Origin of the sequence: Hubeiibacter jixunmingi, from assembly GCF_041928215.1 — a bacterium.
Classification (GTDB): Bacteria; Pseudomonadota; Gammaproteobacteria; order Pseudomonadales; family Moraxellaceae; genus Acinetobacter.
Genome location: NZ_JBHFHK010000004.1, coordinates 1 through 57,671 on the forward strand (window position 1 = coordinate 1; position 57,671 = coordinate 57,671).

Consider the following 57,671-nt stretch of genomic DNA (forward strand, 5'->3'; position numbering starts at 1 on the left):
ATTGAGCAGTTTCACAGAGAGATTAAGCAGTTAACAGGTATTGAGCATAATCAGTGTCGTAAGGCTCGTATTCAGCGTAATCATATTTGTTGTGCTATGCTGGTTTGGGTCTGCTTTGCTAGACTTGCTAGTCAGTTAGGTAAAACGATGTATCAAATTAAGCAAGGGCTTCTTGATGACTATATTTGTGAGCAACTTCGTTGCCCTTCGGTTAGGTTTGCGTAAGTCCTATATATGATGTAGCAAATCAAAAGTAGTATTTTATTCTAATGTTTTAAATAGCATGAATGCTGATAAATTCAGCAAATTTTCCATCGTATTGTTACAGCTGAGATACTTTTTGAATAAATGATTTATGCTAGAATCCGCTACCACAATCACAGAGAGTTATCATTTGTGATTTATATCCTATCAATGTCGTGATGTGAGTTTGAAATGCAAGAAGATAAAAAACCTAAAAAGTCTAAAAAACAACAAGATAAAAAAAATAGACAGCCCAAATGGTTGAAAATTTACTTGCCTATAATGTTGTGCTTGGTTATTCTTTATTTTATTGCCAGTAGTGAACGCATTACAATGCCGCAATATGATATTACTCAACAACAAGCACCACAATTGCAAATCACTAAACCACAAAAAATTGCTCTAATCACTGATTTACATAGTTGTTTTTATGGTGAAAATCAGCATGAAATTATGGATGTTTTGACCAAACAACAACCTGATATGATTTTATTGGTTGGTGATATTTATGACGATGTTTTGCCGAATGATAATGCGGATATTTTATTAAAACAATTTCAAAATCTTAAAGCTAAACATCAAGTTTACTATGTGAATGGTAATCATGAATTGTGGATGAAGCCTGCTGACTATGCCAATGTCGAGAAAAAAATCAGAAGTTATGGTATCCATATTTTACATGGTCAAGGTGCAAGTATTGCAAATAGTAATATAAAAGTCTGGGGGGTTGCAGACCAATCTAGCGGACAGCTCGAAACACAACTACAAACGGTAGGTGGGCTTGCAAACAAGCAAGATTTTAATATTTTACTGAGCCATCGCCCTGAGTATATTGAACAATATAAAAATTATCCTTTTGATTTGGTCGTATCGGGTCATGCACATGGTGGACAGTGGCGGATTCCATATTTGCTTAATGGTTTCTATGCACCAAATCAAGGGCTGTTACCCAAATATGCAGGTGGTGAATATCGTTTTGACAACAATGGACGACAGCTACGCTTTATCGTCAGTCGTGGTTTAGCACGAGAATCAACACGTTATATTCCACGCATTTTTAACCGTCCAGAGCTTGTAATGATCCAACTCAGTTAAATGAATCCCCATTTTTAACATCTATGTGTTGAATTTATATGCGGTTGGCGTTAGTTTTATAAATAGTACTTGTAACTTGATGAAATTGGTCTATAATGTTTCACCTATAGGCGTATAGCTCAGTTGGTTAGAGCGCTACGTTGACATCGTAGAGGTCTCCAGTTCGAGTCTGGATATGCCTACCATATATCAAAGACTTATCGGAAGATAAGTCTTTTTTATTGCTTGTTGTTTGTATTCATATACATGCGGAATCGTATTTATTGAGGTTGTATTATGACAATAAATAATCATCTAAATCATCCCCCCGATATTTTACAACCTTTAAAAATTGGTAACTTAGAAATTGCCAATCGCTTAGTCGTTGCACCCATGGCAGGGGTGACAGATAATCCTTTTCGCAAACTATGCAAACACTTTGGTGCAGGTCATGCCATCAGTGAAATGATGACTTCGGATAAAACCCTACGCATGACACAAAAAAGCCTGTATCGTGCTAATTTTGAAGGGGAAATCGCCCCCATTACCGCACAGATTGCAGGTTCAGATCCGATTGAATTAGCACAGGCTGCTCGTTATCAAGTGGCAAATGGTGCGCAAGTTATTGATATTAATATGGGTTGCCCTGCCAAAAAAGTTTGCAGCAAGCTTGCAGGTTCAGCTCTTTTACAAGATGAAGATTTAGTCGCACGAATTCTAGATAGTGTAGTGGCTGCGGTAGATGTGCCTGTGACACTCAAAACACGTCTTGGTTTTAAAAATGGTGAAGAAAATATTTTACGTGTAGCTGAACGTGCTGAACAAGCTGGCATTGCTGCTTTAACGCTGCATGGGCGTACCCGTGAAGATATGTATCTCAATCAAGCTCGGTATGATTTAATCAAACAAGTCAAACAATTACTACATATTCCTGTGATTGCCAATGGTGATATCGATAGCCCAGAAAAAGCCCTTTTTGTGAAAAATTTTACTGGTGCAGATGCGATTATGATTGGGCGAGCAGCACAAGGGCGACCATGGATTTTTCGAGAGATTCAACACTTTATTAGCACAGGCACACATTTACCTGCACCATCGATTGAAGAGATTCGTCAAGTCCTGCTCGGGCATTTACAAGAGTTATATCGTTTTTATGGTGAATACTCAGGCTGCCGTATCGCACGCAAACACATCGCTTGGTACACCAAAGGACTCAAAGGAAGTAATTCGTTTAGACAAAATATGTATCAGCTAGATTCCACTGCAACGCAAGCTTTAATGGTCGATCATTATTTCCAATCCTTATTATTATTGGGTGAAAATATGGATGATATTGCTGAATAGTTATCATTGAATATTTATTTTAAAATTGATAAAATTATCGTATAAATTAATGATAAAATAATTATTTATCCCATCTCAAGCCTTAAGTGTGATGTAGTATTATTTTTTTACCCTCTAAATGTAAGTTTATGTGACTTAGTAAGCATTTTTTGTTATGAAACCGTATTGATTTGACTGTTTTTCGATTTACTTAAATATTAGTCATTCATAAATGTAATTAAAAGTAAATTATGCTAAAGTATAATATCAATAATTGTTCGGAATTTTTTTAATGAATACTCTCCCAAAATTCATTACTTGTGCAACCACTTTGGCTTTATCTTTTGGTTTAGTTGCTTGTGGTGAAAAATCTACAGAGACGAATACTCAAGCTACAAATAAGGCACACAATAGTCCTGCTTCTGCACCTGCAGCGGCGGCTGATACCATGCACCCTGTATCTAATTTCGTAAGCAAATTACCAGAGAACGCCCCTGTATTGAATGTAGGTATCACTGGCGACACGGCACCGTTTTCTTATGTAAATGAAAAAGGGTTAATTGAAGGTTTGGATATCGATGTTATCCAAGATATTGCAGAAAATGCAGGCTATCGTGTTAAGTTTTCTCGCCATTCTTGGAATGACATGTTTGCTTGTGTAGAAAAAGCTGAGTGTGATGTGGCGATTTCTGGTATCTCTTGGAAACCTGAACGTGCTGAAAAATATGCTTTATCTAACTCTTACATTGCCAACCCTGCATCAGTGATGACACTAGATCCAAACTTAAAAACTTTAGCTGCATTAAAAGGCATGAAAGTTGGTGGTTTGGACGGTGGTAAATCATTTGATATGGCGAATAGTGTAGGTGCATCTGCAGTAACAACTGATAAAACACCTTATTTGGCGTTCTCTCGCTTGGCACGTAAAGAAGTTAATGCAATCATTTACGACTATCCCGTGTTAAAGCATCTTCAGAATACTTATCCTGACATTAAGTTTGCAATCAATCCAGTCGAATCAGTTGATTCAGATTCTGCAAAAACTGTGATTATGGCTGCAAAAGATAAAACAGCTTTGATTGATAAAATCAACCAAAATTTGGCAACCTTACAGTCGAGTGGTGAATTAGAAAAGATTAAAGATAAGTGGTTAGGCAATAGCTAAACCAGCAACTCATGATCATACTAAAGCATCAGTAAGCAAATAATACATCATATTTGTTACGATCTAAGTATAAAGGCAACCTGAATGGTTGCCTTTATTGATTTGAACAGTGAAGGGTATTAGTCTTCACGACGCCAAGTTGTACCCTGACGGCTATCTTCCAAAATAATACCTTGTGCCAATAATTCTTGACGAATACGATCTGCTTGGGCAAAGTCTTTGGCTGCTTTAGCATCAGCGCGGGCTTGGATTTGTACTTCAATGTCGCTATCGCTCAACGCTGATTTTTCCAAACCGATATCTGATTTCAAAAAGCCTTCTACATCATGCTGTACAATTGCCAAAATATCTAACAATGCTTTAAATACAGCATAATGATTGGCTGCTGTCGTCCATTCTTCAGCTTTGATAGCACGATTGACTTCACGGCTCAGCTCAAATAACACACTTAAAGCATTTGGCGTATTAAAATCGTCCGCCATCGCTTCGACAAATTCGCCATAGTAGCAAGATTTTGCCACATCATCAGCATTGATATTTGCCAATTCGGCTTGTACTTGGCTAGATTGTTGCACCGCTTTTGCAGTTTGATAAAAACGGGTTAAAGCATTTTTGGCTTCTTTTAAAGCTACATCAGAGAAATTAATCGGGCTACGATAGTGGCTGGATAGGATAAAATAGCGAATCACTTCAGGGTGGAATTTTTCCATTACATCACGAATGGTGAAGAAGTTGCCCAAAGATTTTGACATCTTTTCGCCATCCACATTGACAAAGCCAACGTGCATCCAATAATTGACATATTGTTCGCCTGTTGCTCCTTCAGATTGGGCGATTTCATTTTCATGGTGTGGGAAAATCAAATCACCACCACCACCATGAATATCAAAATGATTACCTAGGCAGCAAGTGGACATCGCTGAGCATTCAATGTGCCAGCCTGGACGGCCATTGCCCCAAGGTGATTGCCAAGCTGGCTCACCTGCTTTTGCCCCTTTCCAAAGCACAAAATCAAAAGGGTGCTTTTTTTCGACTTCGACATCGACACGTTCGCTAGCACCTGCCTGCATATCATCTAATTTACGTCCAGATAGGCGACCATATTTATCGAATTTTTCGACCGCATAATATACATCACCATTATTTGATGGGTAGGCAATGCCTTTATCAATCAAAGTATTAATCATACTTTGCATTTCTGGGATAAACTCAGTCGCACGCGGTGACTCATCAGGTGCAAGACAGCCTAATTTTTCGCCATCTTCATTCATTGCATTGATGAAACGCTCGGTTAAATCATAAATACTTTCATGGTTCTCGTTGGCACGTTTAATGATTTTATCATCAATATCAGTGATATTACGTACATATTTGACGTTCCAGCCTTGGCTACGCAAAAAGCGAGTAATATAGTCAAATGCCACCATCACCCGAGCATGACCAATATGACAATAATCGTACACCGTCATACCGCAGACATACATATCAATATGACCATCACGGCGTGGCTGGAAAGGCATCTTTTGGCGTAGTTCAGAATTGTACAGGTTAAATGCTTGGGCTTTCATAGTCCTATATCACATCAGTTAAAAATGACATACTATAACATTTTTGAAAGTTGAGCAAAAATTTATTTGAGTTGTTATCCTGCATATTTATTGATATTTTTGCTTTAATGTTAAAGATTTAGTATTTTTTAAAATCCAATACTTGTACTTTAAATGATCCTTAACCCACGTTGATTTAGATCAAAAACCAGTATCAGCATTAAAGAATAAAAAACCTGCATAATAGCTTATACAGGTTTTGGTTGGAATTTACTGACAATTAATGGCGTGCTGATGGTGCTTTTACTTTTTCATTGACCACATGTGCAGTCACGATAGGTTTTGGGCTTTCAGTTAATGCCAAAGGTAAGATTTCATCAATGGTGGTCACAGCTTTGATTTCCAAACCAGCTTTGATTTGCTCTGGAATATCTTTTAAGTCACGCACATTTTCTTGTGGAATAAACACCAACTGAATCCCACCACGATGGGCAGCAAGCAATTTTTCTTTTAATCCACCAATACGCAAAGCACGACCACTCAATGTAGTTTCACCTGTCATGGCAATATCTGGACGGATAGCAATACCTGTCAAAGCTGACACAAGTGCCGTAGTCAAAGCCAAACCTGCCGAAGGGCCATCTTTTGGTGTTGCACCTTCTGGCAAATGCACATGAATATCAGTTTCTGCCAAGCGTTCACCATCAATGCCCCACGCATCAGCGTGTGTACGCACGACCATTAATGCCGCTTTAATCGATTCTTGCATCACATCACCGAGTGAACCTGTAGTGATGAAAGTGCCTTTACCTTTGGCAGTCGCTACCTCAATGGTGAGTAACTCACCACCCACAGATGTCCACGCCAGACCGTTCACACGCCCTACCAAAGGTTCTTTTTCAGCAATACCGTAGTCATACTTTTGTACGCCCAAATATTCAGGCAAGCTTTCCGCATCTACAGTGACTTCAAGGGCTTTGGTCTTATGTGATACCGCTTGCTTGACGACTTTGCGGGCAATCTTTGAAATCTCACGCTGTAGGCTACGCACGCCTGCTTCACGAGTATAATGACGCACGATGTCACGAATGGCGGTTTCATGTACGCTCAATTCACTATCACGCAAGCCATTGTCTGCAATCGCACGTGGTACCAAATAACGCTCAGCGATATTGATTTTCTCTTCTTCGGTATAACCAGGTAAACGAATCACTTCCATACGGTCAAGCAACGCTTCTGGGATATTCATACTGTTCGCAGTACAAATAAACATGACTTCCGATAAATCCAAATCCAAATCAAGATAATGGTCGTTAAAGCTATGGTTTTGCGATGGATCAAGCACTTCAAGTAGGGCAGCAGCAGGATCGCCACGGTAGTCTTGTGCCATCTTATCAATTTCATCTAATAAGAATAGCGGATTTTTAACGCCGACCTTATTTAGTGATTGCACGATTTTACCTGGCATCGCACCGATATAGGTACGACGATGTCCACGGATTTCCGCTTCATCACGTACACCGCCCAATGCCATACGCACAAACTCACGACCAGTCGCTTTGGCAATCGATTCACCTAGTGACGTCTTCCCGACACCTGGAGGACCCACTAAGCACAAGATTGGACCTTTGAGTTTCTTGACACGTGACTGTACTGCCAAATATTCCACGATACGGTCTTTAACATCATCAAGACCGTAGTGGTCTTCATCAAGGACTTGTTGTGCTTTTTTCAGATTAATGCTGACTTTACTTGCAGTTTTCCAAGGCGTTTCTAAAATAGTTTCTAGATAATTACGCACCACACTGGCTTCAGAAGAAGTGGGTTGCATACCTTTAAGCTTACGATATTCGCTTTCAGCTTTTTTACGAACAGCATCAGGTAGATCAGCTTGTTCAAGACGTTGGCTGAGTTCAAACATCTCATCTTCAGCACCGTCATTCATATCGGACAGTTCACGTTGAATGACTTTCATTTTTTCATTTAAAAAGTATTCACGCTGGTTTTTTTCCATCTGACGCTTAACGCTATCATTTAAACGTTGTTCGATTTCTTGCTCTTCGGTTTGTTGTGCCAAAAAGTGCATCAAATTCTCAAGATGCTGTGCAAATTTGTTTTCTTCCAAGATTTTTTGCTTATCTTGAATCGGCATCGTTGCACGTGTTGCCACAAAATACATCAATTCAGGTAGGCTTTCGATCTTTTGGGCAGCATTGATGAGTTCACGTGCACCACGTAATTTTGCATCAGCATAACTGGCAAACAGCTCAAGTAGCTCCAAACGTTTTGCGGCTTGTGTCTTTTTCGCCATTTTTACTGTCATTGGGCTTAAGCTGTAGTCAGCTGAGAAGTACTCATCATGAACCACTAACTTATCTAACTTGGCACGATATAAGCCTTCGATTAAGACTTTGATGCATTGTTCGTCTTGCTCGTGGTTAACGACTTGCACGATGCGAGCCACTGTACCATATTGATAAAGATTATTATGATCTACATCTTCACTAAGAGAGTCTTTTTGAGCGACAACAAATACAAGCTGATCTTGTTCACGAGCAATGTCGACCGCCTTGATCGATTTTTCACGACCAACAAATAATGCAATCTGCATTTGTGGATAAACCACTACATCACGTAAAGCCAATAGCGGTAGATTTTCTGGTAATGTTTGTTCAGTTTCGGCTGAATTTAACGTTTGTTCAGTCATTTAGACACTCCTAATTATAGAGTGACAAGTAATTTTGTCATTCTTTATAAATAATGCAAAATCAAAAAAAAACAAGGGCAGTTGCACAAAAAACAATGATAGATGCTGAATTATTCAACAATTTATCTTCATTATGCTTGGTTTCTGTTGCTTTCCCAAACCAAATCTGCGACACGTTGCGGTTCAATCTTGACAATTTTACTGCCAAAACCACGTAACCACCAAATCAGTTGGGAATTGAGTGGTATCTTTGCACTGACTTGTACCATATCGTCTGCCAAGAATTGGATTTTTTGATCTTTGGCAAGTTTCGATTCAAACAAAGTGACCGCATCACTTTGTTTGAGATATAAAGATAATTCCACGATTTCGCTCGGTGTTTGACTGTCTAAGCGAAAACCTAGGGCACCTGCATCAATATAATTATCCAAATCAAAATGCTTCATTTGTCGTACACTTTTGTCCAAAACTTTGGCATCTTTAAAGCGATGTAAAGCAAAAGTACGTACTTCATCGGGTTGTTCGCAATCTTCTCGGGTGCAAATTAAATAAATCACCGCTCCACGTTGCACTAAGGCTAATGGGTTTAGCACATAGCTTTTGGCTTGCTGATGACTGCGTCCACTATAGTTACATTGTAATTGCTTTTGCTGTAATAATGCTTCATAAATGGCATTTTGGGCATCTGCATCGACCTTAGGTGGAATCAATGGTTGTGTTGCGGGGATAATGCGTACTTTATTGACCCACTGCCCAGTTTTGTTATGCGTTGCCAAACTACGCTGAGCCAATTCAAACCAAGGTTTGATTTCAGCGAGCAGACTCGGTGGTAATAAATGTTTTAAATGTTCTTGAACCATCATAAAAGTGACTGCTTGTGAGCTACTCATATGCGGTAAACTTTGGATTGGGGCATCACTTTGCCAACGCCAGCCTTGTGGTGTTGCACCGTTGTTTTCAATTGGAAAGCGTTCAGCAATTTGATTGAGATCACGCTGAATGGTTCTCAAGCTAATATCAATCCCTTCACGCTGTAAGCTCTCTTGCAATTCACGTGTACCCATCCATTTTCCATTCGGTAAGCGAGACAGAATTTGCCATTGACGATAAAGGCTATTACTGTTGGACTTTTCTTGATCAGCATCAGTTTTTTTATGGGATGTGGCAGAAGTACTCATTGTTTTTCCTTAAATGATATCGTTAGATATTGCTAAAAATTAGGCACGCTGTCAATATTTGCTCGCTGAATTTAACCCTGAAAACAAAAAAAGAGCAACAAGGCTCTTTTTTAAGATGGTAAATGAATTAAGAGTTTGGTCCGTCTACACGTTCGATGGTGACATTACCTGATCCCATATCCACCAAGCCAATTGCTTTGGCTGCACCATAAGACAGGTCTAATACACGGTTGCCATGGAAAGGACCACGATCATTGACTTTCACGATTACGCTTTTACCATTGCTTTTATTGGTCACACGGATGTAACAGTTAAGCGGTAGGCTACGATGAGCGGCAGTCAATGCATTCATATCAAAACGTTCACCGCTCGCAGTTGGACGACCGTGCAAACCACGACCGTACCAAGATGCGATACCATTTTGGATAAATTTTTTCATGGTGCTCGACGCAACATTATTTAAACGATCCAAAAGACTTGCATCATCTTTTTTGGTCGTTGCAGTGTTATTGCGTGGTGCGACATTGTTAAATGCACTGAGATTACTCAAGTTTGCATTTTGGTCGCGGAATAAGCTTTTGGTTAAACCTTGGATGTCTTTATCGATAACACGAGAAGACAAAGAGTTGTTGTCATTATTGGTGTTTGAAGTAGGCAACAAGTCAGCATAAGCATTGACACAGAGCATTGCACTAAATGCAATGACAAGTTGTTTTAAATGGCGTTTCATAATATCTCAGCTCCTATAAAAAGTTGCCTACGTTAAAAATCTTGTCCAAAACACAACACATTTTGGACTGTAATTAGTGTAAATAATGCCCAAGAATTTTTAATAGCGATAAATAGTAGGCAAAAATTGTCAGTGGACAATTTGATAAAAAAATGCCAGTCCTATCTTCTTGGAGTAAATTTGCCAAGCTAATCATAGACGCTGTAAAACTTAATGTCTATAAAAAAACATCGTTTTACCCAATAAAAAGGTATAAATAGAGTGTAAAATAATCAAGTGAACCAAAAAAGGTTAGTTTATTGTAAATTGGCTACAAAAAGTTATCATCTTGTGATGATTTTTGATACAGGATTGTAGTGACACTTTTTGTCATTTGTATAGTCAACTTTAGTCAGAAGACACAATCATAAAGTCACAATTGATGACCTCAAAACCACATTATCGATGAGTATGAATTGACATAATAATACCGAATGTCGACATCAAAGTAATAATCGCAGTACCACCATAACTCATAAAAGGTAATGGCACACCTACTACAGGCAAAATACCGCTAACCATACCTGCATTCACAAAGACGTAAACGAAAAATGATAGCCCAAATGCACCTGCCAATAGACGACCATAATTATGAAAACTATTGAGGCTGATTTGGAAAGTACGAATGATAATACAAAAATAGATTGCCATAAGTACCAAAATACCGATTAAGCCAAACTCTTCTGAAAAGGCAGCAATCACAAAATCAGTATGTCCTTCAGGTAAAAAATGCAAATGCGATTGTGAGCCTTCTAAATAGCCTTTACCAGAAATACCACCTGATCCGATGGCAGTTTTGGACTGCATAATATTCCATCCAGAACCGAGTACATCTGCTTCAGGATTAAACAAAGTCATAACACGTTTTTTTTGATAATCGTGTAGTAAGAACTCCCAAGCAATAGGAATCACAGCAGCCACAGCAGCCACAGCAGCAAAAATCAATCGCCAAGATAAGCCTGCCAAGAACAGTACAAACATACCACTACCTAGGACAAGTAGGGAAGTACCCAAATCGGGTTGCTCTGCGATCAATAGAAATGGTATGCCGATCAATAGTAGACTTGCGATAACATGCTTAAACTTTGGCGGCAAAAGGTTGCGTGATAGATACCATGCCACCATCATTGGCATACCGATCTTTAAAAACTCACTAGGTTGTACGCTACCAAAACCAGGAATATTAATCCAACGCTTTGCACCAAGACGAATTTCACCAACTGCCATCACAGCAAACAAGCATACTACACCCATTGCATAAAAATAGGGCGAAAAAGCTTGATAGATTCGAGGTGGGATTTGTGCCATACAAAACATCACCACAAAACCGATACCAAAGCTCATCGCTTGTTTCATGACCATACTCGTATCTTGTACCGAAGCACTATACAGTACAGTAAGTCCTAAACATGCATTTAAAAATAAAAAGCATAATAGCCAAGGATCCAAATGGATACGATGCCAAAAGGACGAATTTTCACGCAGACTAAAACCATCACGTGGTGCATAACGTAAAAACCGATTTGGCGGTGTAAGGTGACGTGATGGCATGGGCAAACAATAACAGACTAAAAAGTGCTATATGCTAGCATAATCATCTGATTAAACCAGTAAAATTTGCAAAAAATAAAGCAAAATTTGTTGCAATTTATTGGGTTTATTTCGCTATGATAAGTGCATCTTTCGGCATTGCTACCGACTTACTGAGTCGAAGTTTGTTTGAGATTAAGCCCGATGATAAGGATGGTTATGATTGATTGACATTGCACGATATAACTGCTCAATGAGAATAATACGTACTAAGGGGTGGGGTAGTGTAAGCTTGGATAGTGACCAGTGCCATGCAGCAGCTTGACGTACGGCATCCGATAGTCCATCTGGACCTCCAATTGCCAAAGCAATATCTTGACCATTAAGTGTCCACTGTGCCATTTCAGCTGCTAATTTTTCGGTAGAGAGTTCACGTCCACCGACTTCCAACGCGATCAATACTTCATTCGCTTTGAGTGCAGATAAGATGCTTTCACCTTCAATTTGGCAATATTTTTTAATATCCGCCTCTGAGTCATTTTTGCCACGTTTTGCCATAGGTAACTCGACCAATTGTACTTGTACAAAAGGTTGAATACGTTTGAAATAATCTTCAAAACCAGTCAAAACCCAAGATGGCATTTTTTGACCGATTGTCAATAAGCGAATTTTCATAAACCAATCTAAAATAATTTTATAAAGAATATTATAAATGAAAAAAGCAATATTTATAAAAAATATTGCTTTTTGGTTCTATCATAAAGAAAGTCGATAAATCTTAACCGTGTTTATCAATCTCACCTTTTTGTAGACTTGGGCTAAGTACCAATAAAGTATCTAGCTCGCCGATGGCTTCAAGGTCTTTGTTTGGATAATCTAGGCTGTGCAAGAAATAACGGATACAGTTTAAGCGAGCACGTTTTTTATCATCTGATTTGATAATGGTCCACGGTGCATCACCAGTGTGAGTATGGAAAAACATTTGGTTTTTGGCTTCGGTATAATCGTCCCAACGATCAAGTGATTGCACATCAATAGGAGATAATTTCCAATGTTTTAATGGATCATCACGACGACCGATAAAGCGACGCAATTGCTCTTCACGGCTGACTGAGAACCAAAATTTAAATAAATGAATACCACTATTCACCAACATACGTTCAAGCTGTGGAGCTTGACGCATAAACTCTAAATATTCGTTCGGTTGGCAAAAGCCCATCACTCGCTCAACACCAGCACGGTTATACCAAGAGCGGTCAAAGAATACTAATTCACCTGCGGTTGGCAAATGTTGAATATAACGTTGGAAATACCATTGACCACGTTCAATTTCACTTGGTTTTTCTAATGCAACGATTCGAGCACCACGAGGATTTAGATGTTCCATAAAGCGTTTGATTGTACCGCCTTTACCTGCGGCATCACGTCCTTCAAATAAACAAACGATTTTTTGTCCTGTTTCTTTTGCCCAACTCTGAACCTTTAACAGCTCAATTTGTAATAATTTTTTTTGATCTTCGTACTCGCCACGTGTCATACGATGCTCGTAAGGATAATCTTTTGGCAGTGCTGCCTTGGTTGAATCCTCAAGTTGCTTGTGTCCCTTATAATTCAAAACTGCTTTTTCAAAAACAGGTAAGTCTTGTGACTCAGGTTTAACATCCTCAAAAGGGGCGAGTTGTTTATCTGTCATGTGATTTGCTCCAAATTTTATCACTTCAAAAACCCTATTCTAATTAAGGATTTGTGATTTGACAATAACCAATTCTTCCGATTAAAAAAAACAATTGCCAAAGCAATTTGATTAAAATTTTGCTATAATTTCTAGGTACGCCTGCTTTTGTCTAGGAAATTGTGAGATTACCTCAGCAATGCTTTGCCCATGCAAATTTTTGGCATGTATATCACGTCCATCTGCAACAAACTGAGTCAGTAGTCGTTCAAAATCGTGCGGACGCATATGCTTAAAAGCATTATATAATACCGCGTAGTCTGCATTTTCACCTTGTGGTGGCAAATGATTTAAATAAGCCATTACTCGAGCGTCTGACCATTCTTCATTAAAAGTAGCAGGTTGTGAAAGTGCCATCATTGTCTCCAGCGTAAATCTAAAAAGTCAGACGATATATTGCATTGTTCTGCATAAAATAAACAATAAAAAATATCATTAAGTCTTATCACTAAAATGATTAAATCAAAATTGTATAGCATAAAAAAACGGCTACTGTGAGCCGTTTAATTTGATTGAACAAAAAATTACTTATCTTCAGGTAAATTAATATTCATTTCTAACATTTCAATGTTGGCTTCAGAACGCACTTGCATATTAATGTTGTTCTCATCTACGCCACGTACATAGCGACTTACCACTTGCAAAATTTCTTTTTTCATTTGATCAATTTTTTCAGGGCTTAGACGTTTACCTAAACCTTGCTCTGAAGCAACGATGACTTTCAAACGATCTTTGGCGGTTTTTGCACTGTTGGTTTTTTCTTCGCCAAAAAGTTTACTCCAAAATCCTGCCATGACTTAGCCTCCAAATAGACGTGCTAACCAACCTTTCGGTTGAGCAGTGATGTGACGATAAGGGCGTTCTTCACCTAAGAAGCGAGCAACCAAATCATCGTACGCCTGTCCTGCTTTAGAATCTCTAAATAAAATGACAGGTTTACCTTCGTTCGATGCTTGTAACACACTTGGACATTCAGGGATAACTGCTGTAGTTGGAATGTGCAAAATATCTTCCGAAATATCTTCAATGCTCAGCATTTCATGACGATCGGCACGTTCTGGATTATAACGAGTAATACACAAATGCTTGCGAATACGACCAAGCTTTTGTTCTACTTTCTTCGTTTTGCTGTCAAGCATACCGATGATACGATCTGAGTCGCGTACTGAAGAAATCTCAGGATTGGTCACGATGATTGCTTCATCAGCATGATACATCGCCATAATTGCACCACGTTCGATACCTGCTGGCGAATCACAGATGATATAGTCAAATTCTTCTGACAGCTCATCCATAATTTGTTGCACACCTTCATCAGTCAGTGCATCTTTATCGCGTGTTTGCGATGCAGGCAAGATATAGAGATTTTCGATGTCTTTATCGCGAATCAAAGCTTGTTGTAAACGTGCTTCACCTTTGATGACATTTACAAAATCATAAATTACACGACGCTCACAACCCATAATCAAGTCAAGATTACGCAGACCAACGTCAAAGTCAATCACTACAGTTTTAAAACCACGTAAAGCCAAACCTGTGGCAAGTGATGCACTGGTCGTAGTTTTTCCGACGCCACCTTTACCTGACGTTACAACAACGATTTTAGACACCAGAATACTCCTATATTTTGCGATGATTTATTGTGTATACAATAAATAATTTATACGTTGCTAAGATTAAATTGTTAGTGGGTGAAATTCAAGTTCTTGTTGAGAATTGAGGGAAATCTGCACTGGTTTTTTCAAAAATTCTGCTGGAATGTCATCAGCCAAACAATAAGTACCCGCAATGGATACCAATTGTGCTTCTAAACTGTGACAAAAGATACGCGCGTTTTGTTCACCACTTGCACCTGCAATGATTCGTCCACGACCTGCACCATAAATATATACATTACCAGAAGAAATGATTTCTGAACCACTATTCATACTGGAAGTAAGAACAATATCAGCCTCTTCAATCAGGCTTTGCCCAGTGCGTAGCATATCATCATGATAGATTGTTTTATGTTGTGATTGTATAGTTGCGATACTTTCAACGTGACTTTCACCAGCCGATTGTGCCACGATGTCTTGTTCAGAAGTAGGGGTAATACGCTGTACCGACTGATCCGCAGGCAAAATAGGAAATTGTATTGCACGTGCATCTTCACTTAATACACCATCAATGACTGCCATTGGTTGCAAACCAAATTCCATCAACAGTTGAATCAATGCAATCAAATCTTGTGGAACACTGCTGTTGATGACCACAGGTGTACCATGATAATCATTTTGAGCAAAGATTTGACTCAATTGCTGACGAAGCTCATCTAGATTATTACTATCAAAACTCAGTCGTGAAAATTTGACCATGCGTCCAATGATACGAATATCTGCCATATTGTGCTGTACCTATCTATTCTATCTATCCGAGCTAAGCCAAAAAACCAAGCAAGTGCAAAACAAAATCTAAAATTTTATCACTAAAATAACGATTTTAACCAATATAAAATCTCTAAATTAGACTCGGCTATATTAGCGAATTTTTCACAAATTTGCACCTGATAATTACACTTTCTTGTCTTTTGCCACATGACTTGATATATGCAAATTAATGTCCAGTATTGCGTAAAGTCTCTTGGATAGATGCTTTATCATACTGCTTGATATTATGCCAATGTTTAACCTTCACTTGTTCACGAATACCGTGAATACTTTGTTGCATGACAGAACTAACTAGTGCATCAATCTGATCTGAGTCGAGTGGTACTTGACTGATTTCATGCGATATGTCTTGCAATATCGATGGTGGCTGCTGATTTGTATCACGTGGACTTTGAATAAATGGTTCAATTAAACCCTGAGTGATATTTTCGCCAAGACGCTGCCCAATGAGATGAATTTGTTGCTCTAGGCGAGAGCCAACCATTGGAATAAGTCTCAACATTTGATGTAATTCGGGGGCATCTTCAATGGCTTTTTGCACGATTTGCCCAACATTTTTACTGATCATTTGTTCTCGCACAGCAAGCTCTTTGGCTAAGGTCTGATGCAAAGTTTCACTGAGTACGTCAGCGAATTGTTGGCGGTGATCATCAATAATTTTATGCAATAAATCATGATGTTGATCATTATTTTCAAATTCTTTTTCTAGTTGATGCAATGCCGTCAATACAATGCGATCAGTGACTTCTTCCAAAACGATGGCATAATAATATTGTGCTTTGAGTATCCACGACTTCGGTACAACATGATAGCCCATTTCGTGAAAACGATATGCAATGACACCTGCACGTAGCAAACGTAAAAAACGCAAACTTGGCAAAATCGCCAAAACTTCATACCAATGTACGAAGGGAAAAAACCACCAGTGGCGATGCTGTTTACCAATGATTGCCACGCCCCAACGTACAAACAATTCAGAAATCAAAAAGCAAATAAAATAAAAATCGATCAATTGAACCAGTGGTGCCAGAGTATCAATATAATACTGTCGCCATTGTATCAGCAAGCTACTACCAAACGGTGAATGTTGGCTAAACCACGCACCAAAATCACTCATAATAATGGCTTGTAGGAATAATACCAATACGTTGATAGTAATCAAAAACATCATTAAGATGTCATAACCTAAGAACAGCTTCCATTGCCATGTACCGTGTGTGGCGGTTTTAAAACTGGTTTTTAAGGCTTTATTGTTACTGCTATTATTTACAGGGTTTGGATTTGCTTTACTCATTACAATATGCCGTTGCATGCCAAAATAATGTTTGCATCATGCTTGATTATTGGGATTTATTCAAGGTTTAAATCTGCCTAAATGATCCATAAAAAATCGCTATTCAAAATTATTTTAGAATAGCGATTTTTAATCAATTTTATAAATTTAAATGATAATTATTTTTAAGTACTTGTTGTTTTGAGTTGCTCAATCAAAGCATCTTTTTCTTGCCACAATTGATCAACCCACAGTTGGAATTTGGCACGATACTCTGCATCATCCTCATAACTGCTACTGTTCACCCACTCAGGAATCGTGATTTTACGCAAATCTACGATGACTTTTGGCACTTGTCCAGACCAAAACTCACCATAACCAGGGATGCCATCAGGATAAACGATGGTCATATCTAACAGCTCATCAATATCATGACCCAAAATATTTAATGCTAAAGCTAGACCGCCTGCCTTTGCTTTGAGTAGATGTTGATACGGTGATTTTTGTTGTTGATGTTTATCTGGAGTATATCGAGTGCCTTCTAGATAATTCAGCAAAGTAAAAGGTTGTGATAACAATTGTTGGCAAGATTTACGTGCTTCTTCCAAGTCACGATTTTTTAGTTCAGGATTTTTGGCGATTTGGCTTTTGGTATGACGTTTCATCATCGGGAAACCTAGAATCTTAAAAGCTTGACCAACAAAAGGAATAAAAATCAGCTCCCACTTGGTAAAAAAGCGAGTTAAAGGCATACGCTCAGCAACAAAATACTGATTTACCGTTGTGTCTACCCAGCTTTGATGGTTGCAAATCATAATGTAGCGACCATCTTTTTTGAGTTGTAAATCTTCGCTAACACGAATATCCCATTGCGTATCTTTTAATACATTATCGATCATCCAGTTATTTACACGAATCCAATTATTCGCAAGATTTACGTTAGTTTGATCAATCTTCGCTGATGGCTTGATGAGTTTGGTTAAACCTAAAGATAAAATAAGCGGACCATGCGTAAAAGTATTGGCAGTCAATAGTGTAGATACTGACGCACTACGTTTGAATTTTTGCCATCTCTGTTGTAATGATGACATTTTTGTTTTGGCTAAATGATTTGGATTGGTCTGCATAGTTCGCTCATTCACAAAGATTAAAATACCAAGGCAGAAGTCTTAGTATTTTATAAAAACACAAAATTGTATTCAGGTAGATCATCATATTACGATTTAAATAACAAAGGTGCAATCACCAAAACAAGTGAAATCAAATCACAAATGCTATTTCTCTTCATTTTATTTCAATCATGTATGAATAATGGTGAATATACCTGATTGAATGTAAAAGTAATCATGTACTATGTTAATGATTGTGCAAAACTTTACAATTATTGTATTGAGTACGCTTGCCTTGTGATAAAAAATAACATCACGACAAATGTAAAAACCAATTTAGGGGAAAATGTCATGTTTAAGAAATTAGCAGTTACAGCTTTAGTAGGTACAGTTGCATTGACAGGTTGTGCTACTGATCCAAATACAGGTGTAGGTCGTGTGGATAAAGCGATCATCGGTTCTGTAATTGGTGCAGCAGCAGGTTACGGCGTATCACGTGGTAATGCAAATACTGCAGCACAAAACAACCGTGCGGCATTGATTGGTGCTGTGCTTGGTGGTGCTGGTGGTGCGATTCTTGATCAACGTGAACAACGTTTGAAAACTGAATTGGCTGGTACAGGTGTTTCTGTAGATCGTAATCCAGATGGCTCGATTGCATTGACCATGCCTGGTAACATCACTTTCCCAACCAACTCTTATTCAATCAACCCATCTTTCTACCAAACTTTGGACAAAGTTGCACGTCAGTTGAATGATGGTCGTGTTGCAGTAGTTGTGTCTGGTTATACTGATAGTACTGGTAATGATGCAATCAATATTCCATTGTCTCAAAACCGTGCTGCATCTGTGCAACAATACTTGATCAACCGTGGTGTACCGAGCAACCGCATTAATGCACAAGGTTACGGTGCGTCAAATCCGATTGCAAGCAATGCTACAGAGTCTGGTCGTGAACAAAACCGCCGTGTAGAATTAAGCATTTATGCAACATCATAATTTGATTTGATGTTGAAATAAAAACAAAAGCCATCGTTGTTTATCAGCGGTGGCTTTTTTGTAGTTGAGTGTTTAGAAAATGAGAGATAAAAAGGATGATTAAAATGAAGTAAGACCTTGAAAATATTGTGCAAGACTTTTAAATTTGTTTAACAAAAATACAAACTGACTGAAAGCTTAAAAAAGATAGTTTTGATACAATGACTTTTGTAAAAATTACTTTTACAATCACAATATTCTGCTGATACAACGCATCATTTTTGTATTGGCATCTTCGTAAACGGTATTTTTCACAGGATAGATTATGCTTACAGCGCAGCAGGCCTTAGATCGACTGAAACAAGGCAACCAAAATTTTGTCAAAGGCGATGTACAATATAAAATGCTCAGTCAGCTTGAGCGTGCCGAATTGGCAAATACATCGCAAAATCCTTTTGCGATTATTTTGGGATGTTCTGATTCTCGCGTTCCTGCGGAAATGGTGTTTGATCAGGGTTTGGGTGATTTGTTTGTGATCCGTGTTGCGGGCAATATTGTCGCTCCATCACAAGTCGGTAGTGTGGAATTTGCGGCAGAGCGTTATGATTGTCCTTTGGTGGTGGTACTTGGGCACAGTCAATGCGGTGCGATCCAAGCGACTGTAGAGAGTTTACAAAATCCAAATCAAGCGACCTCGCCAAATTTGATGTCTATCGTCAATCGTGTACGTCCTGCGGTGGAAATATTATTTCAAACTGAATTGTGCAATGATACCGAAAAGCTTTGTAAACATGCGGTAAAAGCCAATATTTATGCATCAGTCAATCAATTGCGTCACGGTTCTGCGGTATTAGAAAATTTAATTGAAAAAGGACAATTGATGATCGTTGGAGCAGAGTATTCATTAGAAACCGGTGAAGTGGTGTTTTTTGATTATTAAGCTGCGTTCGGTTTAAAAAATTGCATTTTTATTGTAATAATATGATTTTAAAGCGGTTAGGGTGGGCATCATTGCCCACCAATACTTTGAATGCCTTTAATTTGTATTCAAAATCAAAAAATTAAATTTTTAACTTACCCAGAATTCACGTTATTGAAGATTATCTCCAATTTAGGCTGAAATATTGTAAAATCAACCTAAACCCATTAAGATAAATCATTCTTTTTAAATCTAAAATATCTTATGGCTTTTGCACACAACAATTTTTTAACCGAACATTGCTTATATCAAGATGATGATATTTTAGTCATCAATAAACCTGCAGGCGTGTTGACCATACCCGGAAAAGGCGATTTGATTGATAGCGTTTTGACCCGTTTGCAAGCCATCGAACCACGCACTTTATTGATTCATCGCCTAGACCGTGATACATCGGGGATTTTGGTCTTTGCCTTAAATAAAGCTGCACAAAGTCATATTTCCAAACAATTCCAAGCCAGAACGACCGAAAAATTTTATCAAGCAATTTTGTCGGGGCATTTGAGTACACATTTGCCACAGCAAGGTACGATTGATATTCCTGTAGTGTATGATGCCAGCCGTCCGCCATTACATATTGTTGATGCCAATGAAAAAAAACCTGCGGTGACGCATTGGCAAGTTTTACAAGAATTTGAATTAAACGGCTTAGCAGTGACCCGAGTGGAATTTAAACCAATTACAGGACGCTCGCATCAATTGCGTGTACATAGTCAATATTTGGGTCATGCTATTGTTGGTGATACTTTATATGCGGATGAAAATTATCGACGCATTAGCCCAGTATTGTGTTTACATGCACAACGCTTACGTTTTGTACATCCACGTACAAACGAAGAAATACAATTTGAAAGTCAGCCTGCTTTTTAATTCAATAGTGACTTTGTTTGATGGAAAAAGTCGCTACAAAAAATTATGCAATTGATTTGAATATGTTATAATTACCCTCCACTAAAAGCCACAGCGTAGATCTGTTCTAGAGATGTACTACGCTATTACCGCTACATTATGCATAAGGTGACAGAGTTGCAACAGTTTGCTATTGGACAACGTTGGATTTCGGATACAGAATCAGAATTAGGTTTGGGTGTAGTGATTGACGTTGACGAACGTTCAGTCAGTATTCTATTCCCAAAAAGCGATGAAACTCGTTTGTACTCACAACAAACTGCACCTTTGTCACGGATTGCTTTCATGGCAGGGGATGATATCACTGACCAAGAAGGTTTGACTTGGCAAGTTTTGTCTGTAGAAAATCGCCACGGCATTTTACGTTATCGTGCCAAACGCCAAGATGAACAGGGTGAGTGGGTTGAAAAAGACCTGAATGAAACTCGCCTAGCTGCCCAAATCCAATTGGCAAAACCATTAGATCGTTTACTTGCTAGCCAAATTGATTATAAAGAAAATTATGACTTGCGTGTGCAAGCTTTGTTGATGCAATCACAAATGCGTCGTAGCCCATTACGTGGTTTGCTTGGTGCAAGGGTCGGTATTATTCCACATCAATTATATATTGCCAATGAAGTCGGTACCCGTTTTGCTCCACGTGTTTTACTTGCTGATGAAGTGGGTTTGGGTAAAACCATTGAAGCAGGTTTGATTATTCATCAACAACTCAAAACCGCACGTAGTGAACGGGTTTTGGTTTTTGTGCCTGATTCGTTGCAATATCAGTGGATGATTGAAATGCGTCGCCGTTTCAATCTGAATTTTTCGATTTTTGATTTGACGCGTACCGCATCAATTCGTGAACACGATCCTGATTTAAATCCATTTTCTACCGAACAATTGATTATTGTCAGCATTGATTTGATGCTAGATCATCCTGATTTACATGAACAAGCCATTGAAGCTGGTTTTGATTTGATGGTGGTGGATGAAGCTCATCACTTGATGTGGAGTGAGCAAGAGGGTGGCAATGATCGCTATGAATTGATTGAAGATTTTGCCAACAAAACTGCTGGTGTGCTATTGCTTACCGCAACACCTGAACAATTGGGTGTAGAAAGTCATTTTGCTCGTTTGCGTTTGTTAGATCCGCAACGTTTTGACAGCTTAGATCGCTTTTTGGATGAAGAAGAACAATATAAACATACTGCCAAAATTGCTGAAGTGTTAATCGGTGAAAATGAACTAAGTGATGAACAACAAGATGCCTTAGAAGGGCTGTTGGGCTATCGTTTGGGTGAAGAGCCCGAGCAACGCTACCGTGCTATTCATGAATTATTAGACCGCCATGGTACAGGTCGTGTCTTGTTCCGTAATACGCGTGAAGCGATTCAAGGTTTCCCAGGTCGTGACTGCCATCCCGCACCTTTGCCAATGTCTGAAAACTGGAATACTACAGGCAAATTGCGTGAGCAAATGTGGCCTGAAGAACTACAGCTCGATGGTGCATGGCTAGAACACGATCCACGTGTCACTTGGCTCATGGAATTGATGAAAAAAGAGCTGAAGCATAAAAAAGTCTTGTTGATTGCTCGTAGTGGTCCTGTGGTTGAAGCCTTAGAAAGCGTATTGCGTTTGCATGGTGGCGTGCGTACAGCGATGTTCCACGAAGGCATGAGCTTGCTTGAGCGTGACCAATCTGCGGCTTATTTTGCTGAAGAAAGCTATGGTGCACAGATTTTATTGTGTTCGGAAATCGGTTCAGAAGGGCGTAATTTCCAATTTGCCCACAACTTAGTATTGTTTGATTTACCGTCCAATCCTGATGTGTTGGAGCAACGTATTGGTCGCCTAGATCGTATTGGACAAAAGCATCGTATCCAAATTCATGTGCCTTATATTGAAGGTACTGCACAAGAGCGTATGTTCCGTTGGTACAATGAAGCATTAAATATTTTTAGCCAAATTTCACCGACTGCACAGACTTTGCAAGAAAATTATATTGCTGAATTAAAAGACTTTTTACTACAAGATGGTGGTGAGGCGTTCGAGCAATTATTAGAGCAAGTCAATCAAGATCGCCAAGTCTTGGAGACCGAATTGCGTGATGGGCGTGACCGTTTATTAGAATATAATTCTTGTCGCCCAGTAGTGGCAGGGCGTATTGTCAAGGCTTTGGAAGATTATGAACGCCAATCGCTATTGCCTGATTTTGTCAAACGCTTTATGTCAGCAACCAATATTGACTTCGATGAACAAGCCAACGGTACAGTGATTATTCGCCCTAGCGATCAAACACAAATTGATGGTTTGGCATTAGATGAAGAGGGTATGACAGCGACCTTCCAGCGTGAGCAAGCAGGTCAGCGTGAAGATGTACAGTTCTTAACCATGGAACACCCTTTTATTGAAAGTGTTTTGGATGTCTTTAATACGCAATCTTTTGGCAGTGCCAACGTTGCATTGTTTAAGACCAATGCCATCAAAGAAGGTTCTTTGCTCATGGAAGTGTGGTTTAAGGTTGATGTGATTGCACCTAAAGCACTGAATGTACAAGCAGGATTACCAAAGCAATTGATTCGTGTCTTGCTGAGTGAAAATGGACAAGACCTGTCTGAAAAAGTGGCATCACACGTGTTACAACCTTATGTTGCTTATTTAGATGGACAACAGGCACGCCAAATTATCAAGGTACGTCGTGAAGTGATTGAACAACGTTATGCTCAAGCTTTTGATTTGGCTCAACAGCAAGTGCCTGATATTCAACAAGAAGCTAAGGTGTGGTATGACAAGCGTTGGCAGCGTGAAATCGACCGTTTGAATTATCTGAAAAAGCATAATCCAAGTATTCGTGAAGATGAAATCAATCGACTGCAAAAGCTACAAGCAGAAGGTCTGGGCTTGTTAGATCAAGTGACTTTGACACCTGAGGCTATTCGCGTATTGGTAACGGTAAAACCAAGTTAAATCCATTTTTATTGATTGAAAATGGGTAAAAACAGACATCGGTAATCTGACTTGATTGCCGATGTTTTTTATTAATGTGAAATATGTCACAAAAAATAAATCACTTTCATTGGTATTTTAGGGAATTAATGTTAAAATTTTGTGATAAATCATTTAGATTTTTATTGCAGGTATAGATGCATTTTGATGTAAATGTAGTAATTTTTTGAGTTTTTATAATGTGATAGGTACAGGTCAAATAAGATGATGAAATTATCAGTCGGTGTAAAACTTGCAAATACCTTGTCGCTGACACCTCAGCTACAGCAAGCCATTCGCCTATTGCAATTATCTAGTCTTGAGCTTGAACAAGAAGTCCAATTACAATTAGACAGTAATCCTCTGTTAGAACGTATCGAAGACTATGAGCTACATCAAGTCGAAAATAAATTAGAAAAGCAAAGTGAAGAACAAAGTTTAGATAATATTGAGCAAAAAATTCCCGATGAGCTTGCTGTAGATACAGACTGGGATGATATTTATAGCGATCAACCCACTGCATTGGCAACGCCAGAATTTGAAGAAAGAGAAGACAATCGCACGACCAGCCCCGATTTGCATGAGCATTTATTGTGGCAAATCAATTTATTGCATTTCTCACCAATTGAGCAGATTGCTGCCCATTGTATTTTAGATGCTTTGGATGAACGGGGCTATTTGTGCTGTGATTTGGATGAGATTTTACAATCTGTACAGCATTTGGCTGAGCAAGCGGGTTTAATCGAAGACGATAGTGACCCAAGCGAAGCCATTGAATTGGCAGAAATTGCTGTGGTACTCAAGCGGATTCAACGTTTAGACCCTGTAGGTGTGGCAGCACGAAATTTGGTCGAATGTCTATCTATACAGTTAGAAAATATCAGTGAAAATAATGCCAATATTAGTGATTTAATCAAAAAAAATGCGATGAATTTATTGCAACATGTTGATTTATTGCTGAATAATGATGTAGTGCGTTTGATGCGTTCGACCAAATTAGAATTGGATCAGCTCAAAGATGTGATGCTATTGCTAAAATCTTTAGACCCAGCACCTGGGGCGAAATTCCAACCGCAAAGCCAAGATTATCAAACGCCAGATGTGATTGTACAACTCAAATCGGACTGTTGGCATGTGTTTTTAAATCCAGATACTTTGCCACGTTTGCGGGTGAATAATTATTATGCCAATATGATTAAACGTGCCGACCAAAGTGATGAAAATCAATATTTGCGTCATCATATGTTAGAGGCGAAAAATTTTATCAAGAGTGTTGATGAACGGCATAAAACTCTACTTAGAGTTGCTACTTGTATTGTCAATCATCAAAAAGGATTCTTGGAACAAGGTCTTGAAGCCATGAAACCTTTGGTTTTGCGTGAAATTGCCGAAGAGCTAGAACTACACGAATCCACTATCTCACGGGTAACAACCAATAAATATATGCTTACTCCACGTGGTTTGTTTGAATTAAAATATTTCTTTTCCAGTCATGTGGCAAACAGCGATGGGGCGGAACATTCATCGACTGCAATTCGAGCCATGATCAAAAAAATGATCAGTCAAGAAAATCCAAAAAAACCACTGTCTGATAGCGTATTGGTGGACATGCTGAAAGCCGATGGCGTAGATGTCGCAAGACGTACTGTGGCAAAATACCGTGAAAGCATGAATATTCCTTCATCATCAGAACGTAAAAAACTATTGTAACACTATGCATCAATTTTTAATGAGTCTATATATTCTATATCATAGATAAGGTGGTGCTATGTATCCTTTTCTTTACATCAAAAAATAAAGCCAACTCCGAAAAGTTGGCTTTATTATCATCTGATTAATCTAAACAACAAACATTAGTTTTTGATTTTTTCAGACAAGAAGAACCAAGTATCTAACACAGAGTCAGGGTTTAAAGATACTGATTCAATACCTTGTTCCATTAACCATTGTGCCAAATCTGGGTGATCTGATGGACCTTGACCACAGATACCGACATATTTACCTGCTTTACGGCACGCTTGAATCGCCATGCCCAGCAAGATTTTCACTGCTGGATCACGTTCATCAAACATATGAGAAACGATACCTGAGTCACGGTCAAGACCTAAAGTCAATTGTGTCAAGTCATTTGAACCGATAGAGAAGCCGTCAAAATGCTCAAGGAATTGATCTGCTAACAATGCATTCGTTGGCAATTCACACATCATGATGACTTTCAAGCCATTTTCACCACGTTTTAAACCATTCTCTTCCAAAAGCTCAATCACGCGTTTTGCTTGACCAACAGTACGTACGAAAGGAATCATGATCAATACGTTAGTTAAGCCCATTTCGTCACGTACTTTTTTCAAGGCACGGCATTCAAGGTCGAAACAGTCACGGAAGTTTTCAGACACATAACGGCCTGCACCACGGAAACCAAGCATTGGGTTTTCTTCTTCAGGTTCGTACAATTTACCACCGATAAGGTTGGCATATTCGTTCGATTTGAAGTCAGACATACGTACAATCACTGGCTTGTCTGCAAAGGCAGCAGCAAGGGTAGAAATCCCTTCAACCAATTTTTCTACATAAAAATCGACTGGTGTTGCATAACCAGCCATGCGTTGCGTAATCGCTGTACGGGTTTCTTGTGGCAAGCTATCAAAGTTTAATAATGCTTTTGGATGCACACCAATCATACGGTTGATAATGAACTCAAGACGAGCCAAACCAACACCTGCGTTTGGAATTTGAGCAAAGTCAAATGCACGGTCTGGGTTACCCACGTTCATCATGATTTTGAATGGTAAGTCAGGCATAGATTCTACAGAATTACGTTGAATTTCAAAATCTAACGCACCTTCATAGATAAAGCCTGTGTCACCCTCAGCACATGATACAGTAACGTGCTGACCATCAACCAATACTTCTGTAGCATTACCGCAACCGACAATTGCTGGTACGCCTAATTCACGTGCAATGATGGCAGCGTGACAAGTACGACCACCACGGTTAGTGATGATTGCAGAAGCACGTTTCATTACTGGTTCCCAATCTGGGTCAGTCATGTCTGATACCAATACATCGCCGTCTTGAACTTTGTCCATTTCTGCGATTGAATTTACAATACGCACAGGACCAGAACCGATACGCTGACCAATTGAACGACCTTCACACAATACTGTACCTTGTTGTTTTAACAAGTAGCGTTCCATTGAACCGACATTTTGACGGCTTTTTACTGTTTCTGGACGAGCTTGTACGATGTACAATAAACCATCATCACCATCTTTTGCCCATTCGATGTCCATTGGCATACCGTAATGTTGCTCAATGATCATGGCTTGTTTGGTCAATTCGTGTAATTCAGCATCAGTCAAAGCAAATTGTTGGCGTTCTTGTTTATCAACATCAACGATTTCAACTGAACGACCTGCAACACCTTCGCTGCTATAAATCATTTTCTTGTGTTTAGCACCAAGGTTGCGACGCAATACCGCATATTTACCTGCTTTTGCCAAAGGTTTTGAGAGATAAAATTCGTCAGGGTTTACCGCACCTTGTACGACCATTTCACCCAAACCATAAGATGCAGTGATAAATACCACATCACGGAAACCTGATTCGGTATCCAAAGTAAACATCACACCTGCTGCACCTGTTTCAGAACGTACCATACGTTGTACGCCTGCAGACAATGCCACGATGTCATGCTCAAAGCCTTGATGCACACGGTAAGCAATGGCACGGTCATTATACAATGATGCAAAAACTTCTTTGATAGCGATCAAAATATTATCGATACCACGGATGTTTAAGAATGTTTCTTGCTGACCAGCAAAAGATGCATCAGGTAAGTCTTCTGCAGTAGCTGATGAACGAACTGCTACAGCGATATTCGGGTTGCCGTTTGACATTTTTTCAAATGCTTGGCGAACTTCTTGCTCTAATTCTGGCGTTAATGGTGAGTCAATAATCCACTGACGGATTTTTGCACCTGTTTGTGTTAAGGCTTGAATATCGTCAACATTAAGCTGTTGTAATTCTGCTTGGATTTTGGCTTTTAAACCGCTCTTATCCAAATATTCACGATAAGCTTCAGCTGTTGTGGCAAAACCACCTGGTACCGATACACCAGCACCAGCCAAGTGGCTGATCATTTCACCGAGTGATGCGTTTTTACCACCAACACGCTCAACGTCGTGTTTGCCTAAGTTGTCTAAACCGATAACACGTGCTTCCAAAGCCGTCTCTCCCACAATTGACTTGAATTAACTAAGCATAAACTAAAAAAAACTGTTTATGTCATACTATGTGTCAAACTTTTGATTTAAAATTTGCAATTAAATGATTGCTAAAAATTTTTTATAAAAAGTTAAGGACAGACACAGAGAATGATATTATTATATAATTAATCTGTTTTTAAGTAAATTTCCAGATAAAATGATGCATATCACAAATGAAAATAGTAACGATGGGAAGCACATTCAACGCAGCGTGTTTTTTATCTCTGACGGTACAGCAATCACTGCTGAGACCTTGGGTCATTCTTTATTAGCACAATTTCCGCATGTTGATTTTGATATTCATGTCTTACCTTATGTGGACTCAGAAGAAAGTGCTTTGCGTGCAGTTGAAGAAATCAATAAAATTGCCACAGATCAAGGCGTATTACCTTTGGTTTTTGATACCTTGGTTGATGTAAAAGTACGTGAAATCATCAATACTGCCAAAGCAGTAAACTTGGATGTATTTGAAGGTTTAATCAGCAAGCTGGAAACAGAACTGGATACCAAAGCAACCACATTGGTCGGTCAAACGCATGCGGTGACCAATACTGCTTCGTATAAAGCACGTATCGATGCGGTACATTTTGCTTTAGATAATGATGACGGTGCCAGAACACGACATTATGATCAAGCAGATATTATTTTGATTGGTGTATCACGCTCAGGTAAAACACCGACATCGATTTATTTATCTTTACAATTTGGGATTCGTGTAGCGAATTATCCACTGACAGAAGACGATTTGGATGATAATTGCCTGCCTGCTGTATTGAAACCACATCGCCAAAAATTATTTGGTCTGATGATTGATGCAGATCGCTTAGTTGCAATCCGTCAAGAACGTAAAGCCAATAGCCGTTATGCTAGCTTTAGTCAATGTCAAATGGAACTACGTGCAATCGAAGGTATCTATATTTCTGAAGGTGTGCCATTTTTAAATGTTTCAGAAATGTCGATTGAGGAAATTTCTACACGTATTTTACAAATGACGGGCTTAAAACGTCGCATCGGCTAAGTTTTGTAAATTCAGAGTGAAAAGGCAGCTTATTGGTAAGCTGTCTTTTTTATTTTGTTTGGTTTTAAATCTCTATATAAAAAGATGGATAATTTGATAAAAATCTAAAAAAACCTTAAAATAGGCGGTTATTTTTATATTCGCACTGCCATAGGTAAAGTCATGAAAGCATCGTTAAGATTACGTTTAGATCAGCTGTCCGACCGTTATGAAGAGTTGACTGCACTGTTGGCAGATGCGGAAGTGATTTCGGATAATCAGAAATTTCGTAAACTATCTCGTGAGCATAGTGACCTACAAGAAATTACAGAAGTTTGGCAACAATATACACAAGCCGAAGCCGATATCGTGACTGCCGAAGAAATGCTCAGTGAGCCTGACTTTAAAGACATGGCACAAGAAGAAATCAAAAGCAATAAAGCCTTGATTGCCGAGCTTGAAGATAAGCTAAATATCTTGATGATTCCCAAAGATCCAAACGATGCCAATGCTGCCTTTTTGGAAATTCGTGCAGGGACGGGCGGTGATGAAGCGGCGATTTTCTCGGGTGATTTATTCCGTATGTACAGCAAATATGCAGAAAGTCGAGGCTGGCGAATCGAAGTCTTGTCTGAAAATGAAGGCGAACATGGCGGCTATAAAGAAGTGATTTGCCGTGTTGATGGTGATGGTGTGTATGGACGTTTAAAATTTGAAAGTGGTGCACATCGCGTACAGCGTGTCCCTGCTACCGAAAGCCAAGGACGTGTACATACTTCAGCGTGTACTGTGGCGATTTTGCCTGAAGTCGATGTCGATACCACAGTGGATATTAACCCTGCTGACTTGCGTATTGATACCTATCGTGCGTCAGGTGCGGGTGGTCAGCATATTAACAAGACCGATTCTGCGGTGCGAATTACCCATATTCCGACAGGTGTAGTGGTGGAGTGTCAAGACGAGCGTTCGCAACATAAAAACAAAGCCAAAGCCATGGCACTGTTGGTATCACGTCTCGAAAATGCCAAACGCCAAGCCCAAGAAACTGCAACATCAGAAATGCGTCGTGATTTGGTCGGTTCGGGCGATCGTTCGGAGCGTATCCGTACTTATAACTATCCACAAGGGCGTATGACCGATCATCGTATCAATTTGACCCTTTATAAACTTGATGCAGTGATGGAAGGTGATTTGACCGAACTATTAGACAGCTTGCACCGTGAATATCAAGCAGATCAATTGGCAATGTTGGCACAGGAAAACGGTGGTTAATGCTTATTTCTCAAGCCTTAAATCTCTATGGCGAACCCGACAGCTACGAACGCCAAGAAAATACATGGCTATTAGCAGAAATCGTCGGCTGTTCGGCATTAGAATTAAAATTGCTTGGCGAAAAAGTATTGACTGATACACAACAACAGCAATATTTACAAGGGCTTGCACGATTGAAGCAAGGCGAGCCTTTGGCATATATACTCGGCTCACAGCCATTTTGGACGCTAGATTTAACGGTAAACCAACATACTTTAATTCCACGTCCTGACAGTGAAATCGTGGTGGAAAGTATTTTAAGTTTACCCGTTGCAATGGATGCACAGATTTTGGATATGGGTACAGGCACAGGGGCGATTGGCTTGGCGTTGGCAAGTGAACGACCTACTTGGCAGGTGACTTTGACTGATATTCATCTAGAAACAATAAAAACGGCTGAATATAATGCCAAAAAGCATGATTTAAACAATGTTCGATTTGCTTTGGGTGTATGGTATCAAGCATTACAAAATACTGATTTTAAAGATAAATTTGATGTGATTGTATCGAATCCACCTTATTTGGCGGATGATGACAGTCATTTAGATACTCTATTAAAATATGAGCCAAAACGAGCATTGGTGGCGGATAAGCAAGGTCTAAGCGATATTGAAATCATTGTTAGTGATGCAAAAAACCATCTAAAAGTTAATGGTTTTTTGTTGATTGAACATGGCTATCAGCAAGCCGAAAGCGTACAAGCGATTTTTAAACAACATGGATTACAAGCAGTAAAGACCATCAAAGATTATGGTGATAATGATCGCGTGACGATTGGACGATTTCTCTGATTTTAAACCCAAAAAATGACCAATAAATAAAGGCCAAATGCTTTGTTATTGCCCTTAAAGTTGTTAAGATAATCACACAAATGATTTGTACAACAACACAGGTGAGCAATGTTAGAGTTCGGCAAAAATGACAACCCAAGTCAGAATCAAAACCACAATCAAAATCATACGCAAGGAGCAAGTACACAGATTATTGCGATTGACTTGGGAACTACCAATTCTTTGGTCGGTGTCTATCAAGATGGGCAAAGCGTATTAATTAAAAATGCCTACGATAAATATACCACGCCATCCGCGATTGCTTTGGATGTCAAAGGGCAAGTATTGATTGGCAATGCGGCCTTGGAATTACGTCATCAAGGCATGCCAGTATTGACCAGTTTTAAACGCCTGATGGGTACGGACAAAAAATTAAGCCTAGGCAATAAGGCTTTTAATGCGGTTGAGCTATCCTCTTTGATTTTACAAAGCTTAAAACAAGATGCCGAGCAGTATTTGGGGCATAGCGTTAGTGATGCGATTATCACTGTGCCTGCCTATTTTAATGATATTCAACGCCAAGCCACCATCAAAGCGGCTCAATTGGCAGGGCTAAATGTATCACGCTTGATTAATGAACCGACCGCTGCCGCCTTGGCATATGGCTTGGGGCAGAGTGATGACAGTTGCTTTTTGGTATTTGATTTGGGTGGTGGTACTTTTGACGTATCGATTGTTGAGTTGTTTGATGGCGTAATTGAAGTGCGTGCTAGTGCAGGGGATAATCATTTAGGTGGTGATGATTTTATCGCCACGATTGTCAAACAATTTTGGATGAAATATGCCGATCAGTTTGGGCAAAATGCCAATCAGAGTCCGATTCCAGCACTTGAGATGCTCTTGACTGCCAAAGCCCAACATGTCTTGCATCAGTTCAGCACGCAAGAGAGTGTCAATATGTTGGTACAATGGCAACAGCAAGAATACGCCTTTGAGTTTAATCGTACCCAGTTTGCCACATGGATTGAGCCATTATTACAACGTCTAAAAAAACCGCTTGAACGTGCCATGCGTGATGCCCGTATTCGACCAGATGATATTGATCAAATCGTGATGGTGGGTGGGGCGACACGGATTTTGGCGGTACGTCAGATGGTGACCAAACTGTTTGGGCGTTTTCCATCGACAGCGATTCAGCCTGATGAAGCCATCGTGCGTGGGGCGTGCGTGCAAGCAGGTTTGAAAGCCAAAGATGCGTGTTTAAAAGAAGTGGTATTGACCGATGTTTGCCCATTTAGTTTGGGTATTGAAACAGGTGAAAATAATCAATTTGATCCGATCATCGAACGTAACACAGTGATTCCAACCAGTAAAGTGCGTGAATATTTTCCAAGGTGAACACCGCTTGTGCAAAGAAAATATTCATCTTGGTGAATTGGAAGTCAAATTGCCTGCTAATAATGAACATTTAAGCATTGAAGTGCGTTTTTCTTATAATCCAAACGGCATTTTGGATGTGGATGTACATGTGCCACATACTGGAGAAAAATTGCAAAAAGTGCTGATTAATCATCAAAGTGTAATGACACCACAGCAGATTGAACAAGCCCGTAAAGAATTGGCAGCTTTAAAAATCCACCCACGGGATGACTTGCGAAATAAGGCGTTAATTTTGCGTGCTGACCGTATGTATAATGAATATACAGGTATGATTCGTCAGCAGATTTCGGAATATACTGCCCGATTTAGTGCGGTATTGGATGGGCAAGATGAACGTGAAATCAAAGAACATCAAGCTCAATTTGAACAGTTCTTAGATGATGTTGAACAAATTAGTCCGTTTGATTATTAGGGCTTAAAGATGAAAAATAAAATAAGAATTGCTTTAGGGCTAATGCTGACGAGTAGTTTAAGCGTTGCTGCAGTACCTAGCGATGCAACTACTCTTGTGCCATCAGGTTGGAAAGTAATCAGCCACGCAATTGGCGATCTCAATCAGGACGGCTTGGCTGATATCGCTCTAATCATTCAAGAAGACAATATTGATAAAGTTCTTATAGACATCGCTACTGGCGAAGATGTAGTTAATATTAATCCGCGTCGCGTCATTGTCGCACTGCAACAAAATGTACGTGAGCCGAAGCGTTATCGCGTGGTGGTCGATAATGCACGTTTTATTCTGCCCAAAAGTGATCAAGACAGACCATGTTTATTAGATCCTTTGGCTGAAACAGAAAATAACGGCTTAAAAATTGAGAAAGGTATACTGAAAACCAGTATACAGTTTATGTATAGCTGTGGTAGTCAATATATGACCCAATATGGTTTCACTTTTCGTTGGCAACAACGACGTATGGCACTGATTGGCTTAGAATTTTATCAATTTCATCGCATAACATCACATCAAAAGAGTGTCAGTATTAATTATTCTACCCAACGTATAATTAGTCGAGACACTCGATTAGATACCAAAAATGCAAGGCAAATCAGTATGATAAAACATGATAACCTTAGAATTAATCCTAAATATACATTAGATCAAATGCAAAGTAATGAATCTTTTCTAAGTAAGTTAATACCTAAAATAGAAAATGATTAAATCGTAGTGGGTAAGATAAAAAAAGCTAAATATATTGATGGCTGTTTTTAGCTAAAAGTCTTAATAATGATGTTTACTAGCCAAATATTCTTGATAATCCTGTTTACCTATATAACCAATAATTACAATCATGATAAATGCTAAAAATGGCACAACCAACGCAAATACAACGGTTAAGCTAAGGTAAAGTATATACTTAAATAGATAAGATAAAAATCTACTTGAAAATAAAATGGTTAATGATGAAAGAAGTAATAAAAATAAGGCGAAATATTTTTGAAAATCAATCATAGCAATCATGCTACAGATAGCAGTAACTAATCCTGCATAAACATAAGGAAAGTATTTTGCTCGAATATAGAACTTACTGCTTGGTTCTTCATACTCATCAATGACAGGAATAGCAGGAATAACCACTAAAGTCTGAATAGCAAAATGAAAGTATTGATTATATATAAGTAAAACCAATGGTACTAAAAATAATGCCAATGTGGAAAAATGATCATGGTCATAAAGCATATTAAATGCAGTCAGTGTTAAACTTAATCCAATCAAACCTGCATAATAAACAAATCGTTCTAAATTAAACGCCTGTCCTACAGCAATAAAATAATTGATAGCACCGTCTCGATAATGTAATGCTAAACCTAATACAATATAACTCAAGACCACCCATAGATATATGCCAATTTGATAAAGCGGACTTGTATAATGTGACGCAAAACCTGCCAATAAAAAGCTAAAATACAACCAATAGTAATTGATACGTGCGACTTTGTCGTTATGTTGGCTGATGATTTTTGCTAATAATGGGGCAATAGCAAAAATAAATACAACAAAGCCAATAAATATACTAAAAACAACACTCAAACCTGAATCCGCAACAATACCTTGGCTGTATAGTGGAATCGTTAATAAGACAGTGAATACCAGTCCTAACCAAAAATAACCATCAGAAAAGCGATGAACAATTTGTAAATATTGGAAATTGATATTATTTTCAGATTGAGATATTTCCCAACCTTGCAAAGGTCGTTCCTGATCATTATTTCTAAAATATGCGTTTAAGCGTAACATTCCCCATAGATTAAATTTTTTATTTTCGCTTAAGTCTTGATAGGCGGTTTGTAATTTTTCAGGTAAATGCAATTGCCGGTTTTGATAGTATTTTTGTAGGTATAACATACGCGATTTAGCTGATGCTATCTCTTTTTTATAATATTGTTGTAAATATAAAATACGCTCTTCAGACGAAGTGATGCCTATCATATCTTCAATATAAATATGCTCTAATAATACATCTATAAATGGTGCAAAATCAGGATGAAATTCATCATCACTGGCATAATAACTGTGCTGCCATGCAATATCATCAATGATTCTTTCTCGGTATTGCAATTGTTGGCTAAAATCTAATATTGAAAAATCCTTTAATAATTTCTCAAAGCGATTTAAATTACTATCGCTATAATCATTATCTTGTAAAGCTTGTTCAAAATCAGATAATGTCTGCTCAAAATCATGATTCTCTTGGATATTTAAATAAGTTGGTGTAATATCAATTGAATGGTATTCAGTTTGATTTGCTTGAAAATCAGGTGTTTGTTGATAGATATCATCTTGCCCAATTGGCTTTTCGATAGAAATCGGTTTATTTTCTAGCTGTTGTGGGGGAATATCATGTTCAGTATCAATGATATGATTTTGGGTTTTTTCTAGTTCATATTTTTGAAATACATCTTGCTGCGGTTGAATCAAATCTTGATAAAAATCTAAATTATGTTGTTTTAATAGATCGATATAAGGCTGTATAAATTCCATGTATTGATGAGATGGCACTTCAGTTTGGATGCGTGCAGAAATCTCACTTAGTTGTTGTGGAATAGAGTAGTTTACAGTTTGATTTTCAATATGGAATTTAAAATCATCAAATAATTGTACAAAATTGGTGGCAATCGGTTCTTGATGATGGTCATTGTTTATGACATCTTGATTATTTTCAATACTATTTTCGGCATCACTAAAAATATCATTATTGCTATCGTCATCAAAATTATCATTATCTAAATAATAAGCCTGATCTTGTGCATCGGTCAGTGCATCACGCAAACGAATAAAAGCAGCGGCATCTTCGCTATCAATCAGTTTTAACTGTTTGGCATAGGCTTTTTTGATCGCCCGTTGGTCACTGGTCGGTTCAATTTGTAAAATTTGTCAAGCGTTCATGCTGATTTTAACCCTATATTATTGTGATGCAATCATACAAGGTTTATCGATTAACGGCAATTATTTTATAAATCCACAAAATAATTGCCATAAGTATTTAAAGAGGGCTAAACAGCCATGGCATCTACTGCGGTTTCACGCACGCTGGCTTTGATTTTTTCCGCTTGCAAGCCTAATTTGGCAAACAATTGCTCATCTCTGCCTTGCCCTGCATTCGGTGTGGTGAGCAATTTATCACCAGAAAAAATCGAATTTGCCCCTGCCATAAATGCCAAGGCTTGATCGCTATCTGACATTGACTCACGCCCTGCCGAAAGACGAATATAGCTTTTTGGCATGATGATACGAGCCACCGCAATAGTACGAATCCATTCAATCACATCAAGCTTTTCGGTATCCGCCATCGGTGTGCCTTTGATAGGAACAAGCATATTGATCGGCACAGACTCAGGATGAATCGGTAAGGTTGCCAATTCATGCAATAAACCGATACGGTCTTGACTGGTTTCACCCAAACCGACAATACCGCCACTACACACTTTTAAGCCCGCATCACGGACGTTTTGTAAGGTATCCAAACGGTCATCAAAAGTACGTGTGCTGATGACATTGGCATAATATTCACGGGAAGTATCTAGGTTGTGATTGTAATAATCGAGTCCAGCATCTTTTAGGCGTTCCGCTTGCGATGCATTGAGCATACCCAAAGTCATACAGGTTTCCATACCTAAAGCTTTGACTTCTTTGACCATTTCTAGTACATAAGGCATATCTCGCTCATGTGGATTACGCCATGCTGCCCCCATACAAAAGCGAGTTGAACCTGATGCTTTGGCTTGTTGAGCTTCTGCAATGACTTTTTCTACTGCAATGCGTTTTTCAGCTTCAAGATCGGCATCATAATGTGCAGACTGCGAACAATATTTGCAATCTTCTGGGCATTTTCCTGTTTTTATTGACAATAACGTGCTGACTTGCACCGTATTTTTGGCAAAGTTTTGGCGATGTACTGCTTGAGCATCAAATAATAAGTCCATCAATGGTTGTTGGTAAAGTGCTTGGATTTCTGCACGAGTCCAATCATTGCGTAACATGGCAAAGTTCCATAAACAATCAAAAATTTCCTACATATTACTGCAAAATACTCGCAAACTATAGGCGAATTGTTCCATAATCAAAGCAAAATTATCATACTCAAAATTTGTAAAACACTCACGATATGTCAAAATATAGCAGAACAAAATTATGTTTTTGTGCCAAACATGATGGCTTTTGTGTTATTGAAAGATTGGGTTTATTGATATTAAAAAAAGTAAAAACTTTGAAAGCATTGCATTAATGGCATAGCACCAAGATTTATGGCATAATAGCCAAATCCTGCCAAGCACCGCTGAATTTTAAAATATACGATAGGTGTTATGGCGTCCATTTTTCAAAATTTAACTCATTGTAATGAATTGATTAGGAATTAAACATGCGTTTTGTCGATGAAGCTGTAATCAGCGTAGAAGCAGGCGATGGTGGTAACGGGGTTGCCAGTTTTCGTCGTGAAAAATTTGTACCATTTGGTGGACCAGATGGTGGTGATGGTGGTCGTGGTGGTAGCGTTTATTTGGTTGCAGATGACGATACCAGTACGCTAGTTGACTATCGTTATACTCGCCGTTTCCGTGCTGAGCGTGGTAAAAATGGTGCAGGGGCAAACTGTACAGGTCGTGGCGGTGAAGACGTCATCCTAAAAGTGCCAGTGGGTACAACCATTGTCGATATTGATAGCGGTGACATTATCGGTGACTTGGTCAAAGATGGTCAGCGTATTCGTGTTGCTGCAGGCGGTGATGGTGGTTTGGGTAATATCCATTTCAAATCATCGACAAACCGTACGCCACGCCAGTGCACATCAGGTCGTAAAGGTGAAGTGCGTGAAATTCGTCTAGAACTCAAAGTCTTGGCTGATGTGGGTTTGCTGGGGATGCCGAATGCAGGTAAATCGACCTTTATCCGTGCAGTAAGTGCGGCAAAACCAAAAGTGGCAGACTATCCATTTACCACTATGGTGCCAAATTTGGGCGTGGTCGATGTAGATCGTCACCGTTCATTTGTCATGGCAGATATTCCAGGTCTGATTGAAGGTGCGGCAGATGGTGCAGGTTTAGGGATTCGTTTTTTGAAGCATTTGGCACGTACGCGTATTTTGTTGCACATTGTCGATGTACAACCAATCGATGGCTCTGACCCTGTGTATAATGCCAAAGCGATCATGGCAGAGCTTGCCAAATTCTCACCAACTTTGGCGAAATTGCCGATGATTTTGGTACTGAATAAGCTTGATCAGTTAGATGATGATGCCAAAGAAGAATGGTGCCAATATATTATCAATGAGCTGAATTGGACAGGTGAAGTATTCAAAACTTCTGGTTTACTTGAAGATGGTACACAAGCTGTCGTTTATGAATTGATGAATCAGATTGAATTACAAAAAGAGCGTGAAAACGAAGACCCTGATTATGCTGCTGAGATGCAAGCTTTCCGTCAGCAATTGGAAGAAGAAACACGCGAACAAACATTCGCAGCCAAAGAAGCATATCGTGAAAAACGTAAAGCAGAACGTGAAATTGCTCATGCATCAGGTGATATGGATGACAGTGATTACGATGATGATTTTGACGACGATGACGACTTTGAAGATGAGATGGAAGTTATTTACGTGCGTGACTAAATCATCATCTTGTTGATTTATTTCTCATTCGTATAAATGTAAAATGACAAATTCAATACTATATTGGATTTGTCACCATTTATAGTTTATAGCGAGCATAAACTAAAAGCTGCATTGTTGGCAAAACAGTATAATAAGAATTTTTACACCAAATCTAAAAGTAGGTTTATAGACCAAACTTTTCTCTTAACCACGGATTTAAAAACACCCCATCAGGGTCATATTGTTTACGCACCGCAAGGAATTTTGCCAAATCAGGATACAAAGCCTGTACTTCTTTTTGATTCAAATGACTGACTTTGCCCCAGTGCGGACGACCTTGCCAACGCTGCATTTGCGATTTTACCCATGCAAAAAATGGTTTGCTGTCAATCCCTTTATAAACATGGAAAGACAACGCCACACTATCACGCCCTTGCGTTGGACTCAAAAAGCCTATTTCACCTTTATGCGGACGAACTTCTATCGGGAAATGAGAGCCTTTAGTATCTTGCATTAATTCTTTTTGGATAAAACGAATGCACTGATCGAAATCTGTCAAGGCAATAAAATATTCACTTTCATCAAATTTCACGCCACGTGGTTTTGGAAAGACTTCATAGCTATAACCTTCACGTACCGTATTGGGAATATTATCGGCAGAAAATTTACTCATGACTTTGACATATTTGGGATTTTTACGTGCCAATTCAGACATGGCAAAAAATACGCCATTTAAAATCACGACACCTTCAAAATGATCTTTAAACTTTTGCAGTTTACTCATCGGTTTAGGCTCAATCACTTTGAGAATTTTTTGCTGTACTTGGTCTGTGCCAGGGAATAAAAACCATTCCATATGACGCTCTTGTTGAATGACTTGCGGGAATTGTACCAAAGCCTGTTCAAACTTGATGCTACAACTAGACTCGTGCAGACCATATAAAGGCATCACTTTTAACGTCACTTGAGTAAAAATTCCCAACATGCCTAAACTGACATGTAAGCTTTTTGATAAGTCATCATCACCACGTTGATGTTGTTGCACTTCGCCACGTCCATCAACCCATTGCCAAGCTACGACTTGACTCGATACCGAGCCTAAAGACAAACCAGTACCATGTGTGCCTGTACAAATCGCCCCTGCAATACTTTGGTTTTGAATATCGCCCATATTTTCGAGAGCAAAACCATGACTACGTAACATATCGCCCAATTCATGCAAATAAGTCCCCGCATAGACCGTGACCCATTGCTTGTCTTTATTCACACTGACGATACCACGTAAATGATGCAAACTTATCGCAAAATGCTCTGGGCATGCACAGCCACTGAAAGAATGTGCAGCACCCGTAACTCGAATGGTTTTGCCTTGTGTGCGTGCGTCTTTGACAATTTGCTGTAATTCTTCAATAGTTTTTGGTAAAAACTTTTGCTCTGGTGTAGATTTGACATAGCCAGTCCAGTTTTGCCAATCTTTAGTACTTTGCCAATCCTTTAATGAAAACATAAACCCGCTCCCCGATAGGTTATCATGTGTTGTACTAATTTACTGTCACGATATGCCAGTAGTTCATTGAAATGCTCACATAATTCGCCTGCCTTGGCGTGTCTGCACCAAACAAAATCACCGATGGTGACGTTTAAGCTACCGTTCGCTTGCATTGGCGTTTGTACTTCGCCAAAACCTTCATCATCTAAAGTGCTGAGATTATGTGGGTATAAAATTTGTGCTTGTTTTTCACGTCCAATACTGCCCGATGCGATAAAGCCACCACTGTGACAAGTAATCACTTGGCTTTCGGGATGGCGTGTCACCTTAAGCACAAAACCACTGGCAGGTTGAAAGCCTGTCTGCATGGTATCCATATAGGAAAATAATGCAGGATAATAATAGGCTGAACCAACTGTAATTTCAGTGATTTCATCTTGGCTACTGGTAAATTGCATACTACCACTACCACCACCATTGACGATCTCTAAGTCATAGCCTTGTGTTTGTAGCCATTTGACTATTTTTTGTCTTTTGCGAGACAATTCAAACTGCGATAATTTTTTTAGGGTACGGATTGCGGTGCGTAAATTGAGCTTATCTGGAATATTTTCCGCAAGTCCTGCAATCTGTGCTTCATAGCCCATCACGCCAACAAGGCGAGTATAGTGAAAATCTTTACATTCATGGATGAGATTTTGCACGTCTTTAAGATTATGCAAAGATGAACGCTTTGTGCCAAAATATACTTTTGGTAAGGCCAAAGACAAATTAATATCTAAGCAAATATCTAAGATACAATCTTGCTCAGCAGCAATATTTTGCAAAAATTGCCAATGCTGTAAATGATCCACCATCCACACCATTTTTGCCCCTTGTGTGATATAAGGCACACATGCCACGATCGATGCTTTATCCAAAGTCGGGTAGGCACATAAAATATTATCAAAGCCTTGTTCAAGCAAATAGACCGACTCTGCAGTAGAATAACTCATTAAACCCACATAATGTGGTGTGCGTTCACGGATATAATGCAATACATCTAGACTGCGTATGGACTTGGTCGCAATACGCAAAGCGACTTTTTCTGTCTTTCGATTGGTACTTTGAATATTATTGTCCAAAGCATCCAAATCAAGCCAAGCCGCTGGACTGTAAGGCGGTATAATGCGAGCAAAATCCATCACCATGATTTTTTTCCCAGTATTCATTATCTAAAATATAAATATCATTGTACGATCGTTAAATAACTATTTTACTAAATTAGAAATCGTTTTAAATTCAGCTACTTGTGAATCACGACATAATTCAAATAAAATACTTTCTACGGTTGTCAAAATCACGCCTGCTTGTTGCATACGTTGCACAGCGATTTGTTTGTCTTGTAAACTACGAGAACTCACGGCATCTACCACCAAAACGGGCTGATAGCCGTGATCAAGTAAATCCATCGCAGTTTGTAATACGCAAACGTGGGTTTCGATACCAAACAGCAATACAACTGGACGTTGTTGGGCTGCAATGTGCTGCATAGAGTGGTCAGTGTCACAACAGCTAAAACTACGCTTTTCAAATACAGTCAGATCAAGAGCATTGCCGTGATTATTTTGCGTTAAGATTTCAACCAATTCTGGCAAAGTTTCACCTAAGGCTTTGGTGTATTGTTGATTGCACATGATCGGTACATTGAGTGCCTGCAAGCCTTGCAGCAAGGTTTGTAATTTTTTTAGTAATACTTCATTTTCTGCAATATGTGGCATCAGACGTTGTTGCACGTCAATAAGCAGGGCTTGGGTTTGCGTTGTGAGAATACGATGTTTGCCAGAGATTGAAGTCAAGTTTGTCGATAACATTTGATACGTCCTTTTAGTGTGTTGTTCAAAAAAGTGATGTCTTAAAATAGCATTGTCAGTAAGCTTTGACTAGTCAATATTGTATATATTTTGATAGATTATAATTTGTGCATTATTTCATCAAGGTAAGATATGTTTATAGCTATAAGTCGTGAAAAAATGAGAATATTTCGAGCAAATACATACGTCAATCTGATTATCGTTCCTAAATTTCCGACAAATAACCAATCACATACAGTGCAAAATCAAAATTATCCGTTATACTTGATATCCTATATCGTTGAATTGGTAATTAAGTATCATGAGTCGTGATTTTAAGCAACTAAACCTCCATCCGCAATTGCAACGTGCAATTGATAAGCTTAACTATCAACAGATGACACCAATCCAAGACCAAATTTTAAATTTTACTCTGGCTGGGCATGATGCGATTGGTCGTGCACAAACAGGTACAGGCAAAACAGCTGCCTTTCTTATTACAGTCATTCAGGATTTGCTTAATAAGCCGATTACCGAGACGCGTTATCGTGGTGAAACACGTGCGTTGATTTTGGCACCAACGCGTGAATTGGCATTACAAATCGAAAGTGATGCCAAAAAGCTTTGTGAATTTACCCAATTAAATATCGTGACTTTGCTGGGTGGTGTTGATTTTAATGTACAAAAACAACAGCTCGCAGATAATTTTGTAGATATTTTGGTGGCAACGCCAGGGCGATTGTTAGATTTTATTGAACAAAAAGAAATTTGGCTGGATCAGCTAGAATTCTTGGTGATCGATGAAGCTGATCGTATGCTAGATATGGGTTTTATCCCTGCAGTAAAGCGTATCGTGCGTGCTTCGCCAAGCAAAGAGTGTCGTCAGACATTATTTTTCTCTGCAACTTTCAATATTGACGTGCTGAATCTTGCACATCAATGGTTATATCAACCTGTTACTGTTGAAATCGAACCCGAAAAAAGTACTAATCAGGATGTCGAACAGCGTTTTTATATGGTTTCTAACCAAGACAAATATCGCCTAGTGACCGATATTCTCGCCAAAGAGCCGATTGAAAAAGTCATGATCTTTGCCAATCGTCGTGATCAAGTGCGGAAACTATTTGAAAAATTAAAACAATCTCAGCACAAAGTAGGTATTCTGTCAGGCGAAATCAGCCAAGAAAAACGTATCAAAATGCTAGAGCAGTTTAAGTCAGGTAAGCTACCTATCATGATTGCTACTGATGTCGCAGGTCGTGGTATTCATGTTGATGGTGTGTCGCACGTCATTAACTTTACCTTACCTGAACAAGCCGATGATTATGTACACCGTATCGGACGTACAGGGCGTGCGGGACAGAAAGGCGTAAGTATCAGCTTTGTGTCAGAAGATGATGCATTTAACTTACCAAATATCGAAAAGATGCTTGGCGAGAAGCTGGTTCTAACACGTCTAGATGATTTTTAATTTTAATGACAATGTTTTTGATATGCCAAAATGAAGATTGATTTTTGGCATATTTTTCTCCCAAAAGCCTCTGTGCAATATTGATAAAAGGTGAATGTATGTCAAATATTCATCCAAGTAAACAACTTAATTTTTATAATGATGATCTAAAGCAAAATATTCATCATCTGATTATGCTTGCATTTATTCTTTTTGTTTCTTTGTTTGTTCCAAAAAGTTATGCAAATGATTTTTTGCCAGCTGAACAAGCCTTTGTGTTAAACAGTCAATCTATGACTCAAAACCAAGTACAGTTGAATTGGCAGATTGCACCTGATTATTATTTGTATCATAACAAATTCCAAGTGCTTGAAAATGGTAAAGCAATTGCTTTGAGCCTACCAAAAGGTCAGCCTAAAAATGATCCTACCTTTGGTTTGACTGATGTGCATCATAATCAGGTTACTGCAAAATTTACGACCAAACCACATCAAAATTATCAAGTGATTTGGCAAGGCTGTGCCAGTAGTGGTCTGTGCTATCCACCGCAGCGTAAGCACTTACAAACCGATGCAACAGGCTTGTTGCTCGTCGATAACCAACGTGGTTTATCCGCATTTCGTACTGCAAACAATGCGAATCCATTCCAAGATAAAGCCAACACGATGGCAATTGATTTGGCAGCTACACCAAATTCTCAGCAATTATTCAACAATGAAAATAAAGCCAAGTCACTTGCCAGTGCTTCAGGCACAGTGACGAACACAGCGTCGCAGCCCCAAACAAATCAGGCTAGTAATACGGTGGCTTCTCAACAAGATGCACTAACTCAGTCTGGGCAAAACCTTGCGCAAAACACCCTAGAAAATAGTGTAAATGGTCTTGCCAGCGATAGCGTAGGTGCGGAGTTTTCAAATCAAGGTACCGATCAGAAAACCAATAATAGTGAACCTGTCATTGATGGCTCGCAAAATTCAAGTGATACGCATTACAGCACTTGGAATAATGATCAGACCTTTTTGAAGTTATTGAATCAAAATCAATCGACGTTAAATTTATTTTTATTTCTAGGTTTTGGCGTGCTGTTAGCATTTTTACCATGTTCATTGCCATTGATTCCGATTTTATCTAGTGTATTGATTGGGCAACAGAAAGGCTATCGAGCGGTATTCATTGCCAGTTGTTTTGTATTAAGTATGGCAATGATTTATGCCATCATGGGTATGTTGGTCGCAAGTTTGGGTTATAGCTTTCAACGCTTTTTTCAACAAGCATGGGTATTGGCATTATTCGCTGGTTTATTCGTAGTTTTTGCTTTGAATTTATTTGGTTATTTTGAATTAACTTTACCACAAAAATGGCTTAATCGTTTGCATCAAATTAACCATCGTCAAACAGGCGGTAAAGTAGGTAGTGCAATGGTGATGGGTGCATTATCCGCACTTATTGTTGGTCCTTGTATGAGTGCACCTTTGGCAGGTGCGTTACTTTATGTGTCGCAACTTCAAAATCAATGGCTTGGTGCATTGCATTTATTTGCATTAGGCTTGGGCATTGGTATTCCAGTTTTTGTGGTGAGTGTTTTTGGTACACGCTTTATTCCAAAAGCTGGACATTGGATGAATCATTTAAAAGTATTGTTTGGCTTTTTGATGTTGGCTATGGCGGTGTATTTTATTCGACCGTTGTTAAATTTTGCACTCTATCAAGCTTTATTAGCATTGGTAAGCTTAAGTGCATTAGTTTATGTAGGGTATTTATTTTTTAAAGCTGAAAAGCATCATGCCAAAATTATTTTTTGTAGTTTGGGTGCAGTGCTTTTAAGTTTAACGGTATTATATGTTAAACAAGCGTGGTCTTTGACACAAGATAATGTATTGTTGGCGGAAGAAGAACGTGTATCTTGGCAAAAAGTCCGTACTCAAGACGAATTAAACCAAACCTTGGCAACTCTACAAACACAAGCTAAACAGCAAAATCACCCCATTATTATTGATGTCTATGCGGATTGGTGTGTGTCTTGTCAGCCGATTGAGCATCAGGTATTACCTAACAATGATGTACAAAGTCAATTGGCAAATGTAGAGCGTATCAAGCTTGACTTGAGTGAGTATGAGCCTTCACAAGATGAAGTATTAAAAAACTGGCAAATTTTAGGACCTCCAACCATGTTATTTTTAGATGCGGAAGGAAAAGAATATCGTGATAAGCGTCTTACAGGCACATTTACCGCCAAAGATTTATTACAACGTTTAGATCACTTATAAATTCGTTCGAGCTATAAAAAAAACAAGCACTAGGATTAGTAATGCTTGTTTTTTTATTGAAATATAGCGAGATTAGTAAGGATTATCTAACCATTTCTTTTCAATTTCTTTGATTTTGCCTGAAGCGGTTAATTTATCGATACCTTCATTGACTTTATTAATCAATTCCGTACGACCCTTAGCTGCCATAATAATCTGTTGAGCAGGCAAGTCTTTTTCCGTTTCATAAGGAATGATATGTACCTTTTGATCGGGATGTTTTTTGGCAAAGTATTGCAAAAGTTGCATATCCTCACCGATTGCGTCAGTACGCCCCTGAGCCAGTGCTGCAAAAGACAAGTAAGTCGTTGCCTCGTCATTCACTGTAGCAGTGGGTACAGCCTTGCTAATATCATTACACTGTTTTGCTGCAGTCATACAGGTAAATCGCTTACCTGCCAAATCTGCCAATGACTTAATATTCGAGTCTTTGACCATGATTGCTGACGGCACAAAAAGATACTGTTTAGACAAGCTATATTTTTCATTGCGCTCATCATTATAAGAGATACCTGATACTGCCAAGTCATTTTTACCATCGACCACACTTGGGAAAACCATTGGCCAAGGCAAAACTTCAAACTCGACTTTAAAACCTTGTTCTTCACCAATGGCACGGATGATATCAATATCCATACCCATCAAGTTGCCATATTCATCAAGATAAGTGAAAGGCGGCTGTTTTCCTGTGGTTGCCACTTTATAGACAGGTGCATTGGCAGGTAATTTGCTTACGAAAGATGCTCTTTGATCTGTATGTGCATCGTTAGCTGGCACAGCCGAACTTGCCGCTACGTCATTTTGTGTCTCAGTTTTTGGGGAGCAAGCTGTCAGTGTGATGACACATGCAGCAAGTAAAGTCATTGATTTTAACATTATAACCTTCATGAACAAATCGTCAGTAACAAATAGGGTTACAATAATTATAACTAAATTACTATACTTTAACAATGAAATTTGTATGACACACTCATTCACATCATTTATGCTATGGTTAATATGATGATTTATATTGGAAAATATTTTTTACTTTGTCGAATTATTGATAATTTTGATGTCACAAATGGCATTTGTCTTTGGAAAACAAAGGTAAATACAGCGTGACTTACGATTGTATTAAAATTTGACAATAAAAACAGATAATTAGATTTAAAGCTATTTTAAACTTATATGTCAAAATAATGGTTAGTTATTGGTATGAAGGTAAGTAAAACGTAAAAATCAAAGCTATAAAGCTTTAAAATCAATGCATTTTCCATTAAAATGGTCACGTTGTAAAATTGATTTATACTCAATATGTTTCACCGCTAAGAGGATATTTTACCGTGAATAAAGACACTATTGTTGCATTATATGCAGAACATCAAGCACGTTGGAGCAACCGTGAAGAAATCGCTGAACAAATGATTTCAATCATCGGTCGCTTGTATCGTGAAAAAAATATTATTACTTCGGTCTATGGCCATTCATTAGTACATCTATCAGTGGTTCAATTGCTTAAAGCACACCGCTTGACTCGTATGATGGACGTTGAATTGTCTGTAGTACACACATTCCCAATTTTGCAAGCATTGACAAAATTGGACAACATCGGTTCAGCAGAAGTTGACGTAGGCAAACTTGCTGTTGAAATGCGTGAACAAAATGTGACTGATGTAGATGCTTTTGTTAAACAAGCCGTAAATTCGATTGAAGGTAACCCAACACAACGCCCAGCACGTGACGTTGTATTGTACGGTTTCGGTCGTATTGGTCGTATCTTGGCACGTTTGATCATCGGTAAATCTGGTATCGGTCGTGGTTTAAATCTAAAAGCGATTGTTGTACGTAAAACTGCTGATGGTGACTTGGCAAAACGTGCATCATTGTTACGTCGTGACTCGATCCATGGTCACTTTGATGGCACAATTTCTATCGATGAAGAAAATGATGCAATCATTGCAAATGGTAAATATATCAAAGTCATTTATGCATCTAGCCCAAGTGAAGTGGATTATACGCAATATGGTATCGATAATGCGTTATTGATCGACAACACAGGTAAATGGCGTGATATGGAAGGCCTAAGCCAACACTTGCAATGCAAAGGCGTTTCTCGTGTCGTTTTGACTGCACCAAGTAAAGGCGAAATGAAGAACGTGGTTTATGGCGTGAACAATGCTGATATCTTAGATGCAGATGCAATCATCTCTGCAGCAAGCTGTACAACGAACGCAATCACACCTGTGTTGAAAGTATTGGATGAAAAATATACCGTGTTGAACGGTCACGTTGAAACTGTGCATTCATTTACTAACGATCAAAACTTGATTGATAACTACCACAAAGCTGATCGCCGTGGTCGTGCTGCAACATTGAACATGGTTATCACTGAGACTGGTGCTGCAAAAGCCGTTGCAAAAGCATTGCCGCATTTGAAAGGTAAGTTGACTGGTAACTCTGTACGTGTGCCGACACCAAATGTATCTTTGGCAATTTTAAATTTGACTTTAGACAAAGAAGTCAATGTTGAAGAAGTGAATGAATATATTCGTCAAGTTTCTTTGACAACTGAATTGCAAGGTCAAATCGGTTTTACTAACTCTACAGAAGTGGTATCAAGTGACTTTATTGGTTCACATACTGCAGGTATCTTCGATGCACAAGCAACAATCGCATCAGGCAATCGTTTGACTGCTTATGTATGGTACGATAATGAAGTTGGTTATAGCTGCCAAGTATTACGTATTGTTGAGCAAATGTGTGGCGTTGTTTATCCAAAAGTGCCCGCTGCAAAATAATTGAGTTCATTCTCTAAATGAATAAGGCATACTTCGGTATGCCTTGTTTTTGTATGGATGAAAGTTTGTATTTTGCCTTGGGCTTGGATTGTTTTACCCAATTTAGCAACAACACATCCGTCTTACTTTGCCATTTGCACTTGGGTAACGTGAATCGATACAATGTTGATGAAAAGTTTTTTCATCCATTGGTGTCATGTCTGGATGGTGGGTCCGCATATGTTCTAAATAGGTTTCATAATCAGGCACACCGACCATAAGGCGGAAGCTTTGTTGCAAACGTTGCCAAATTACAGCAATTTTTTTCCAATTATTTGGTGAAAAGAGAATGTGTTTTTGTGATAGCACAGTAAATTTAATGATTTTAAAAATCACTGATTTACCTTCACGCATAAATTTTAAATCCATTGTCATACTCCTATGATATTTTCATCATCTACCGCTGAAATTGTTAAAATCCTTTCAAGCCCAAATGATAACTCATGCATTCGGGCTTGAAATTGATCTTAAGCCAATGATCAGTTTTTTGCAAGTGGGGTAGTGCTGTCGCTATAAACGATTTCAGCTTCTTTCACTGTTGGTACAGGCGATGCCAAGGCACGGCGAACTACACCAATACAAGCCAATAACATGACCACTGCAACCAACATAAAGAATGCACACAATGCTGCATTGATTTGATTAGATAAGACCACATGTTGCATTTCAACCAAGCTTTTTGCTGGTTTTAAAATTTCACCTTTGGCAATCGCAGCAGAGAAACGATCAGCTTGTGCCAAGAATCCGATTTTGGGATTGCTATGGAAAATCTTTTGCCAGCCTGCTGTCATACAAGTCACAAACAAGAATGCGGTCGGTAAAATGGTAATCCAAGCGTATTGTTGTTTTTTCATTTTAAACAATACTGTGGTTGCCAAAATCAATGCCATACAAGCAAGCATCTGGTTACCGATACCAAATAACGGCCATAGAGAGTTGATGCCACCCAAAGGATCTTTTACCCCTTGGTAAACAAAATAACCCCAACCTGACACAGCAACCGTGGTACCAAACATATTACCCAAGAAATTGTGCGAATTTTTAAGCGCTGGAATCACGATACCCACAGTATCTTGTACCATAAAACGACAAGCACGCGTGCCTGCATCCACAGCAGTCAAAATGAATAAAGCTTCAAATAGAATCGCAAAGTGATACCAAAATGCCATCATTGAGCGATTGTTGAAAATTTCACTGATAATATGTGCCATACCAATAGCAAAGGTCGGTGCACCACCAGTACGTGATAATATGGTTTCCTCGCCGACTTCTTTGGCAAGTGTACTGAGCATTTCTGGTGTGACTACAAAACCCAAATTACGCACCGCTTCAGCGGCAGTATCAACGCTTGTTCCGAGTACAGCAGGCGGTGAGTTGATGGCAAAATAAATCCCTGGATCTAAGACAGTAGCACAAATCATCGCCATGATTGCCACAAAAGATTCCATCAACATACCGCCATAACCAATCAGGCGAATATCGCTCTCTTTGTCCACCAATTTTGGTGTCGTACCACTGGATACCAACGCGTGGAAACCAGAGATCGCACCACAAGCAATGGTAATAAATAAGAATGGAAATAACGACCCAGCGAATACAGGACCTGTACCATCGACAAACTTGGTCATGGCAGGCATTTTGAGTTCAGGCATTGCGACAACAATACCGATTGCCAAGCCGACAATCACACCAATTTTTAAGAAAGTCGATAAATAATCTCGTGGTGCAAGCAATAACCAAACTGGTAAAGCTGATGCCACAAAACCATAGATAATCAACGCCCAAGTTAATTGTGTACCAGTCAAAGTAAAGAATGGACCCCAATATGGATCGGCTGCGACATTGCCACCAAACACGATTGCCAACATCATCAATACAAAACCAATGATGGATACTTCAGCGATTTTACCAGGGCGTAAATAACGCATATAAATACCCATAAATAGGGCAATTGGAATGGTTGCAGCGATACTAAATACACCCCAAGGACTGTGTGCCAAGGCTTTAATCACCACCAATGCCAACACTGCCAAGATGATAATCATCACTGCCAATGCACCAAGCATTACTACCACACCAGCGAAAGATCCTAGCTCTTGTTTTGCCATTTCACCGAGTGAACGTCCGTCACGTCGTGTAGAAATAAACAATACCAAAAAGTCTTGCACTGCACCTGCCAACACTACGCCAATTAATAGCCATAGCGTACCTGGTAAATAACCCATTTGCGCTGCCAAGATTGGGCCAACCAGCGGGCCTGCACCAGCAATTGCTGCAAAGTGATGTCCAAACAAAACGCCCTTGTTAGTCGGTACATAATCCAAGCCATCATTCAAACGATGGGCTGGCGTAAGACGGCGATCATCAAGCTCTAATACACGTTTGGCAATAAATAAACTATAAAAACGATAGGCAATCGTATAAACACAGGCAGCCGCCAATACCATCCAAATGGCATTGACATGTTCACCACGGCTTAAAGCTAAGATTGCAAAAGATACGGCACCAATGATTGCAATTAATCCCCAAATAATCTTGGTTTTGATGCTATTTTGTGTAGGTATGACTTCCATAGACACGTCCTTTTACTAGAGCTACATTGTTTTGTTACTGCTAAGCGATACAATATAACTGATCCATCATGAGATCGTTAAAATTTATCCTTGCCACTTTATCAGATCATTTGTATTTTTAACTCATACTTTGGTATTAATCAATACGCTTTTTACCAATATTAAAAATTATTTTAATTAATAAGTTATGTTATAATATTTCATTTATATCTTATATCAACCCAACTATTGCATTAAAAATAATCATATTTAACATAAGCTTGATTTATATCATTTATAAAAATTAAATTAACGTGAGTTCGGGATAAGTTTGAATTTAAGTATTTGATTTTATGTGAAATTTTTAATTCGAATGTAGGGTGCGTCTCACGCATCTTTCAAAAAACAGCATCTTGCGAAGCTTTAATCGCTTCTCAGGTGCGTCTTGCGAAACGATGTTTCTCAACCCTACTTCTTTAAAATCATATAATTACAACAAAAACATACCTTTTAAAACCGAACTCACGTAAATTACTGTTGAAAAAGAAAACCGTTCACAGGAAGTCTAATAAAAAAAAGTCACTTATAAGTTGCTTACAAGTGACTTTTTATAATTAGATTTGAAGTAAATTAACGAGAGCTATACGCTGCTTCAAAAATACCGATAATCTCATCCAAGTTTGCTTGCACTGGATTAGTCAAACCACATACGTCTTTTAGTGCATTTTCTGCAAGTACTTTAAAGTCCTCACGTTTTACGCCCAATTCTTCAAGTGATTTTGGAATACCAACAATATCTGCCAATCTCTTGATTGCATCAATCACTTCTAAATTTGCCAAATCAGCATTATTTTCATTCAAAATTTTACCGACTTGATTTAATCGTGCCGATGCCACTTTCATATTGAAAGCTTCTACGTGTGGTAACAAGAGTGCATTACATACGCCGTGCGGTAGGTTATAGAAACCGCCAAGTTGGTGTGCCATGGCATGTACATAACCTAAAGACGCATTATTAAACGCCATACCTGCTAAGAATTGTGCATAAGCCATTTTTTCGCGAGCTTCTTTGTTTTTTGGCTCACGTACCGCTGTCGGTAAATGTGCTGCAATCAACTCAATCGCTTTGACGGCACACGCATCGGTCAGAGGTGTAGCGATCGTTGAAACATAAGCTTCCACAGCATGGGTGAGTGCATCCATACCTGTTGCTGCAGTGAGAGATGCAGGCATACCTTCCATAAGATCCGAATCGTTGATTGATAAAGTTGGTGTAACGTGCTTATCAACGATTGCCATTTTGACGTGACGTGTTTCATCGGTGATGATGGTGAAACGTGTCATTTCTGATGCAGTACCTGCTGTGGTATTGATTGCAACCAATGTCATCTGTGGTTTGTCAGACTTATCTAAGCCTTCATGATCCTCAATCTTACCGCCATTAGTAGCGACCAAGGCGATTCCTTTGGCACAGTCGTGTGATGAGCCACCGCCCAGTGAAATAATAAAATCAGCACCAGCATCTTTAAGGGCAACAAGACCATCATTTACATTGGTGACAGTTGGGTTTGGTATTGCACCATCAAAAACCACTACCTGAATATTTTTTATAGCCAGTTTATCCACCACTAACTTGGCTACCCCCAATTCTGCCAATGCAGAATCGGTGACAATTAATGCTTTTTTAAAGCCAAGACATTCAATTTGTGCGATACCATCATCTAATGCACCTGAACCTAATAAATTGCTAGAAGGCATAAAGAATTGTGATACTGCCATTTTTGTTCTTCTCAAATCGTTCTGACAACGAGTCGGTTAAAATTGGCGAATGCGTACAGATATTTGCACGCTTCACCGTTAAAAAATAAGATTGCTACTTGCAGTGCCGTTTATGATGCAGCTACTGCTAATCATAGTGTACTAGCTTGGTAGTAAAAGGCAATGCAAGTTTGATATGACAATAATTATTTGAATCATTATCAAAGTGGTTTAAAAGAAGCCCATTGGTTTTTCAGAATAACTGACCAATAAGTTTTTGGTATGTTGATAATGATCAAGCATCATTTTATGATTTTCACGCCCAATACCTGATTTTTTATAGCCTCCAAATGCTGCATGGGCAGGGTAGATATGATAACAATTGGTCCAAACACGACCAGATTGGATAGCACGACCTGCACGATAGGCAATGTTGCCGTTACGCGACCATACACCTGCACCTAAGCCATACATAGTTTCATTGGCAATACGAATCGCATCATCAAAATCTTTAAAGGTCGTCACCGCAAGTACAGGCCCAAAAATTTCTTCTTGGAAAATGCTCATTTGGTTATTACCTTGGAAAATGGTTGGTTCTATATAAAATCCCCCATCGATTTCCTGACGGGCAGTACCACCAGTCAAGACTTTTGCACCTTCATTTTGACCGTTTTTGATACATCCTAAGATTTTATCTTGCTGTTCTTGTGATGCTTGAGCACCAATCATGGTATCGGTATCTAGTGGATGACCAGTTTTGATGCGTTTGACACGTTCGACCGCTTTGGCAAGGAATTTTTCGGCAATACTCTCATGCACTAAGGCACGTGATGGGCAAGTACATACTTCACCTTGATTGAGAGCAAACATAGCAAAACCTTCAAGGGCTTTTTCTAAATAATCATCTTCTGCATCCATTACGTCTGCAAAGAAAATATTCGGTGATTTACCGCCTAATTCTAATGTAACAGGAATAATATTTTCTGTGGCATATTGCATAATCATCTGCCCAACCTGTGTTGAACCCGTAAATGCAATCTTGGCAATACGTGGGCTGGTCGCTAGTGGACGACCAACTTCTTCGCCATAGCCATTAATTACGTTCACTACACCTTTTGGCAAGATGTCAGCAATCAGCTCCATAACCAACATGATGGTACTTGGTGTTTGCTCGGCTGGTTTAAGCACAATACAGTTACCTGCTGCCAATGCAGGGGCGAGTTTCCATGCTGCCATCAAAATTGGGAAATTCCATGGAATGATTTGTCCTACAACGCCCAAAGGCTCATGGAAATGATACGCCACAGTATCATGATCAATCTCAGAAATACCGCCTTCTTGGCTACGGATACAGCCAGCAAAATAACGGAAATGATCAATCGCCAAGGGAATGTCTGCCGCTAAGGTTTCACGCACTGGCTTACCATTTTCCCAAGTTTCAGCGATAGCCAGCATTTCTAAATTTTGTTCTAAACGATCGGCGATTTGGTTTAAAATTTTTGCTCGTGTAGCAGGGCTAGTTTTACCCCACTGCTCCTTGGCAGCGTGTGCATCGTCCAAAGCCAATTCCAAATCTTCCACTGTAGAACGTGCGACTTTGGTAAAAACTTGACCATCTACAGGAGAAATATTATCGAAGTATTCACCTTTGGCAGGGGCGACCCATTCGCCACCAATAAAATTATCGTATTTTGGCTTAAACTGAACTTTTGAGCCATTAGTATTTGGGTTTGCATAACGCATTTTCTATCTCCTTGAACATTGACCTATCACTCAATGTGATTGATTGCATAAAAAATATGCATAGGTTAATCTAACTCAAAAATAGGCAAATTGCAAATCCATATATCTTTGACGTAAGCATATAAGTAATTGATATATATAAAATAATTTTTTAAATACACATGTCGAAATATAATTGTTACAAGAATGCCATAAAACAATTAAAAAATTTTCTCCGATAGATTGCCCATGCTATACTGCACCACTCAACCAATGATTGACTATATTTTAGATTAGCTTATGAAACAAAGCACCGCCTTAGATATTTTAAAAGCAGGACACAATGTGTTTTTGACAGGGTCAGCAGGGGCAGGTAAAACCTATACTTTAAATCAATATATCCAATATCTTAAAGCTCGAAAAATCCCAGTCGCTGTCACTGCATCGACAGGTATTGCTGCCACACATATGAACGGCATGACGATTCATACTTGGTCAGGGATGGGCATTAAAGAGCATTTGACGGATAGTGAGCTAAAGACCATGCGTGAGCGTAAATATTTACGTGAGCATATAGAAAAAGCTAAGGTATTGATTATCGATGAAATTTCCATGTTGCACGCCAAACAATTTAATTTGGTTAATCAGATTTTAAAATTTTTTAAAAATAATCATGAAACATTTGGCGGTATGCAAATTATTGTTTCGGGTGACTTTTTTCAGCTCCCACCAGTCAGTAAAAATGGTGAGCCCAATCGTGAAAAATTTGCTTTTATGTCGGAAGCTTGGCTCGAGGCACAATTTAAAATCTGTTACCTCACTGAACAGCATCGCCAAGAAGATAATCATTTAGACCAAATTCTAAATGCCATTCGTGCCCAAAATATTCAGCCTGAACATATTGCACAGCTTAAAAATACCTTTCACCATCAACAAGATGGCGTTGTAACACGATTATTTACCCATAATGCTGATGTGGATAGTCTCAATCAAGACCAGCTTGCCAATATCGACGGCAAAAGTTATCAATTTTCTGCAAAGCTTGAAGGCAATGAAAAATTATTAGAAACGCTCAAGTCTGCGGTGCGTGCACCCGAAATTTTAACCCTAAAAAAACATGCCAAAGTGATGTTTGTTAAAAACAACTTTGATATGGGTTACGTCAATGGCAGTGTGGCTGAAGTGATTGGTTTTATTGATGATAATGAGTTGGGAGTTTTACCCAAAGTTGAATTTAATGATGGCAATCAATTGGTAGTCGAACCTGAAACGTGGTCGATTGATGATGATGAAGGCAAGACTTTAGCTAGTTTTACCCAGATTCCATTGCGGTTGGCATGGGCGATTACTATTCACAAAAGCCAAGGCATGACTTTGCAATCTGCCGAAATTGACTTAAGCCAGACTTTTGAAAAAGGGCAAGGCTATGTGGCATTGTCACGCTTAAAATGTTTAACAGGTTTAAAATTGTTAGGCTTTCAAGACCATGCTTTGCAATTAGATAGCTTGGCAGTGAAAGCGGATAAGCGTTTTCAAGAATTATCACAAGATGCGGAAAATCTCATTTCTGCTTTGTCGCCTGAACAATTAGAAAAATTGCATCAAGCTTATATTAAGCATTGTGGCGGAATTACTGACAGCAAAGAAATTCAACGTCAAAGTAAAAAACTGGAAGACAAATCGCAACAATCCAGTATGCATAATACTTTAGAAGAAACCAAAGCATTATTTTTGGCAGATTATGATATTGAGGATATTGCGGTGGAACGAGGTCTGACGCGTTCAACCATTATTACGCATTTGGGTAAATTGATGCGTGAACAAGCTTTGGATATTTCTCGAGTACAGCCTGAGGATGAGGATATTGAACGTGTGCGTAAAGCCTACAAAAAGTTGCAAAAACGTGGCGATGAACAAGATCTCAATGATGATGGTACAGTCAAACTCCGTCCATTGGTAGAAATGACAAGTTTGAGTTATGAAAAAATACGCTTAGCATTGTTGTTTGTAGTGTAATATGGTTGCTAGATAACGTGAGTTCGGGATAATGCAAAATGCAATTGTTTGATTTTATGTAAATTTTTAAATTCGAATGTAGGGTGCGTCACACGCACCATTTTAACGCAGTTTTCTGAAAGGTGCGTAAGACGCACCCTACTTCTTTAAAATCATATAATTGCAACAAAAACATACCTTTTTAAACCGAACTCACGTTAGATAAAATAGCAAAAGCCAATATAAAAATACCAATGCCCTAGAGCATTGGTATTGTTTAAAATAGAAGATTAAATACTGAATAATTATGCTTTGACTTGTTGAATTTCAGCAACAGTTAGAGCGGTCATATTTACCACACGACGTGTAGTTGCTGTTGGCGTCAAAATATGTACAGGTTTTGCTGCACCTAGCAAGATTGGACCAATCGTAACGTTATTACCAGATGTTGATTTCAATAAGTTAAATGAAATGTTTGCCGCATCAAGGTTTGGCATAATTAACAAATTCGCCGAACCTTTATAACGAGAGTTCGGGAAAGCAAAGTGGCGAATATTTTCGTCCAACGCTGCATCGCCGTGCATTTCACCTTCAACTTCTAAGTGTGGTGCAATTTCGCTCAAGATACGATACACTTCACGCATTTTTTGTGCACTTGGGTCATTTTGGTTACTACCAAAACTAGAGTGTGAAAGCAATGCGATACGTGGTGTTAAGCCAAATTGCTGTACTTCTTTTGCAGCCAAAATCGTCATTTCAGCCAACTGTTCAGCTGTAGGGTTGGTGTTGACATAAGTGTCTGCAATAAATAAGTTACGATCTTCAAGCATCAATGCATTGAGTGTAAAGAAGTTTTTGCGACCTTCTTGCAAACCAATAACGTTGCGTACAAATTCCAAATGGACGTTATAGCTTGAGTAAGTACCACACAACATCCCATCAGCTAAGCCAAATTTTACCAACATTG

At 38.9% G+C, this 57,671-nt stretch carries 44 protein-coding genes, 1 tRNA gene and 1 pseudogene (1 of these 46 running past the window's edge); 21 read left to right on the forward strand and 25 right to left on the reverse strand.

Going from position 1 to position 57,671, the window contains the following annotated elements:
* From ACEYX7_RS01020 to ACEYX7_RS01040, 5 genes and pseudogenes are all read left to right on the forward strand, one after another.
* Nucleotides 1-225: pseudogene (locus tag ACEYX7_RS01020) on the forward strand (IS701 family transposase); the annotation flags it as partial.
* A gap of 210 nt (nt 226-435) precedes the next feature.
* Nucleotides 436-1,338, forward strand: a complete 903-nt coding sequence (locus ACEYX7_RS01025; protein WP_374802963.1) for a metallophosphoesterase — start codon at nt 436-438, stop codon at nt 1,336-1,338.
* A 108-nt stretch (nt 1,339-1,446) separates the two neighbouring features.
* Nucleotides 1,447-1,523: transfer RNA gene (locus ACEYX7_RS01030), tRNA-Val, on the forward strand.
* A gap of 91 nt (nt 1,524-1,614) precedes the next feature.
* Nucleotides 1,615-2,661, forward strand: coding sequence for a tRNA dihydrouridine synthase DusB (gene dusB / locus ACEYX7_RS01035; RefSeq protein WP_374806686.1), 1,047 nt, complete (start codon nt 1,615-1,617; stop codon nt 2,659-2,661).
* Nucleotides 2,662-2,932: 271 nt separating this feature from the next.
* Complete coding sequence (locus ACEYX7_RS01040) at nt 2,933-3,805, forward strand: substrate-binding periplasmic protein (RefSeq protein WP_374806684.1); 873 nt, start codon at nt 2,933-2,935, stop codon at nt 3,803-3,805.
* Nucleotides 3,806-3,924: 119 nt separating this feature from the next.
* Here the strand turns inward: ACEYX7_RS01040 and cysS are convergent, their stop codons facing one another.
* The 13 genes from cysS to ACEYX7_RS01105 form a co-directional block, all read right to left on the reverse strand.
* Entirely contained in the window at nt 3,925-5,373 is a 1,449-nt protein-coding gene (cysS, locus tag ACEYX7_RS01045) for a cysteine--tRNA ligase (protein WP_374802957.1), read from the reverse strand.
* 259 nt (nt 5,374-5,632) lie between these two features.
* Nucleotides 5,633-8,059, reverse strand: a complete 2,427-nt coding sequence (gene lon / locus ACEYX7_RS01050) for an endopeptidase La (RefSeq protein ID WP_374802955.1) — start codon at nt 8,057-8,059, stop codon at nt 5,633-5,635.
* Between the two features lie 131 nt (nt 8,060-8,190).
* Complete coding sequence (locus tag ACEYX7_RS01055) at nt 8,191-9,237, reverse strand: helix-turn-helix transcriptional regulator (RefSeq protein ID WP_374900105.1); 1,047 nt, start codon at nt 9,235-9,237, stop codon at nt 8,191-8,193.
* Between the two features lie 127 nt (nt 9,238-9,364).
* Nucleotides 9,365-9,967, reverse strand: coding sequence for a septal ring lytic transglycosylase RlpA family protein (locus ACEYX7_RS01060; protein WP_374802951.1), 603 nt, complete (start codon nt 9,965-9,967; stop codon nt 9,365-9,367).
* Nucleotides 9,968-10,405: 438 nt separating this feature from the next.
* Nucleotides 10,406-11,557 carry a rod shape-determining protein RodA gene (gene rodA, locus ACEYX7_RS01065; protein WP_374802949.1) on the reverse strand — a complete coding sequence of 384 codons (1,152 nt, stop codon included), beginning with the start codon at nt 11,555-11,557 and terminating at the stop codon, nt 10,406-10,408.
* Nucleotides 11,558-11,731: 174 nt separating this feature from the next.
* Nucleotides 11,732-12,211: a 23S rRNA (pseudouridine(1915)-N(3))-methyltransferase RlmH gene (rlmH, locus tag ACEYX7_RS01070; RefSeq protein WP_374802947.1), complete on the reverse strand. Its 480-nt coding sequence runs from the start codon at nt 12,209-12,211 to the stop codon at nt 11,732-11,734.
* 103 nt (nt 12,212-12,314) lie between these two features.
* Nucleotides 12,315-13,229, reverse strand: a complete 915-nt coding sequence (gene ppk2, locus ACEYX7_RS01075; protein WP_374806683.1) for a polyphosphate kinase 2 — start codon at nt 13,227-13,229, stop codon at nt 12,315-12,317.
* A 111-nt stretch (nt 13,230-13,340) separates the two neighbouring features.
* Nucleotides 13,341-13,625: a PA4642 family protein gene (locus ACEYX7_RS01080; RefSeq protein ID WP_374802943.1), complete on the reverse strand. Its 285-nt coding sequence runs from the start codon at nt 13,623-13,625 to the stop codon at nt 13,341-13,343.
* A 167-nt stretch (nt 13,626-13,792) separates the two neighbouring features.
* Nucleotides 13,793-14,062 (reverse strand): cell division topological specificity factor MinE, encoded by a 270-nt coding sequence (minE, locus tag ACEYX7_RS01085; RefSeq protein ID WP_374802941.1) that lies wholly within the window; start codon nt 14,060-14,062, stop codon nt 13,793-13,795.
* 3 nt (nt 14,063-14,065) lie between these two features.
* The gene (gene minD / locus ACEYX7_RS01090; RefSeq protein WP_374802939.1) at nt 14,066-14,878 is read right to left on the reverse strand and encodes a septum site-determining protein MinD; all 813 of its coding nucleotides are present in this window, start codon (nt 14,876-14,878) and stop codon (nt 14,066-14,068) included.
* Nucleotides 14,879-14,944: 66 nt separating this feature from the next.
* On the reverse strand, nt 14,945-15,649 hold the full coding sequence (gene minC / locus ACEYX7_RS01095; RefSeq protein WP_374900106.1) for a septum site-determining protein MinC: 705 nt from the start codon (nt 15,647-15,649) through the stop codon (nt 14,945-14,947).
* 211 nt (nt 15,650-15,860) lie between these two features.
* On the reverse strand, nt 15,861-16,988 hold the full coding sequence (locus ACEYX7_RS01100; RefSeq protein ID WP_374802935.1) for a preprotein translocase subunit SecA: 1,128 nt from the start codon (nt 16,986-16,988) through the stop codon (nt 15,861-15,863).
* A gap of 164 nt (nt 16,989-17,152) precedes the next feature.
* The gene (locus ACEYX7_RS01105; protein ID WP_374802969.1) at nt 17,153-18,058 is read right to left on the reverse strand and encodes an acyltransferase; all 906 of its coding nucleotides are present in this window, start codon (nt 18,056-18,058) and stop codon (nt 17,153-17,155) included.
* A 369-nt stretch (nt 18,059-18,427) separates the two neighbouring features.
* Between ACEYX7_RS01105 and ACEYX7_RS01110 the strand changes: the two genes are divergently transcribed.
* From ACEYX7_RS01110 to ACEYX7_RS01130, 5 genes are all read left to right on the forward strand, one after another.
* Complete coding sequence (locus tag ACEYX7_RS01110) at nt 18,428-19,075, forward strand: YiaD family glycine zipper/OmpA-like lipoprotein (protein WP_374802933.1); 648 nt, start codon at nt 18,428-18,430, stop codon at nt 19,073-19,075.
* Between the two features lie 304 nt (nt 19,076-19,379).
* Nucleotides 19,380-19,994, forward strand: coding sequence for a carbonic anhydrase (locus tag ACEYX7_RS01115; protein WP_374802931.1), 615 nt, complete (start codon nt 19,380-19,382; stop codon nt 19,992-19,994).
* 243 nt (nt 19,995-20,237) lie between these two features.
* Complete coding sequence (locus tag ACEYX7_RS01120) at nt 20,238-20,903, forward strand: RluA family pseudouridine synthase (protein WP_374802929.1); 666 nt, start codon at nt 20,238-20,240, stop codon at nt 20,901-20,903.
* Between the two features lie 147 nt (nt 20,904-21,050).
* The gene (rapA, locus tag ACEYX7_RS01125; RefSeq protein ID WP_374802967.1) at nt 21,051-23,891 is read left to right on the forward strand and encodes an RNA polymerase-associated protein RapA; all 2,841 of its coding nucleotides are present in this window, start codon (nt 21,051-21,053) and stop codon (nt 23,889-23,891) included.
* A gap of 246 nt (nt 23,892-24,137) precedes the next feature.
* On the forward strand, nt 24,138-25,619 hold the full coding sequence (locus ACEYX7_RS01130; RefSeq protein ID WP_374802965.1) for an RNA polymerase factor sigma-54: 1,482 nt from the start codon (nt 24,138-24,140) through the stop codon (nt 25,617-25,619).
* A 143-nt stretch (nt 25,620-25,762) separates the two neighbouring features.
* On the opposite strand, the gene ppsA is transcribed toward ACEYX7_RS01130, so the two are convergent.
* The gene (gene ppsA / locus ACEYX7_RS01135; protein ID WP_374802927.1) at nt 25,763-28,135 is read right to left on the reverse strand and encodes a phosphoenolpyruvate synthase; all 2,373 of its coding nucleotides are present in this window, start codon (nt 28,133-28,135) and stop codon (nt 25,763-25,765) included.
* A gap of 202 nt (nt 28,136-28,337) precedes the next feature.
* On the opposite strand from ppsA, the gene ppsR reads away from it, so the two are divergent.
* The 6 genes from ppsR (at nt 28,338) to ACEYX7_RS01165 (ending at nt 33,854) form a co-directional block, all read left to right on the forward strand.
* Nucleotides 28,338-29,195: a posphoenolpyruvate synthetase regulatory kinase/phosphorylase PpsR gene (gene ppsR / locus ACEYX7_RS01140; protein WP_374802925.1), complete on the forward strand. Its 858-nt coding sequence runs from the start codon at nt 28,338-28,340 to the stop codon at nt 29,193-29,195.
* Between the two features lie 162 nt (nt 29,196-29,357).
* Complete coding sequence (prfA, locus tag ACEYX7_RS01145; RefSeq protein ID WP_374806682.1) at nt 29,358-30,446, forward strand: peptide chain release factor 1; 1,089 nt, start codon at nt 29,358-29,360, stop codon at nt 30,444-30,446.
* Nucleotides 30,446-31,276 (forward strand): peptide chain release factor N(5)-glutamine methyltransferase, encoded by an 831-nt coding sequence (gene prmC, locus ACEYX7_RS01150; protein WP_374900108.1) that lies wholly within the window; start codon nt 30,446-30,448, stop codon nt 31,274-31,276. The genes prfA and prmC overlap by 1 nt, the downstream gene beginning before the upstream one ends.
* Before the next feature lie 108 nt (nt 31,277-31,384).
* Nucleotides 31,385-32,653 (forward strand): Hsp70 family protein, encoded by a 1,269-nt coding sequence (locus tag ACEYX7_RS01155; RefSeq protein ID WP_374802919.1) that lies wholly within the window; start codon nt 31,385-31,387, stop codon nt 32,651-32,653.
* Entirely contained in the window at nt 32,634-33,107 is a 474-nt protein-coding gene (locus ACEYX7_RS01160) for an Hsp70 family protein (protein ID WP_374802917.1), read from the forward strand. Before ACEYX7_RS01155 ends, ACEYX7_RS01160 begins: the two co-directional genes overlap by 20 nt.
* A gap of 9 nt (nt 33,108-33,116) precedes the next feature.
* Nucleotides 33,117-33,854 carry a hypothetical protein gene (locus ACEYX7_RS01165; protein ID WP_374806678.1) on the forward strand — a complete coding sequence of 246 codons (738 nt, stop codon included), beginning with the start codon at nt 33,117-33,119 and terminating at the stop codon, nt 33,852-33,854.
* A gap of 60 nt (nt 33,855-33,914) precedes the next feature.
* On the opposite strand, the gene ACEYX7_RS01170 is transcribed toward ACEYX7_RS01165, so the two are convergent.
* Complete coding sequence (locus ACEYX7_RS01170) at nt 33,915-35,963, reverse strand: hypothetical protein (protein WP_374900109.1); 2,049 nt, start codon at nt 35,961-35,963, stop codon at nt 33,915-33,917.
* A 224-nt stretch (nt 35,964-36,187) separates the two neighbouring features.
* Nucleotides 36,188-37,174 (reverse strand): biotin synthase BioB, encoded by a 987-nt coding sequence (gene bioB / locus ACEYX7_RS01175; protein WP_374802911.1) that lies wholly within the window; start codon nt 37,172-37,174, stop codon nt 36,188-36,190.
* A gap of 380 nt (nt 37,175-37,554) precedes the next feature.
* Here bioB and cgtA point away from each other — a divergent pair, with 380 nt between their 5' ends.
* Nucleotides 37,555-38,799: an Obg family GTPase CgtA gene (gene cgtA, locus ACEYX7_RS01180; protein WP_374802909.1), complete on the forward strand. Its 1,245-nt coding sequence runs from the start codon at nt 37,555-37,557 to the stop codon at nt 38,797-38,799.
* Between the two features lie 166 nt (nt 38,800-38,965).
* Here cgtA and ACEYX7_RS01185 read toward each other — a convergent pair whose 3' ends face one another.
* Genes ACEYX7_RS01185 through ACEYX7_RS01195 form a run of 3 tightly spaced genes read right to left on the reverse strand, consistent with a single transcriptional unit; the run spans nt 38,966 to nt 42,123 of the window.
* Nucleotides 38,966-40,288 (reverse strand): D-arabinono-1,4-lactone oxidase, encoded by a 1,323-nt coding sequence (locus ACEYX7_RS01185; protein ID WP_374900111.1) that lies wholly within the window; start codon nt 40,286-40,288, stop codon nt 38,966-38,968.
* Complete coding sequence (locus ACEYX7_RS01190; RefSeq protein WP_374806853.1) at nt 40,276-41,460, reverse strand: alanine racemase; 1,185 nt, start codon at nt 41,458-41,460, stop codon at nt 40,276-40,278. Before ACEYX7_RS01190 ends, ACEYX7_RS01185 begins: the two co-directional genes overlap by 13 nt.
* Nucleotides 41,461-41,520: 60 nt before the next feature.
* On the reverse strand, nt 41,521-42,123 hold the full coding sequence (locus ACEYX7_RS01195) for an isochorismatase family protein (RefSeq protein WP_374806854.1): 603 nt from the start codon (nt 42,121-42,123) through the stop codon (nt 41,521-41,523).
* 301 nt (nt 42,124-42,424) lie between these two features.
* Here ACEYX7_RS01195 and rhlB point away from each other — a divergent pair, with 301 nt between their 5' ends.
* Both rhlB and dsbD read left to right on the forward strand, forming a co-directional pair.
* The gene (gene rhlB / locus ACEYX7_RS01200; RefSeq protein WP_374802901.1) at nt 42,425-43,573 is read left to right on the forward strand and encodes an ATP-dependent RNA helicase RhlB; all 1,149 of its coding nucleotides are present in this window, start codon (nt 42,425-42,427) and stop codon (nt 43,571-43,573) included.
* Between the two features lie 98 nt (nt 43,574-43,671).
* A complete protein-coding gene (gene dsbD, locus ACEYX7_RS01205) occupies nt 43,672-45,819 on the forward strand; it encodes a protein-disulfide reductase DsbD (RefSeq protein ID WP_374802899.1) in 2,148 nt (715 codons plus the stop codon).
* 72 nt (nt 45,820-45,891) lie between these two features.
* Here dsbD and ACEYX7_RS01210 read toward each other — a convergent pair whose 3' ends face one another.
* Nucleotides 45,892-46,734: a substrate-binding periplasmic protein gene (locus tag ACEYX7_RS01210; protein WP_374900112.1), complete on the reverse strand. Its 843-nt coding sequence runs from the start codon at nt 46,732-46,734 to the stop codon at nt 45,892-45,894.
* 449 nt (nt 46,735-47,183) lie between these two features.
* On the opposite strand from ACEYX7_RS01210, the gene ACEYX7_RS01215 reads away from it, so the two are divergent.
* Nucleotides 47,184-48,638: a glyceraldehyde-3-phosphate dehydrogenase gene (locus ACEYX7_RS01215; RefSeq protein ID WP_374806855.1), complete on the forward strand. Its 1,455-nt coding sequence runs from the start codon at nt 47,184-47,186 to the stop codon at nt 48,636-48,638.
* A gap of 102 nt (nt 48,639-48,740) precedes the next feature.
* Here the strand turns inward: ACEYX7_RS01215 and ACEYX7_RS01220 are convergent, their stop codons facing one another.
* From ACEYX7_RS01220 to exaC, 4 genes are all read right to left on the reverse strand, one after another.
* Entirely contained in the window at nt 48,741-49,046 is a 306-nt protein-coding gene (locus ACEYX7_RS01220) for a YbdD/YjiX family protein (RefSeq protein WP_374805406.1), read from the reverse strand.
* A gap of 110 nt (nt 49,047-49,156) precedes the next feature.
* A complete protein-coding gene (locus ACEYX7_RS01225; RefSeq protein ID WP_374805405.1) occupies nt 49,157-51,250 on the reverse strand; it encodes a carbon starvation CstA family protein in 2,094 nt (697 codons plus the stop codon).
* A 609-nt stretch (nt 51,251-51,859) separates the two neighbouring features.
* Complete coding sequence (locus ACEYX7_RS01230) at nt 51,860-53,008, reverse strand: iron-containing alcohol dehydrogenase (protein WP_374900114.1); 1,149 nt, start codon at nt 53,006-53,008, stop codon at nt 51,860-51,862.
* A 210-nt stretch (nt 53,009-53,218) separates the two neighbouring features.
* Nucleotides 53,219-54,730 (reverse strand): acetaldehyde dehydrogenase ExaC, encoded by a 1,512-nt coding sequence (gene exaC / locus ACEYX7_RS01235; RefSeq protein ID WP_374900115.1) that lies wholly within the window; start codon nt 54,728-54,730, stop codon nt 53,219-53,221.
* Nucleotides 54,731-55,009: 279 nt separating this feature from the next.
* Here exaC and ACEYX7_RS01240 point away from each other — a divergent pair, with 279 nt between their 5' ends.
* Nucleotides 55,010-56,725 carry an AAA family ATPase gene (locus ACEYX7_RS01240; RefSeq protein ID WP_374900116.1) on the forward strand — a complete coding sequence of 572 codons (1,716 nt, stop codon included), beginning with the start codon at nt 55,010-55,012 and terminating at the stop codon, nt 56,723-56,725.
* A gap of 284 nt (nt 56,726-57,009) precedes the next feature.
* Here the strand turns inward: ACEYX7_RS01240 and ACEYX7_RS01245 are convergent, their stop codons facing one another.
* Nucleotides 57,010-57,671 carry the 3' portion of an NADP-dependent malic enzyme gene (locus ACEYX7_RS01245; protein ID WP_374805006.1) on the reverse strand. The gene runs 1,612 nt beyond the window's last position, so the window shows 662 of its 2,274 coding nt (coding positions 1,613-2,274); the start codon falls outside the window, past its right edge — the gene reads right to left on this strand; the stop codon is at nt 57,010-57,012.

Coding starts and splice junctions, on each gene's coding strand:
- ACEYX7_RS01025 (WP_374802963.1), top strand. CDS start 436: ATGCAAGAAGATAAAAAACCTAAAAAGTCTAAAAAACAACAAGATAAA.
- dusB (WP_374806686.1), top strand. CDS start 1,615: ATGACAATAAATAATCATCTAAATCATCCCCCCGATATTTTACAACCT.
- ACEYX7_RS01040 (WP_374806684.1), top strand. CDS start 2,933: ATGAATACTCTCCCAAAATTCATTACTTGTGCAACCACTTTGGCTTTA.
- cysS (WP_374802957.1), bottom strand. CDS start 5,373: ATGAAAGCCCAAGCATTTAACCTGTACAATTCTGAACTACGCCAAAAG.
- lon (WP_374802955.1), bottom strand. CDS start 8,059: ATGACTGAACAAACGTTAAATTCAGCCGAAACTGAACAAACATTACCA.
- ACEYX7_RS01055 (WP_374900105.1), bottom strand. CDS start 9,237: ATGAGTACTTCTGCCACATCCCATAAAAAAACTGATGCTGATCAAGAA.
- ACEYX7_RS01060 (WP_374802951.1), bottom strand. CDS start 9,967: ATGAAACGCCATTTAAAACAACTTGTCATTGCATTTAGTGCAATGCTC.
- rodA (WP_374802949.1), bottom strand. CDS start 11,557: ATGCCATCACGTCACCTTACACCGCCAAATCGGTTTTTACGTTATGCA.
- rlmH (WP_374802947.1), bottom strand. CDS start 12,211: ATGAAAATTCGCTTATTGACAATCGGTCAAAAAATGCCATCTTGGGTT.
- ppk2 (WP_374806683.1), bottom strand. CDS start 13,229: ATGACAGATAAACAACTCGCCCCTTTTGAGGATGTTAAACCTGAGTCA.
- ACEYX7_RS01080 (WP_374802943.1), bottom strand. CDS start 13,625: ATGGCACTTTCACAACCTGCTACTTTTAATGAAGAATGGTCAGACGCT.
- minE (WP_374802941.1), bottom strand. CDS start 14,062: ATGGCAGGATTTTGGAGTAAACTTTTTGGCGAAGAAAAAACCAACAGT.
- minC (WP_374900106.1), bottom strand. CDS start 15,649: ATGGCAGATATTCGTATCATTGGACGCATGGTCAAATTTTCACGACTG.
- ACEYX7_RS01100 (WP_374802935.1), bottom strand. CDS start 16,988: ATGAGTAAAGCAAATCCAAACCCTGTAAATAATAGCAGTAACAATAAA.
- ACEYX7_RS01105 (WP_374802969.1), bottom strand. CDS start 18,058: ATGTCATCATTACAACAGAGATGGCAAAAATTCAAACGTAGTGCGTCA.
- ACEYX7_RS01110 (WP_374802933.1), top strand. CDS start 18,428: ATGTTTAAGAAATTAGCAGTTACAGCTTTAGTAGGTACAGTTGCATTG.
- ACEYX7_RS01115 (WP_374802931.1), top strand. CDS start 19,380: ATGCTTACAGCGCAGCAGGCCTTAGATCGACTGAAACAAGGCAACCAA.
- ACEYX7_RS01120 (WP_374802929.1), top strand. CDS start 20,238: ATGGCTTTTGCACACAACAATTTTTTAACCGAACATTGCTTATATCAA.
- ACEYX7_RS01130 (WP_374802965.1), top strand. CDS start 24,138: ATGAAATTATCAGTCGGTGTAAAACTTGCAAATACCTTGTCGCTGACA.
- ppsR (WP_374802925.1), top strand. CDS start 28,338: ATGCATATCACAAATGAAAATAGTAACGATGGGAAGCACATTCAACGC.
- prfA (WP_374806682.1), top strand. CDS start 29,358: ATGAAAGCATCGTTAAGATTACGTTTAGATCAGCTGTCCGACCGTTAT.
- prmC (WP_374900108.1), top strand. CDS start 30,446: ATGCTTATTTCTCAAGCCTTAAATCTCTATGGCGAACCCGACAGCTAC.
- ACEYX7_RS01155 (WP_374802919.1), top strand. CDS start 31,385: ATGTTAGAGTTCGGCAAAAATGACAACCCAAGTCAGAATCAAAACCAC.
- ACEYX7_RS01165 (WP_374806678.1), top strand. CDS start 33,117: ATGAAAAATAAAATAAGAATTGCTTTAGGGCTAATGCTGACGAGTAGT.
- bioB (WP_374802911.1), bottom strand. CDS start 37,174: ATGTTACGCAATGATTGGACTCGTGCAGAAATCCAAGCACTTTACCAA.
- cgtA (WP_374802909.1), top strand. CDS start 37,555: ATGCGTTTTGTCGATGAAGCTGTAATCAGCGTAGAAGCAGGCGATGGT.
- ACEYX7_RS01185 (WP_374900111.1), bottom strand. CDS start 40,288: ATGTTTTCATTAAAGGATTGGCAAAGTACTAAAGATTGGCAAAACTGG.
- ACEYX7_RS01190 (WP_374806853.1), bottom strand. CDS start 41,460: ATGGTGATGGATTTTGCTCGCATTATACCGCCTTACAGTCCAGCGGCT.
- ACEYX7_RS01195 (WP_374806854.1), bottom strand. CDS start 42,123: ATGTTATCGACAAACTTGACTTCAATCTCTGGCAAACATCGTATTCTC.
- rhlB (WP_374802901.1), top strand. CDS start 42,425: ATGAGTCGTGATTTTAAGCAACTAAACCTCCATCCGCAATTGCAACGT.
- dsbD (WP_374802899.1), top strand. CDS start 43,672: ATGTCAAATATTCATCCAAGTAAACAACTTAATTTTTATAATGATGAT.
- ACEYX7_RS01210 (WP_374900112.1), bottom strand. CDS start 46,734: ATGTTAAAATCAATGACTTTACTTGCTGCATGTGTCATCACACTGACA.
- ACEYX7_RS01220 (WP_374805406.1), bottom strand. CDS start 49,046: ATGGATTTAAAATTTATGCGTGAAGGTAAATCAGTGATTTTTAAAATC.
- ACEYX7_RS01225 (WP_374805405.1), bottom strand. CDS start 51,250: ATGGAAGTCATACCTACACAAAATAGCATCAAAACCAAGATTATTTGG.
- ACEYX7_RS01230 (WP_374900114.1), bottom strand. CDS start 53,008: ATGGCAGTATCACAATTCTTTATGCCTTCTAGCAATTTATTAGGTTCA.
- exaC (WP_374900115.1), bottom strand. CDS start 54,730: ATGCGTTATGCAAACCCAAATACTAATGGCTCAAAAGTTCAGTTTAAG.
- ACEYX7_RS01240 (WP_374900116.1), top strand. CDS start 55,010: ATGAAACAAAGCACCGCCTTAGATATTTTAAAAGCAGGACACAATGTG.